This is a genomic window from Bacillus sp. V3B (genome assembly GCF_024494465.1).
GTDB lineage: Bacteria > Bacillota > Bacilli > Bacillales > Cytobacillaceae > Bacillus_BD.
In genome coordinates this window covers 230686-277412 of record NZ_JAETXM010000002.1, presented here as the reverse complement: position 1 = coordinate 277412, position 46727 = coordinate 230686, and the positions used below count along the sequence as shown (strand labels likewise).

At 37.1% G+C, this 46727-nt stretch carries 45 protein-coding genes, 12 tRNA genes, 1 pseudogene, 1 riboswitch and 1 other annotated feature; of the genes and pseudogenes, 42 read left to right on the top strand and 16 right to left on the bottom strand.

The window, feature by feature from the left end; genetic code table 11:
- Positions 1 to 36: 36 nt before the first annotated feature.
- From JMM81_RS05820 to JMM81_RS05740, 17 genes are all read left to right on the top strand, one after another.
- Positions 37 to 113: transfer RNA gene (locus JMM81_RS05820), tRNA-Met, on the top strand.
- A gap of 8 nt (positions 114 to 121) precedes the next feature.
- Positions 122 to 198, top strand: a tRNA-Ile gene (locus tag JMM81_RS05815).
- Positions 199 to 209: 11 nt separating this feature from the next.
- A tRNA-Ser gene (locus JMM81_RS05810) sits at positions 210 to 302 on the top strand.
- 30 nt (positions 303 to 332) lie between these two features.
- Positions 333 to 406 (top strand) — tRNA-Met (locus JMM81_RS05805).
- 3 nt (positions 407 to 409) lie between these two features.
- Positions 410 to 486: transfer RNA gene (locus tag JMM81_RS05800), tRNA-Asp, on the top strand.
- 134 nt (positions 487 to 620) lie between these two features.
- A tRNA-Phe gene (locus JMM81_RS05795) sits at positions 621 to 693 on the top strand.
- Between the two features lie 35 nt (positions 694 to 728).
- Positions 729 to 804: transfer RNA gene (locus tag JMM81_RS05790), tRNA-His, on the top strand.
- Between the two features lie 10 nt (positions 805 to 814).
- Positions 815 to 888, top strand: a tRNA-Gly gene (locus JMM81_RS05785).
- An 8-nt stretch (positions 889 to 896) separates the two neighbouring features.
- Positions 897 to 973, top strand: a tRNA-Ile gene (locus JMM81_RS05780).
- Between the two features lie 23 nt (positions 974 to 996).
- Positions 997 to 1071, top strand: a tRNA-Asn gene (locus tag JMM81_RS05775).
- Between the two features lie 11 nt (positions 1072 to 1082).
- Positions 1083 to 1173, top strand: a tRNA-Ser gene (locus JMM81_RS05770).
- 4 nt (positions 1174 to 1177) lie between these two features.
- A tRNA-Glu gene (locus JMM81_RS05765) sits at positions 1178 to 1249 on the top strand.
- Positions 1250 to 1547: 298 nt separating this feature from the next.
- Entirely contained in the window at positions 1548 to 3488 is a 1941-nt protein-coding gene (glgB, locus tag JMM81_RS05760; RefSeq protein ID WP_256240574.1) for a 1,4-alpha-glucan branching protein GlgB, read from the top strand.
- Positions 3436 to 4569 carry a glucose-1-phosphate adenylyltransferase gene (locus JMM81_RS05755; RefSeq protein ID WP_305367713.1) on the top strand — a complete coding sequence of 378 codons (1134 nt, stop codon included), beginning with the start codon at positions 3436 to 3438 and terminating at the stop codon, positions 4567 to 4569. Before glgB ends, JMM81_RS05755 begins: the two co-directional genes overlap by 53 nt.
- A 54-nt stretch (positions 4570 to 4623) precedes the next feature.
- Complete coding sequence (locus JMM81_RS05750) at positions 4624 to 5649, top strand: GlgC family sugar phosphate nucleotidyltransferase (RefSeq protein WP_256240572.1); 1026 nt, start codon at positions 4624 to 4626, stop codon at positions 5647 to 5649.
- Positions 5646 to 7097, top strand: a complete 1452-nt coding sequence (glgA, locus tag JMM81_RS05745; protein ID WP_256240571.1) for a glycogen synthase GlgA — start codon at positions 5646 to 5648, stop codon at positions 7095 to 7097. The genes JMM81_RS05750 and glgA overlap by 4 nt, the downstream gene beginning before the upstream one ends.
- The gene (locus JMM81_RS05740; protein ID WP_256240570.1) at positions 7084 to 9474 is read left to right on the top strand and encodes a glycogen/starch/alpha-glucan phosphorylase; all 2391 of its coding nucleotides are present in this window, start codon (positions 7084 to 7086) and stop codon (positions 9472 to 9474) included. Before glgA ends, JMM81_RS05740 begins: the two co-directional genes overlap by 14 nt.
- 122 nt (positions 9475 to 9596) lie before the next feature.
- On the opposite strand, the gene JMM81_RS05735 is transcribed toward JMM81_RS05740, so the two are convergent.
- Positions 9597 to 10532, bottom strand: coding sequence for a 1,4-dihydroxy-2-naphthoate polyprenyltransferase (locus JMM81_RS05735; protein WP_256240569.1), 936 nt, complete (start codon positions 10530 to 10532; stop codon positions 9597 to 9599).
- A gap of 457 nt (positions 10533 to 10989) precedes the next feature.
- Between JMM81_RS05735 and JMM81_RS05730 the strand changes: the two genes are divergently transcribed.
- The 9 genes and pseudogenes from JMM81_RS05730 to JMM81_RS05690 all read left to right on the top strand — a co-directional run bounded on the left by JMM81_RS05730 (position 10990) and on the right by JMM81_RS05690 (position 19234).
- Positions 10990 to 12396 (top strand): isochorismate synthase, encoded by a 1407-nt coding sequence (locus JMM81_RS05730; protein WP_256240568.1) that lies wholly within the window; start codon positions 10990 to 10992, stop codon positions 12394 to 12396.
- Positions 12393 to 14144, top strand: coding sequence for a 2-succinyl-5-enolpyruvyl-6-hydroxy-3-cyclohexene-1-carboxylic-acid synthase (gene menD, locus JMM81_RS05725; RefSeq protein WP_256240567.1), 1752 nt, complete (start codon positions 12393 to 12395; stop codon positions 14142 to 14144). The genes JMM81_RS05730 and menD overlap by 4 nt, the downstream gene beginning before the upstream one ends.
- The gene (gene menH, locus JMM81_RS05720) at positions 14144 to 14962 is read left to right on the top strand and encodes a 2-succinyl-6-hydroxy-2,4-cyclohexadiene-1-carboxylate synthase (protein ID WP_256240566.1); all 819 of its coding nucleotides are present in this window, start codon (positions 14144 to 14146) and stop codon (positions 14960 to 14962) included. Before menD ends, menH begins: the two co-directional genes overlap by 1 nt.
- Positions 14963 to 15079: 117 nt before the next feature.
- Complete coding sequence (menB, locus tag JMM81_RS05715; RefSeq protein ID WP_256240565.1) at positions 15080 to 15898, top strand: 1,4-dihydroxy-2-naphthoyl-CoA synthase; 819 nt, start codon at positions 15080 to 15082, stop codon at positions 15896 to 15898.
- Between the two features lie 97 nt (positions 15899 to 15995).
- Positions 15996 to 17456 (top strand): o-succinylbenzoate--CoA ligase, encoded by a 1461-nt coding sequence (locus tag JMM81_RS05710; RefSeq protein ID WP_256240564.1) that lies wholly within the window; start codon positions 15996 to 15998, stop codon positions 17454 to 17456.
- Between the two features lie 83 nt (positions 17457 to 17539).
- Positions 17540 to 17725 (top strand): annotated as a pseudogene (locus JMM81_RS05705) (response regulator); the annotation flags it as partial.
- A 20-nt stretch (positions 17726 to 17745) separates the two neighbouring features.
- A complete protein-coding gene (locus tag JMM81_RS05700) occupies positions 17746 to 18090 on the top strand; it encodes a hypothetical protein (protein ID WP_256240563.1) in 345 nt (114 codons plus the stop codon).
- Positions 18087 to 18407: a PepSY domain-containing protein gene (locus JMM81_RS05695; RefSeq protein WP_256240562.1), complete on the top strand. Its 321-nt coding sequence runs from the start codon at positions 18087 to 18089 to the stop codon at positions 18405 to 18407. Before JMM81_RS05700 ends, JMM81_RS05695 begins: the two co-directional genes overlap by 4 nt.
- A 248-nt stretch (positions 18408 to 18655) precedes the next feature.
- Entirely contained in the window at positions 18656 to 19234 is a 579-nt protein-coding gene (locus tag JMM81_RS05690) for a PepSY domain-containing protein (RefSeq protein ID WP_256240561.1), read from the top strand.
- Positions 19235 to 19350: 116 nt separating this feature from the next.
- Here the strand turns inward: JMM81_RS05690 and JMM81_RS05685 are convergent, their stop codons facing one another.
- Positions 19351 to 19482 (bottom strand): DUF1540 domain-containing protein, encoded by a 132-nt coding sequence (locus JMM81_RS05685; protein WP_256240560.1) that lies wholly within the window; start codon positions 19480 to 19482, stop codon positions 19351 to 19353.
- Positions 19483 to 19618: 136 nt separating this feature from the next.
- On the bottom strand, positions 19619 to 20584 hold the full coding sequence (locus tag JMM81_RS05680; protein WP_256240559.1) for a metal ABC transporter solute-binding protein, Zn/Mn family: 966 nt from the start codon (positions 20582 to 20584) through the stop codon (positions 19619 to 19621).
- A 213-nt stretch (positions 20585 to 20797) separates the two neighbouring features.
- Between JMM81_RS05680 and JMM81_RS05675 the strand changes: the two genes are divergently transcribed.
- A complete protein-coding gene (locus JMM81_RS05675; RefSeq protein WP_256240558.1) occupies positions 20798 to 21361 on the top strand; it encodes a beta-class carbonic anhydrase in 564 nt (187 codons plus the stop codon).
- 162 nt (positions 21362 to 21523) lie between these two features.
- Here the strand turns inward: JMM81_RS05675 and yidD are convergent, their stop codons facing one another.
- Entirely contained in the window at positions 21524 to 21766 is a 243-nt protein-coding gene (gene yidD, locus JMM81_RS05670; protein WP_256240557.1) for a membrane protein insertion efficiency factor YidD, read from the bottom strand.
- 241 nt (positions 21767 to 22007) lie between these two features.
- Here yidD and JMM81_RS05665 point away from each other — a divergent pair, with 241 nt between their 5' ends.
- Complete coding sequence (locus tag JMM81_RS05665) at positions 22008 to 22481, top strand: S-ribosylhomocysteine lyase (RefSeq protein WP_256240556.1); 474 nt, start codon at positions 22008 to 22010, stop codon at positions 22479 to 22481.
- Positions 22482 to 22553: 72 nt separating this feature from the next.
- On the opposite strand, the gene cls is transcribed toward JMM81_RS05665, so the two are convergent.
- On the bottom strand, positions 22554 to 24002 hold the full coding sequence (cls, locus tag JMM81_RS05660; RefSeq protein WP_256240555.1) for a cardiolipin synthase: 1449 nt from the start codon (positions 24000 to 24002) through the stop codon (positions 22554 to 22556).
- Positions 24003 to 24029: 27 nt separating this feature from the next.
- Positions 24030 to 24188, bottom strand: a complete 159-nt coding sequence (gene ytzI, locus JMM81_RS05655) for a YtzI protein (protein ID WP_256240554.1) — start codon at positions 24186 to 24188, stop codon at positions 24030 to 24032.
- Between the two features lie 137 nt (positions 24189 to 24325).
- Here ytzI and JMM81_RS05650 point away from each other — a divergent pair, with 137 nt between their 5' ends.
- A complete protein-coding gene (locus JMM81_RS05650) occupies positions 24326 to 24763 on the top strand; it encodes a Dps family protein (RefSeq protein WP_256240553.1) in 438 nt (145 codons plus the stop codon).
- A 170-nt stretch (positions 24764 to 24933) separates the two neighbouring features.
- Here JMM81_RS05650 and JMM81_RS05645 read toward each other — a convergent pair whose 3' ends face one another.
- Positions 24934 to 25191 (bottom strand): DUF6154 family protein, encoded by a 258-nt coding sequence (locus JMM81_RS05645; RefSeq protein ID WP_256240552.1) that lies wholly within the window; start codon positions 25189 to 25191, stop codon positions 24934 to 24936.
- A gap of 171 nt (positions 25192 to 25362) precedes the next feature.
- On the opposite strand from JMM81_RS05645, the gene JMM81_RS05640 reads away from it, so the two are divergent.
- Both JMM81_RS05640 and ytkD read left to right on the top strand, forming a co-directional pair.
- Positions 25363 to 25686, top strand: coding sequence for a hydrolase (locus JMM81_RS05640; RefSeq protein ID WP_256240551.1), 324 nt, complete (start codon positions 25363 to 25365; stop codon positions 25684 to 25686).
- 62 nt (positions 25687 to 25748) lie between these two features.
- On the top strand, positions 25749 to 26231 hold the full coding sequence (gene ytkD, locus JMM81_RS05635; protein ID WP_256240550.1) for an RNA deprotection pyrophosphohydrolase: 483 nt from the start codon (positions 25749 to 25751) through the stop codon (positions 26229 to 26231).
- Between the two features lie 9 nt (positions 26232 to 26240).
- On the opposite strand, the gene JMM81_RS05630 is transcribed toward ytkD, so the two are convergent.
- The 4 genes from JMM81_RS05630 to JMM81_RS05615 all read right to left on the bottom strand — a co-directional run bounded on the left by JMM81_RS05630 (position 26241) and on the right by JMM81_RS05615 (position 29958).
- Positions 26241 to 27050, bottom strand: a complete 810-nt coding sequence (locus JMM81_RS05630; protein ID WP_256240549.1) for an ABC transporter permease — start codon at positions 27048 to 27050, stop codon at positions 26241 to 26243.
- Positions 27034 to 27807 (bottom strand): ABC transporter ATP-binding protein, encoded by a 774-nt coding sequence (locus tag JMM81_RS05625; protein ID WP_256240548.1) that lies wholly within the window; start codon positions 27805 to 27807, stop codon positions 27034 to 27036. The genes JMM81_RS05630 and JMM81_RS05625 overlap by 17 nt, the downstream gene beginning before the upstream one ends.
- Before the next feature lie 33 nt (positions 27808 to 27840).
- Positions 27841 to 28854, bottom strand: a complete 1014-nt coding sequence (locus JMM81_RS05620) for an ABC transporter substrate-binding protein (RefSeq protein ID WP_256240547.1) — start codon at positions 28852 to 28854, stop codon at positions 27841 to 27843.
- Between the two features lie 183 nt (positions 28855 to 29037).
- The gene (locus JMM81_RS05615; protein WP_256240546.1) at positions 29038 to 29958 is read right to left on the bottom strand and encodes a CAP domain-containing protein; all 921 of its coding nucleotides are present in this window, start codon (positions 29956 to 29958) and stop codon (positions 29038 to 29040) included.
- A 505-nt stretch (positions 29959 to 30463) separates the two neighbouring features.
- Here JMM81_RS05615 and map point away from each other — a divergent pair.
- The 3 genes from map to JMM81_RS05600 all read left to right on the top strand — a co-directional run bounded on the left by map (position 30464) and on the right by JMM81_RS05600 (position 32695).
- Positions 30464 to 31207 carry a type I methionyl aminopeptidase gene (gene map, locus JMM81_RS05610; RefSeq protein ID WP_256240545.1) on the top strand — a complete coding sequence of 248 codons (744 nt, stop codon included), beginning with the start codon at positions 30464 to 30466 and terminating at the stop codon, positions 31205 to 31207.
- 368 nt (positions 31208 to 31575) lie between these two features.
- Complete coding sequence (locus JMM81_RS05605) at positions 31576 to 32349, top strand: alpha/beta hydrolase family protein (RefSeq protein ID WP_256240544.1); 774 nt, start codon at positions 31576 to 31578, stop codon at positions 32347 to 32349.
- A 103-nt stretch (positions 32350 to 32452) separates the two neighbouring features.
- A complete protein-coding gene (locus tag JMM81_RS05600) occupies positions 32453 to 32695 on the top strand; it encodes a DUF2584 domain-containing protein (protein WP_256240592.1) in 243 nt (80 codons plus the stop codon).
- Positions 32696 to 32838: 143 nt separating this feature from the next.
- On the opposite strand, the gene pckA is transcribed toward JMM81_RS05600, so the two are convergent.
- Complete coding sequence (pckA, locus tag JMM81_RS05595) at positions 32839 to 34425, bottom strand: phosphoenolpyruvate carboxykinase (ATP) (protein WP_256240543.1); 1587 nt, start codon at positions 34423 to 34425, stop codon at positions 32839 to 32841.
- A 264-nt stretch (positions 34426 to 34689) separates the two neighbouring features.
- Positions 34690 to 34807: riboswitch (SAM riboswitch) on the top strand.
- A 258-nt stretch (positions 34808 to 35065) separates the two neighbouring features.
- On the opposite strand from pckA, the gene metK reads away from it, so the two are divergent.
- Positions 35066 to 36265 (top strand): methionine adenosyltransferase, encoded by a 1200-nt coding sequence (gene metK / locus JMM81_RS05590; RefSeq protein WP_256240542.1) that lies wholly within the window; start codon positions 35066 to 35068, stop codon positions 36263 to 36265.
- A 135-nt stretch (positions 36266 to 36400) separates the two neighbouring features.
- On the opposite strand, the gene JMM81_RS05585 is transcribed toward metK, so the two are convergent.
- Positions 36401 to 36934, bottom strand: a complete 534-nt coding sequence (locus JMM81_RS05585) for a gamma carbonic anhydrase (protein WP_256240541.1) — start codon at positions 36932 to 36934, stop codon at positions 36401 to 36403.
- A 326-nt stretch (positions 36935 to 37260) separates the two neighbouring features.
- On the opposite strand from JMM81_RS05585, the gene JMM81_RS05580 reads away from it, so the two are divergent.
- Both JMM81_RS05580 and JMM81_RS05575 read left to right on the top strand, forming a co-directional pair.
- Positions 37261 to 38064 carry an alpha/beta hydrolase gene (locus JMM81_RS05580; protein WP_256240540.1) on the top strand — a complete coding sequence of 268 codons (804 nt, stop codon included), beginning with the start codon at positions 37261 to 37263 and terminating at the stop codon, positions 38062 to 38064.
- Positions 38065 to 38078: 14 nt separating this feature from the next.
- A complete protein-coding gene (locus tag JMM81_RS05575; protein ID WP_256240539.1) occupies positions 38079 to 39194 on the top strand; it encodes a tetraprenyl-beta-curcumene synthase family protein in 1116 nt (371 codons plus the stop codon).
- On the opposite strand, the gene mnmM is transcribed toward JMM81_RS05575, so the two are convergent.
- Both mnmM and mnmL read right to left on the bottom strand, forming a co-directional pair.
- The gene (gene mnmM / locus JMM81_RS05570) at positions 39191 to 39766 is read right to left on the bottom strand and encodes a tRNA 5-(aminomethyl)-2-thiouridylate-methyltransferase MnmM (RefSeq protein WP_256240538.1); all 576 of its coding nucleotides are present in this window, start codon (positions 39764 to 39766) and stop codon (positions 39191 to 39193) included. The two genes, JMM81_RS05575 and mnmM, sit on opposite strands and share 4 nt — an antisense overlap.
- A complete protein-coding gene (mnmL, locus tag JMM81_RS05565; protein WP_256240537.1) occupies positions 39763 to 40719 on the bottom strand; it encodes a tRNA modification radical SAM protein MnmL/YtqA in 957 nt (318 codons plus the stop codon). The genes mnmM and mnmL overlap by 4 nt, the downstream gene beginning before the upstream one ends.
- A gap of 198 nt (positions 40720 to 40917) precedes the next feature.
- On the opposite strand from mnmL, the gene JMM81_RS05560 reads away from it, so the two are divergent.
- The 5 genes from JMM81_RS05560 (at position 40918) to JMM81_RS05540 (ending at position 45189) form a co-directional block, all read left to right on the top strand.
- Positions 40918 to 41181, top strand: coding sequence for a YtzC family protein (locus JMM81_RS05560; RefSeq protein ID WP_256240536.1), 264 nt, complete (start codon positions 40918 to 40920; stop codon positions 41179 to 41181).
- 11 nt (positions 41182 to 41192) lie between these two features.
- A complete protein-coding gene (locus JMM81_RS05555) occupies positions 41193 to 41360 on the top strand; it encodes a glycogen biosynthesis protein GlgD (RefSeq protein ID WP_256240591.1) in 168 nt (55 codons plus the stop codon).
- A gap of 324 nt (positions 41361 to 41684) precedes the next feature.
- Positions 41685 to 41908 (top strand) — a binding site (T-box leader).
- A gap of 142 nt (positions 41909 to 42050) precedes the next feature.
- Positions 42051 to 44468, top strand: coding sequence for a leucine--tRNA ligase (gene leuS, locus JMM81_RS05550; RefSeq protein WP_256240535.1), 2418 nt, complete (start codon positions 42051 to 42053; stop codon positions 44466 to 44468).
- A gap of 31 nt (positions 44469 to 44499) precedes the next feature.
- Positions 44500 to 44805, top strand: coding sequence for a rhodanese-like domain-containing protein (locus JMM81_RS05545; protein WP_256240534.1), 306 nt, complete (start codon positions 44500 to 44502; stop codon positions 44803 to 44805).
- A 198-nt stretch (positions 44806 to 45003) separates the two neighbouring features.
- Positions 45004 to 45189, top strand: coding sequence for a sporulation protein Cse60 (locus JMM81_RS05540; RefSeq protein ID WP_256240533.1), 186 nt, complete (start codon positions 45004 to 45006; stop codon positions 45187 to 45189).
- A 40-nt stretch (positions 45190 to 45229) separates the two neighbouring features.
- Here JMM81_RS05540 and JMM81_RS05535 read toward each other — a convergent pair whose 3' ends face one another.
- Positions 45230 to 46483: a BaiN/RdsA family NAD(P)/FAD-dependent oxidoreductase gene (locus JMM81_RS05535; RefSeq protein ID WP_256240532.1), complete on the bottom strand. Its 1254-nt coding sequence runs from the start codon at positions 46481 to 46483 to the stop codon at positions 45230 to 45232.
- Positions 46484 to 46727: the final 244 nt, after the last annotated feature.

Genomic DNA, 46727 nt, shown 5'->3' with positions numbered 1-46727 from the left:
TACTATATTATTAAATAGTTTTATCTGAATCATTTTGGCGGCGTAGCTCAGCTGGCTAGAGCGTACGGTTCATACCCGTAAGGTCGGGGGTTCGATCCCCTCTGCCGCCACCATTATATTCGGACCTTTAGCTCAGCTGGTTAGAGCAGACGGCTCATAACCGTCCGGTCGTAGGTTCGAGTCCTACAAGGTCCACCATTTATATATTCGGAGGAATACCCAAGTCCGGCTGAAGGGATCGGTCTTGAAAACCGACAGGCGGGTCAAACCGCGCAGGGGTTCGAATCCCCTTTCCTCCTCCAGTTTTATTTTTAAAGTATCATTTCTATTGTCGCGGGGTGGAGCAGTTCGGTAGCTCGTCGGGCTCATAACCCGAAGGTCGCAGGTTCAAATCCTGCCCCCGCAATACGGTCCGGTAGTTCAGTTGGTTAGAATGCCTGCCTGTCACGCAGGAGGTCGCGGGTTCGAGTCCCGTCCGGACCGCCATTTTTTAAAAGATATAATATATAGCTCAGTCAGTAGAGAAACGCAGCGTCCTGAAGAGGATGTGTTGTGCAACAAAAGCAATGTCTTTTGAAGCACAAGACCACTAGCTAAATTTAGGATAAAATATTATATATGGCTCAGTAGCTCAGTCGGTAGAGCAAAGGACTGAAAATCCTTGTGTCGGCGGTTCGATTCCGTCCTGAGCCACCTTTAATTGAATAGAATTAGAAAAAATTATTATGGCGGTTGTGGCGAAGTGGTTAACGCACCGGATTGTGATTCCGGCATTCGTGGGTTCAATTCCCATCAGCCGCCCCATTACTTATATGCGGGTGTAGTTTAGTGGTAAAACCTCAGCCTTCCAAGCTGATGATGAGGGTTCGATTCCCTTCACCCGCTCCAAATTTAATGGGCCTATAGCTCAGCTGGTTAGAGCGCACGCCTGATAAGCGTGAGGTCGATGGTTCGAGTCCATTTAGGCCCACCATTATAAATATCGTTAATTCTTATTCCGCAGTAGCTCAGTGGTAGAGCTATCGGCTGTTAACCGATCGGTCGTAGGTTCGAGTCCTACCTGCGGAGCCATTTTTATTTATGGGGAAGTACTCAAGTGGCTGAAGAGGTGCCCCTGCTAAGGGTATAGGTCGCGTAAGCGGCGCGAGGGTTCAAATCCCTCCTTCTCCGCCATATTGGCCCCTTGGTCAAGCGGTTAAGACACCGCCCTTTCACGGCGGTAACACGGGTTCGAATCCCGTAGGGGTCATAAAAAACTGTTAGCGAAACGCTAACAGTTTTTTTGTGATCTCTTTTATTCTATTTTTTTATTTTTCTTTTTTAACGCAACTCTCTTTTTCATATTAATCAAAAAACCATATATATAATGATGTTTAATCGTAAGATAGATTTGTCTAATGCTGTTGGATTTACTAAGTTAATGAATAATTATATCTATTATTATCTTAAAATTTAGAAAATTAATAGAAGGGTTTTCCTCATCTTACTCGAATAGATAACTAGTAAGGCTATGGCGGTAAATTATTTTAGCATAGGTGGGGAGTAAATTGGCTGTAAAGACATTATTGCCATCTGATTATCAGTTGCATCTCTTTCATGAAGGAAATTTGTATGAAAGTTATAAATTGCTGGGATCACATGTCATTGAGGAAAACAACAAAAAATTCACTAAATTTGTAGTGTGGGCACCTAATGCTCAAGATGTTAGGATAGTCGGAGATTTTAATCATTGGAATGGTGATGGCTACTCCTTGAACAAAATGAATAAAGAAGGAATATGGACAATTATTCTGAATGAAAATCTTGAAGGTTCTTTATATAAATATGAAATTATTACTCTAGCAGGGGAAAATGTTCTAAAAGCTGACCCTTATGCTTACTTTTCAGAAGTAAGACCTAACACGGCTTCTATTGTTTATTCAATCGAAGGATTTCAATGGGAAGATAGCGAATGGTTGAATCAAAAGTTGAATCGAAATATACTCGCTGATCCGATAGTGATTTATGAAGTGCATCTAGGTTCCTGGAAGATAAAAGAAGATGGGAGCTTATTGTCTTATAAGGAGCTTGCTACAGAACTTATTCCTCATGTCCTAGAGTTGGGATTCACACATATCGAGTTGTTGCCAATCATCGAACATCCTCTTGATATTTCATGGGGCTATCAAGGAACAGGTTACTTTTCGGTAACAAGCAGGTATGGAATACCACATGATTTCATGTTTTTTATTAATGAATGTCACAAAAATGGTCTTGGTGTCATACTAGATTGGGTTCCAGGACACTTTTGTAAAGATACGCATGGCTTATATAAGTTTGACGGTACGTTTCTCTATGATTATCCAAATGAGAATGATAGAGAAAATCCAGTATGGGGTACGGCTAACTTTAATTTAGGAAAAAATGAAGTGCAAAGCTTTTTAATTTCGAATGTCTTATTTTGGATTCGTTATTTTCATATTGATGGATTTAGACTGGATGCTGTTTCCAATTTGATTTATTGGCCTAATCAACATGGAAAGGTGGAAAATAAAGATGGAGCTTTGTTTTTGAAAAAGCTGAACACTGTTGTTTTCGAATATGATCCTTCCACTCTTATGATTGCCGAAGATTCGACAGATTGGCCACAAGTGACTCAGCCTGTTCATTATGGTGGTTTGGGTTTCAATTACAAGTGGAATATGGGATGGATGAATGATGTCTTATCCTATATGGAGACTCCAGTAGAATCTAGACGGAGCGTTCATGAGAAAATGACCTTCTCCTTACTTTATGCCTTCAATGAAAATTTCGTTCTTCCCTTTTCACATGATGAAGTGGTACATGGAAAAAAATCTCTCCTTGATAAAATGCCAGGCGACTATTGGAAAAAATTCGCTCAACTTAGGCTGTTACTTGGATATATGATGGGCCATCCAGGAAAAAAATTATTGTTTATGGGTTTTGAACTCGGACAATTTTCTGAATGGAAAGACAAGGAACAATTAGATTGGGATTTGCTTGAATATGACATGCACAAGAAAGTTTTTGCATATGTTAAAGAATTACTAAAATTTTATAAAGGGGCAAAACCCTTGTATAACCTGGACCATCGACATGATGGATTTGAATGGATAGATGTTAACAATACAGAGCAGTCGATCTTTTCCTTTATTCGAAAAGGGGAAAATGAGGATGACTTGCTTGTATTTGTATGTAATTTCACTCCTTCTGTTTATCATGACTACCGAGTGGGTGTGCCTCTTGAAGGCTTCTATCATGAAATGTTGAATACAGATGAAGAGCATTTTGGCGGATCAGGTGTGGTCAATAAGCAAGATATACGAACAACGGAAAAGGATTTCCATGGAAAACCCTATTCAATTAAGTTATCCATTCCCCCATATGGGATTTCTGTATTAAAACCAGTAAAAAAGCGGGAGGAGAAAAAGGGTGATGATAAAGAAAAAGTGTATAGCTATGCTTTTAGCAGGAGGAAAAGGAAGTAGGTTAAACTCATTAACGAAGGATTTGGCTAAACCAGCTGTCCCGTTCGGGGGTAAATATAGAATTATTGATTTTACATTAAGTAATTGTACAAATTCTGGTATTGATACAGTTGGGGTACTAACTCAATATCAACCTCTTGTCTTAAATTCTTATATAGGAATTGGAAGTACCTGGGATTTAGATCGAAAAGACGGAGGAGTTACGGTATTACCTCCTTATACTGCTTCTTCAGAGGTAAAGTGGTATACAGGTACAGCAAGTGCTGTTTATCAAAATCTAAATTACTTAGAGCAACATAATCCAGAATATGTCTTGATTTTATCTGGTGACCATATATACAAAATGAATTATGAAGAAATGCTTGAGTACCATGTTGCAAAGGGAGCAGACGCTACCATATCAGTGATTGAGGTTCCTTGGAATGAAGCAAGTAGATTTGGGATTATGAATACAAATGAAGAAATGAGCATTATAGAATTTGCTGAAAAGCCAGATGAACCACAAAGTAATCTTGCTTCAATGGGAATCTATATTTTTAAATGGGAGCTTTTAAGAGACTACTTATTATTAGATGCAAAAAATCTAACATCTTCACATGATTTTGGAAAAGATATTATACCGCAATTACTGAATGATAATAAAAGGCTATTTGCTTATCCATTTAAGGGTTATTGGAAGGATGTTGGAACCTTACAAAGTTTATGGGAAGCAAATATGGATTTATTAGATGAGAACTGTGAGCTCGATTTATTTGATTATAATTGGCGTATTTATTCTGTAAACCCAAATCAAAAACCACAATACATTTCACCTGAAGCAGAGGTAAATGAATCTTTAGTAAACGAAGGATGTATTATCGAAGGATATGTTAATAAATCTGTGCTTTTTCAAGGTGTTACGGTCAAAAAAGGAGCGATGATAAAGGAATCCGTTATTATGCCGGATGCGATTATCGGTGAAAATGTATACATTGAAAAAGCAATTGTGCCCTCTCATTTAAGTGTTCCAGATAATACAGTCATTAAATGTGATCCACACAAAAAAGAAATTGTATTAGTGACAGAAGACATGTTTAGATAGCGATGATGAATGGAGGAGATAAACATTTTTCAAGCACAAAGGGGAGGGGAAATCATGAGTAAAAAGTTATTAGGTGTTATTGATGCTACAACCCATTATGATGATTTAGAGGAACTAACTGCTCATCGGTCGTTAGCAGCATTGCCTTTTGCTGGACGTTATCGATTAATTGATTTTGTCTTATCCACCATGGTTAATTCAGGAATACAGAGTATCGCCATCTTTCCAAAATATCAATACCGTTCGTTAATGGATCATTTAGGTTCAGGTAAAAATTGGGATTTAAATCGAAAAAGAGATGGTTTATTCTTTTTTCCATCCCCTAATTTAGATGTACTGAGTGCAGGGGTTGGATTCTTCACCCATTTTGCAGTTAACTTAGATTACTTATATAAAAGCACACAGGAATATGCTGTTATTGCAAACTGCTATACGATTTTTAATATGAATTTTCAGCCAGTCCTCGAAAGACATATTGATATGAAGTGTGATATTACTGAAATTGTTCAAAACGGACAGTCTCTTGATATGTACCTAATAAAAACAAGTCTGTTGATTGAGTTAATTGAAACAAGAGCAGAAACAGGCTACACCTGTATGAAAGATGTCGTGAATGCACTATCTCCTTTTACGCTTTGCACATATGAATATCCTGAATTTTGCTTAAGAATTGATTCAATTGCGTCTTATTATGCAGCGAGTATGCAAATTCTCCAACCATTCGTTTGGGAAAAATTATTTTTAACGATGCAACCTATTTATACAAAAGTAAAAGACGCGCCACCCACTCGTTATTTGAAAGGGGCGTCTATTAAACATTCGATGATTGCCAATGGTTGTATCATTGATGGTACGGTTGAAAATAGTATTATATCTCGGAACGTTAGAATCGCAAAAGGTGCGGTTATTAAAAATAGTATTATTATGCAAAAATGTCAAATTGGCGAAAAGGGCATAATTGATTCAGCGATTCTTGATAAGGATGTTAAGGTGGCGGCAGGAATAGGTATGATCGGGACTAGTCAAAAGCCAGTCACTATTCGAAAAGGTACTGTACAGGGGGAGTTGATGAACCTGTGAAAATATTATTTGCTGTAAGTGAATGTGTTCCATTTATCAAATCAGGGGGACTTGCTGATGTAGCAGGTTCCTTACCTAAAGAACTTATAAGACTCGGAGCTGATGTCCGCATTATCATGCCGAAATATGGAATAATTTCCGAACAATATAAACAAGAAATGAAGAAAATAGCAGAGTTTACCGTACAGGTTGGATGGCGAAATCAGTATTGTGGAATTGAGATGTACACCTATGATAACGTTATTTTTTATTTTGTAGACAATGAACGATATTTTAAACGGGACCGTCTTTATGGATATGATGATGATGGAGAGAGGTTTGCTTTTTTTAATCAAGCTGTACTTGAAAGCTTAGAACATCTTTCCTTTTATCCGGATGTTATTCATTGTCATGATTGGCATACAGGGATGATTCCATTTCTTTTAAAAAAGAAATATCAAAAGAAGAAAGCATATGCAAAAATTCGGACTGTATTCACGATTCATAATTTACAATTTCAAGGGATCATGCCAAAAGAAGCTTTAAAAGACTTATTTGATTTAGATAACCAATATTTTCATGTCGATGAGCTAGAATTTTATGGGAATATCAACTTTATGAAAGGTGCTATTGTCGCTGCAGATAAAATCACAACGGTTAGTCCTACATATATGCATGAAATTCAAACCGATTATTACGGTGAAAAATTAAATGGTTTATTGATAAAGAGGAAAGATGATTTAAGTGGAATCTTAAATGGAATTGATGAAGAAATTTATAATCCAGCATGGGATGAAAAGATCGTGCAAAAGTATAGTCCGGTTAACATTCAATATAAAGAAGCAAATAAGCTATATCTTCAAGAAAGGTTTGCATTGCCTGAGTTAGAAGTACCTTTAATCACAATGGTTACCCGCTTAACAAAACAAAAAGGACTAGAACTTATCAGGAGAGTATTTCATGAAATCATGGCAGAAAACATTCAAATGATCATTTTAGGCACAGGAGATCCTGAGTTTGAACATTTTTTCCGGGAGATGGAGTATCAGTATAAGGATAAATTTAAGGCATATATCGGTTTTGATGATACAATTGCTCATCAGCTTTATGGGGGGACTGATTTATTTCTGATGCCTTCAAAGTTCGAGCCATGTGGACTTGGACAGTTAATTGCCTTGAAATATGGAGCGCTCCCTATTGTAAGGGAAACAGGCGGACTAAATGATACGATTCAGTCCTATAATGAAATCACTTGTGAGGGGAATGGATTTAGCTTTACAAATTTTAATGCGCATGACATGCTGCACACGTTTAGAAGAGCGATTGACGTTTATGATGATAAGGGTGTTTGGAGTCAGTTAAGAAAAACAGCGATGGAGATGGAGTTTAGCTGGGCACAGTCTGCTGCTAAGTATAATCAGCTATATGTGGATCTTGTTCCAAGGAGTGAACTGTATGTTCTCAAATAAAGAGGATTTTAAAAAACAATTCTTAAAAAGGCTGGAAATGATGTGTGGAAAAAGCTTTGCTGAGAGTTCAAAAGATGATCAATTTGACACTTTGGGACATATGATTCGTGAATATGCAAGCAAGGATTGGATTGAAACAAATGAACTTTACAGGTCTAAAGATGAGAGACAAGTCTATTACCTTTCCATTGAATTTCTACTAGGCAGATTGCTTCGTCATAATTTAATGAATCTTGGCATTGAAAGGATTGTCGAGGAAGGGTTAAATGATTTAGGGATTGACTTGAATGAGATTGAAGAGGTTGAATCAGACGCTGGATTAGGAAATGGAGGGCTGGGGCGCCTAGCTGCTTGTTTTCTAGACTCAATCGCATCATTAGGTCTTCCAGGGCACGGCTGCGGAATTCGATATAAACATGGGTTGTTTGAACAAAAGATTATTGAGGGATATCAAGTCGAGCTTCCAGAGCTATGGCTTCGTCATGGACAAGTGTGGGAAGTCAGAAAAGCAGATTTAGCCATTGAAGTTCCATTTTGGGGGAATATAGAGTCAATAGAAGAAAATGGTCGTCTCATTTTCCGCCATAGTGATACTGAATCCATCACGGCTGTCCCCTATGATGTCCCAGTCGTTGGCTATAATAATAAAACGGTTAATACATTAAGACTTTGGAGTTCTGAACCCTCTCCGTTTCTGGTTCATAAAGATATTTTAAAATATAAGCGAGAAACAGAAAGTGTCTCGGAATTCTTATATCCAGACGATACTCATGATGAAGGGAAAATTCTGCGTTTGAAACAGCAATATTTTTTGGTTTGTGCTAGTATCGGTTCCATTGTCAGATCGTATTTAAAAAGTCACGACAGTTTGCGAGATTTCCATCGTCATGTATCCCTTCATATTAATGATACCCATCCCGTACTAGCAATTCCTGAACTTATGCGAATTTTGATGGATGTGGGTGGTTTAGGATGGGAGGAAGCATGGGAGATTACAACGAATACGATCTCTTACACCAATCATACGACCTTATCGGAAGCGTTGGAAAAATGGCCGATTCAAATTTTCCAGCCATTATTACCGAGAATTTATATGATTGTCAACGAAATTAATGAACGTTTCTGCCAGCAATTGTGGCAAGGTTACCCTGGTGACTGGAACCGAATTGAACGCATGGCTATTATTGCACATGATCAAGTCAAAATGGCTCATCTAGCGTTAGTTGGTAGTCATAGTGTGAATGGTGTAGCCTCTCTCCATACAGAAATTTTGAAAAATCGAGAAATGAACGATTTTTATCAAATATTCCCACAGAAATTTAATAATAAGACAAATGGGATTACACATCGTAGATGGCTACTGAAATCGAATCCAGAGCTTGCTAATCTTATTTCAGATGCAATAGGACCTTCTTGGATTAAACAACCTGCAAAGCTTAGTCAACTTCGTGATTTTCAAGATGATTCGACTTTTCTTAAAAGATTAAATGATATTAAACAACATAATAAGCAAAAGTTGGTAAATCGAATTTATGAGCAAATAGGGATTAGGATTGATCCTTCAAGTATTTTTGATGTACAGGTTAAACGACTACATGCATATAAACGTCAGCTTTTAAATGTGCTCCATATTATGCATATTTATAATCGCATAAAGGAAGATCCACAGTTTTTATTTTATCCACGAACCTTTATTTTTGGTGCTAAAGCATCTCCAGGCTATTATTATGCAAAGAAAATTATTAAGTTGATCAATACGGTTGCTGACAAAGTAAATAATGACCCAACTGTAAATGAAAAGTTGAAAGTGGTTTTTCTAGAAAATTATCGTGTTTCCCTTGCAGAAGAAATTTTTCCAGCTGCTGATGTTAGTGAACAGATCTCGACTGCTAGTAAAGAAGCATCAGGAACAGGCAATATGAAGTTTATGATGAATGGGGCTCTTACGGTTGGTACTTTAGATGGAGCTAATGTTGAAATCAAAGATTTGGTGGGAGAAGAAAATATTTTTCTCTTTGGTCTTACTGCAAAAGAAGTCCTTCATTATAGTGGCTATCGTTCGATTGAATACTTTCATTATGATAAAAGGATTCGGAGAGTAGTAGAACAGCTGGTAAATGGCTTTTTTGCGAATGAAGAGGATGAATTTGAAGCGATTTATGATTCGCTACTTATGCAAAATGATCAATATTTTGTGCTGAGAGATTTTGATTCGTATGTCAATATTCAAAAAGAGGTAGGCAATACTTACAAAAATCGGGATCGATGGCTAAAGATGAGTTTAATGAATATTGCCGGGGCAGGCTATTTTTCGAGTGACCGTACGGTTAAAGAGTATGCAAATGAGATTTGGAAAATAGATAGCGTAGGCAGGTGATTAACTTAGAAAATTTGATTGAATAGGGAAGAGATCGATGATTAAAAGGTCTCTTTCCCCTTTTGGGCGTAAAGAGGCAATAAAAAATCCTCTGCGTAAGAGCAGAGGATTTAATTATATTTTTATATGAAATGGCCAATAAAAATTCCGAACGATAATAAAAGACCAAAGAACGTATTAGTTTGTGATGTTGCCTTCATGGCTGGCATCATTTGAAGTGGAGCTGTATGTTTCATAAATCCCTTAATCGCTGTAACTGCTTTTGGAATACTAAGGACGACAAGCATAATCCAAGGAGAGATAATTCCGAAAGCAACCAAGGCAAATACCCAAATATAAGAAAGAGTAAACATGGATGCTAAAAAGATAACAGCATTTTTTTTACCAAGAAGGATAGCAAGCGTTCTACGGCCGTTTTCCTTGTCTCCATCTAGATCACGAATATTATTCGATAGGTTAATGGACCCTACTAAAATCATAATCGGGGTAGCAATTAGAATACTTGCTACTGTAACCGTACCGGTTTGAATGAAAAAAGAAATTAACACAATGATCATGCCCATCATAAGACCTGAAGCAAGTTCACCAAAAGGAGTATAGGCAATTGGTTTTGGACCACCTGTATATAAATAACCGACCGCCATACAGCCTAAACCAACAGCAGCTAACCACCAGCTACTATTCATACAAATATAAATCCCAATCAAAAGAGAGACACCATATAAACTAAAGGCAAGTTTCATAATTGTTTTTGGTTGAAGACCATCACGAACAATTCCACCACCAATTCCAACAGATTCAGCATGATCAAGCCCTCGCTTATAATCATAATACTCATTAAATAAGTTAGTTGCTATTTGAATCAAAATGCTCGCAATCATCATCATAAGAAACAGTGTTATATGAATAGTAGTGCCATTGCTCATAGCAAGCACTGTCCCAAGTGTAACCGGAACAAATGCGGCTGTTAATGTATGTGGTCTTGTTAATCTCCACCATACTCTCCAGTCTTTTCGCTTGTAAACTGGAGAAGAAATTGTTTGAACTGACGATTCCATTTAAAACTCCTCCTTAGCCTTTGTGAACAGTCCTTTTTATATTGATATCTGTATTATTCATTCTATATGTGCGAAAATAAAGTTTAGTCTGAATAATTATAAGTTTGAACATTTCGTTACAGTTTTAGTTTATTTAAAGATACAAGTTGTGTCAATAACTTTACATTGTGCAAATAGTATTTCTATTCGTACATTTAGTTCTACTTTTCTCCCTATGTGTATGAATAGACTTTACTTTGTTTAGAAAATGAACGGCTTTATTGAAAAAATAAAATTATATTAGTATTGTAAATTATTGGTTATCGACCCTATAAGACCATTCTCTAGTTAGATTCGTACACTTTTTCTCTCGAAAATGGAGGTCATGGTCATACTCACTGTAATATGGTATGATAATGGAGTATAATTATAATTAATTTTAATTGACAATAGATCAACTGTTATTGGAGGGGGTTCTTTGGTTACGATTCAACAGACAGAACTAAAAGAAGGGATCCTGAAAGCGATAGAAAAGGCAAAACGGTTTTCAGCCTCCATTTTAGTTAGTGAAGTTCATAAAATTGATTCCATTGACCCACTTTTGTTTTTTTCAGCAGGGGAAGAAAAATATAGTGGGGAAAGATTTTTCTGGAAACATTCATCAGAAGCAAAATACATGATAGGAATAGGAATATGTAAGCAAATTTCATCGGATCAGGAGACTGACCGCTTTTTTCATGTCGAAAAAGAGTGGAAACGCTTTATAGATCAAGCGATTATTTTGGATGATGACCATATAGAAGGTACAGGCCCCACTGCATTTGGTGGTTTTTCTTTTGATCCCTTGAAAGAAAAAACGGTACTATGGTCAAAATTTTCACATTCTCTATTCCATATTCCAATGTTTATGTTGAGCATAAATAATGGACAGACCTTTTTAACAACAAATATTCTATGTACAGATCAAGATGATCTTTCCATCTATATGAAAGTAGAGAAAGAGCGGGAAAAGCTTCTTAAACAAGCTAGTAAGCAAGTGGAGTTCAACAGGGTTTCTTTAACAGAAAGCATAGACGTGCATCCAAAAGAATGGAAACGATCTGTTACTAGGGTTGTTAATGAGATCAAAAGAGGAACTCTTAAAAAAGTAGTACTGGCAAGAGAATTAAGATTGCTTTTTGACAAAAAAATTCAAACTGAATCAGTTCTAAATCGTTTACTAAGAGAACAACTTGATAGTTATGTGTTTGCCTTTGAATCGAATGGAGATTGCTTTATTGGTGCTACTCCTGAGCGTTTATTGAAAAAGACGGCGGATCAAGTTTATTCAACTTGTTTAGCTGGTTCGATTGCACGAGGGGAAAATGAAATGGAAGATGAACAGCTTGGAAATTCATTGCTGAATGATAATAAAAATTTAATCGAACATCAATATGTTGTAGATATGATTAAAGCTGCAATGGAAGATACATGCTCAGAAGTAGTTATCCCAAAATATCCACGCTTGTTAAAATTAAAACATATTCAACATTTATACACACCTGTAAAAGGAGTAGTCAATCATGAATCATCACTTCTTTCTCTAGTTGAACGACTTCATCCAACCCCAGCACTTGGTGGTCTTCCAGAGGAAGCTTCTGTAGCAAAAATTAGAGAAGTAGAAAATTTAGATCGCGGTTTTTATGCGGGTCCACTTGGATGGTTCGATCATCAGGGAAATGGTGAGTTTGCTGTTGCCATTCGTTCAGGTTTAATTCAAGGGAATGAAGCATCTCTTTTCGCAGGCTGTGGAGTAGTGAAAGATTCGATTTCTGATTTAGAATTTGAAGAAACAAAAATTAAATTTAAACCGATGTTGTCAGCACTTGGAGGACTAGAATCATGAATCATCAGCAAGCATTAACCACTTATATAGCTTCTTTTGTATCTGAACTCGTACAAACAGGCGTAACGGATGTTGTTGTAAGTCCAGGCTCACGCTCAACACCTATTGCTATGGTCTTGGCAGAACATCCCACTATTCAACTTCATATTCATGTAGATGAGAGATCAGCTGCTTTTTTTGCTTTAGGAATCGCGAAAGCTTCTAAAAAACCGACTGTTCTTTTGTGTACGTCAGGAACAGCAGCGGCTAATTACTTTCCAGCTATTACTGAAGCAAAGATTTCACGAGTACCCTTGGTCATCTTGACAGCTGATCGTCCACATGAACTACGGGATGTCGGTGCCCCACAAACCATTGATCAAATTCACTTATATGGAAATCATGTGAAATGGTTTGTGGAAATGGCACATCCAGAAGAATCTGATGAAATGGTTCGTTATGCTCGAACTGTATGTGCAAGAGCAGTTGCCACTGCCCTTCAAGCACCTGCTGGACCGGTTCATTTGAACTTTCCTTTACGTGAACCACTCGTCCCGCTTCTTGATAATGAGCAACTATTCCAACAAAAAGAGCGAACGGAAGGGTATGTGAAAATTCAACAAGCAACCGTGTCACTAAACGAAGCTGAATATGATCAGTATGCTAAACTTTTAGGTTCTGCTCAAAAGGGCATTATTGTTTGTGGTCAAATAGAGGAAGAGGGTTTTTCAGAAGCAGTCGTGCTACTCTCGAAAAAATTACAGTTTCCGATTTTAGCTGATCCACTTTCGCAATTACGTAGTGGGGATCATAGTGGGGATTTGATCTTAGACACATATAGTACGTTTTTACGAAATGAAGAGATGAAGCAGGAATTGAAACCAGATGTGATTATTCGATTTGGCTCCATGCCTGTTTCAAAGGTATTAACGATCTTTTTACAAGAAAATCATCAGGCTAGACAGATCGTTGTAGACGGTGGTGGTGGCTTTCGTGATCCGGCTATGTTATCAACGGAAATGGTATATTGCCAGGAAACGATCTTTTGCGAGGCAATAGAGAAGAGAATTGATTCTATGCTTTCTTCTGAATACAGTCAAAAGTGGAAGAGGTTGAATGAAAAGACGAAAGAATTACTTGCGATTGTAAATCAAACGAAAGAGTCTAGTGAAGCGAAACTTTTTTATCAACTAGCAGAGTTGCTGCCGGAAGATGCAACCATTTTTGTAGGTAACAGCATGCCTATTCGAGATTTAGATTCTTTCTTTTATTATAATCAGAAACGAATAAAAGTAATGGCAAATCGAGGGGCAAATGGGATTGATGGGACCATTTCAACGGCACTTGGTGCTGCAACGATCGATCAGCCACTATACTTAATTGTAGGGGATTTAACTTTTTTCCATGATCTTAATGGTTTGATCGCCGCAAAACTTCAGCAATTAAATATAACGATTCTTTTAATCAATAATAATGGTGGAGGGATTTTTTCATTTCTATCACAGGCCTCTCATCCAAAGCATTTTGAGAAGCTTTTTGGTACCCCTTTAGGTTTAGACTTCAGCCTAGCAGTTGAGATGTATGGTGGGCAGTTTATTTCTATTTCTGATTGGGAGCACTTTACTTCTATTCTTCTGCAAGATCGACAAAGTAGTGGGTTAAGGGTATTAGAGATCGTGACAAATCGCGAGAACAATGTAAAAGAACACCATGATTTGTGGAATTATGTTTCCCAGGAAATAAGCCGATTACCAAAAGGGGGATCCTGATGAATTATGCTATTGATGGGATAAACTATCATATGGACATAGTTGGTGACGGGTTTCCACTTGTTTTGTTACATGGATTTACAGGCGATTCAACAACATGGAAGCCTTTCTTTTCCCAATGGAGTAAAGAGTATAAGTTGATTGCCATCGATATTATTGGTCATGGGAAGTCAGATTCACCTAATGATCTAAATCGTTATGATATGATTTCTGTCACGAATGATATAAAGCAGATTCTAGAACATTTAGAAATCGATAAAGCTCACTTTCTAGGATATTCTATGGGTGGACGTCTTGCTTTAAGCTTTGCCATCGAGTATCCTGAATTTATTCACAAGCTTGTTTTAGAAAGTTCATCACCTGGTTTGGTAACGGACAAGGAGCGGGAGAATCGTCGAATTCAAGATAACAAACTGAACGGTTTTATTCGAGAAAATGGGATCCATTCGTTTGTTGAATATTGGGAGGATATTCCGCTTTTTTCTACGCAAAAGAATCTTCCAATACATAGGCAAAGGGAAATAAAAGAACAACGTCTGCAAAATTCGGTAACAGGGCTTTGTAATAGTCTAATCGGAATGGGGACAGGTGCACAGCCATCTTGGTGGCAGCATTTATCTAGGATTGAGACAAATACGCTTTTACTTACAGGCACTCTCGATCAAAAGTTTTGTTTAATAGCTGAAAAAATGAAAAAAGAGATGAATCATGTCGGGTGGGTAAAGATTGAAGAATGTGGACATGCAATTCATGTGGAACAACCAGAAAAATTTGGTATAATAGTAAATAGGTTTTTGTCCCGTCTTAACGGGCAGTAAGGTTCGATAAGTACGACTAACCATCAGTGGGGATAAGGAGCCTCACTGATGGAAGTCTTCTTTATCCAATGCTTTAGAAGTTACGAATGATCTTAAATAAAGGAAGGGGTTTTAAAAATGACAGTTGAGTGGGTTGCTGCACGTCAGTATGAAGATATTCTGTATGAAACGTATAACGGAATTGCAAAAATTACGATTAATCGACCTGAAGTTCGCAATGCTTTTCGTCCGAAAACAGTAATGGAATTAATTGATGCATTTGCTTATGCACGTGATGATGCAAAAGTAGGTGTTATTGTTTTAACAGGTGCAGGGGATTTAGCTTTTTGTTCAGGTGGAGACCAAGGTGTACGTGGCCACGGAGGCTATGTGGGTGAAGATCAAATTCCTCGTTTGAATGTACTTGATCTGCAACGGTTAATTCGTGTCATTCCAAAGCCAGTTATTGCTATGGTAAAAGGTTATGCAATTGGTGGCGGCCATGTCTTACATATTGTTTGTGACTTAACAATTGCGGCTGATAATGCAATCTTTGGACAAACAGGTCCTAAAGTAGGTAGCTTTGATGCCGGCTATGGTTCGGGATACTTAGCAAGAATTGTTGGACATAAAAAAGCTCGTGAAATATGGTTCCTATGTCGTCAATATAATGCTCAGGAAGCGCTAGACATGGGTCTTGTAAATACGGTTGTTCCTCTTGATCAAGTAGAAGAGGAAACTATTCAATGGTGTGAAGAGATTCTTGAGAAAAGTCCAACGGCAATTCGTTTCTTAAAAGCAGCATTCAATGCAGACACAGACGGATTAGCAGGAATTCAACAATTTGCTGGTGATGCTACGTTGCTTTACTACACAACAGATGAAGCAAAAGAAGGTCGCGACGCATTCAAAGAAAAACGCGATCCAGACTTCGATAAATTCCCTAGATTCCCTTAATAAAAAGTGGAGACGTCAATTGATTTTTGATTAAATAAAACAGACAGCTTGATGGTTGATCCATCAAGCTGTTTTTCTATGGAGTAGGTGAAGATCAATGAAACAAACCATGCCTAACTGGCTTAAAAAAAGAGCTTTATTAACCCCTAATCGACCAGCAATAGTTTTCAATGGGCAAATAACTACCTTTGCACAATTGTATGAAGCTACCTTTGAAATGGCAGGTAGGTTAACCGAAAATGGAGTGAAAAAAGGACAGTTTACGGCACTCTTGTTACGTAACCATCTAGACTCCACTGTCTTGTTATTATCTCTCCAACTACTGGGAGTTAGGGCTGTGATCTTAAATAATCGTTTAACAGCAGAGGAGATGATCTACCAGCTCAACGATTCAAAAGCATCTTATCTCATAAGTGAGGATGTTTTTCAAGAAAAGATCATCAAAATAATAAATAGTCTTCCCAAGTTATCAGTTTTCACGAAAGAAAAGATAGTAGATTCCGGCTTTTACGAACCACCTATTATAGAAGAAATAGATTTGGATGAGATTTGCACAGTTATGTATACCTCTGGAACAACTGGCTATCCAAAAGGTGTCATCCAAACATATGGAAATCACTGGTGGAGTGCCACTGGATCTGCACTTAACCTTGGTTTACATGAAGATGATTGTTGGTTGTGTACGGTTCCGCTTTTTCACATTAGCGGTTACTCTATTCTCATGAAAAGTATCATATATGGAATGAAAATCGTTCTTCATGAGAGGTTTGAGGTGAAAGAAGTTCTTGCTGATATTCGTAAAGAGCGGGTGACGATCATGTCTGTTGTTAGTGCAACACTTACACGAATGATTGAAGACTTAAAAGAAGAAAGGCTTCCTGATCATTTTCGCTGTATGTTGCTCGGAGGAGGACCAGCGGCACTTCCCTTACTAGAAGAATGCGTTCAAAGAGAAATACCTGTTTTTCAAACATATGGAATGACGGAAACCTCTTCACAAATTGTTACTCTAGCCCCAGAAGATAGTTTAAGAAAACTCGGTTCAGCTGGAAAACCACTTTTTCCTTCTCAGTTAAAAATTATAGATGATGGAAAGCACGAGGTAGCAGTAAGTGAAATAGGTGAAATTGTAGTAAAAGGGCCGAACGTAACGTCCGGGTATTTAAACAGGGACAAGGACTCCCATGATGGATGGTTACACACAGGTGATATCGGCTATCTTGATGAAGAGGGATTTTTATTTGTCCTTGATAGACGATCAGATTTAATCATTTCAGGAGGAGAAAACATCTATCCTGCTGAAATTGAAGGAGTACTGGTATCTCATCCAGCTATTCAAGACGCTGGCGTAATTGGAAGTCAGGATCATAAATGGGGTGAGATTCCCATCGCTTTTATTGAAAAAAAATTAGAGGTATCTGAAGCGGAAATCAGGGCCTTTTGTTTAGAGCGATTAGCTAAATATAAAACGCCTAAAAAAATCTATTTTATTGATAGAATCCCACGTAATGCATCAAAGAAAATACTGCGAAGAGAACTGCGAACACTTTTACAATAAAGATCAGAAAGATTAGTGTCAGGCACCACAAAAAGACATTTGTCTTTTTGTGGTGCCTGACACCGTAAGGGGGAGGAACATTCTTGAAAAAGAATTCGATACTGGTGGTTGAAGATGAGGAGAAAATTTTAAGATTACTAGAGCTTGAACTTGAATATGAAGGATATGAAGTAGCGAAAGCTTTTGACGGTCTACAAGCCTTTGAGTTATATCAAAATAGAAAATGGGACTTGGTGCTCCTTGATGTGATGCTTCCTGGTATCAGTGGAAAATCGTATTAATCACTCAAATGACTAAACCCATTTTTTCAACAACAAATGTTTTGACTGAGCAAGAAGCACAGGCGGTCGCGGAACAACACTATTCAGGAGATGTAAAAAGTATTCAACAAACAGCCGATGAATTTGTGATGGAAATAGAATGGGACGCAGGCCTTTATGAACTAAAGATTAGTCGTAAAACGGGAGAAGTTTCTTCATTAAAGAGGATTAAGGAAATAGTTGAATCAAAGTTACCAGAGGAGGAGACAGAGGATCCAATCGTCTTATCAGAGGAAGAAATAAAGACTCTTTTCCTACAACATGTAAATGGAGAAATTGACTTAATTAATAGGATAGTAGAAGGGAAAAAATGATTTATCAGGTAGATGTCAGGGAAGCTGGTGTAAAGACAACCTTATTCATTGACGCTACTACGGGTGAAATTCTTAAAAAGGAAATAGTGGATATAGAGGAATCACCGAAAAGGTTAACAGAACAGGATGCAATAGCTCTGGCACTGCAACAAGTGCCAGGGGTTGTTGAAGATGTTGATGTCGAGACCATAAATGGGGTAGGCTATTATTTTGTTGAAGTAGAAACGATTGATGATCGTGAAGCGACGATCGAAATCAATGCCATCACAGGTGAAGTAAAGTCATTGACATGGGATGATGACGACGATGATGATTGACCAAGGCGTCTCCACTTTTCGTATGATCCAGTTCCGACGCCTAGCCGCTCGAGGTCTTAAGCCAAGCTGGTGATGAGGTTAAAGAGCAAACCTCACCCCCAGCTTGGCTTAAGCTTGTCGCAGCTGACCAAGGCGTCTCCACTTTTCAATTTCTAATCATTTTCTAATGTTTCTTTCTCTTTGTTCTCATTTTATAAGGGTATAGTGATGATGTAAGGAAAAGAGATACGAGGATAAAGGAGGAAGTAATGATGAAAAGAAAAGTATTTATGGGTACGTTGGCGACTGCTCTTGTTTTAGGCGGCGCTTTTGCAGTAGGGGCTACCAATAATGAATCGAATCTAGTAGAAGCCACAAATAAGAATGAAATGATTACGGTCGAAGAAGCGGGAAAAGTTGCTTTACAAGAAGTGGATGGTAAAGTAGAAAGTATTGAACTAGAAAGCAAAAGAGATAAAGTGGTGTATGAGGTAGAGGTTGAAAAGGGTCATATAGATTATGATGTTTACGTTGATGCACATACTGGTGAGCTCTATTCTGTTAAACAAGATGATGATTTTAATGATGATAATTCGATTACTTATGAGAAAGTGGATCTTTCTGCAGCCAATGGAAATCTAACACAAACAAATGAGGGAACGATTTCTCAAGCTGAAGCTGTCAAATTTGCTGAAAAAGCAGTTAATGGAAAAATGCACGAGATTGAAAAAGACGAAGATGATGGTTTTTTCAAATATGAGATTGAATTAAAAACAGACCGCGGAGAAGCTGAAGTAGAAATTGATGCAGTAACAGGAAAGATTCTTGAAGTGGAGTTTGATGATTAAGTCAACATCTAACAGTCGGCAAGTGTTTAAAAATTTAAAATAAGGAAAGAGCTCTAGCAAGGGCCAGAGCTCTTTCTTATGCGTTTACGCCTTTTTTATTGAGGTTTAAATGTTTTTCAATCTGTCTGTTTTTGATCGTCAGCCGTATGACCAACATGACTAACAACGTAGATTTGATCTGCTCCAAAAAGGTTACTGCTCTCCCAAAACGTACAGTTATGAACTTCATATAATACATCTTTTGCCATTTATATCACTCCTTTGAACGAAAAGTGCGCGACAAGCTTAAGACCTCGAGCGGCTGGTCAAGGCGTCGGAACTAGACAGTTAGTAGATACAACTATAGCATGGAAAATAGTTGTATCTACTAACAATTTTAGGAAATCAATGTAGTGCCTTTTCCAATGCTTCTAAATTATCATTCATAATGGAGAAATAATCACGGTTATTTTTGATATCGTCTTCTGTTCGTACAGATAAATTATGGATGATAAGCGAGTTTGCACCAATTTCATTTTGAACAATTTCTGTTAGTTTTGAACTAACATTTTGTTCGAAAAAGATGTAACGAATATCCTGTTCTTTAGCCGTAGTGATAATGGATTCAAGTTCTTTTTGTGAAAGCTCACTTGATGATGATAAACCAGAAATACTGATTTGCTTGAGCCCGTAACGGGATTCCCAATAGCCATAAGCAGCATGAGAAACAATCATCTCTTTGTGTATAGCAAGGTTTTTTGCTAATGCATCATAATTCTTTACAAATTCTTCTTCTTTTTCAGGCATTTGCTCTATTAATGCAATTTCAATAGATTCAGCCATATCTTTTGCATAGAGGGGATCAATCCAAATATGTGGATCAGTGTCACCATGATTATGACTATCATCTTCATCATGTGCAAGCTCTTCGTCATGCGCAAGCTCTTCGTCATGTGCAAGTTCTGCATCTTCAGTGTGAGGGTCTTTCGTTTGTTCGATATGAATATGTTCCCCTGCAGCAAGTAATGTGACTTTTTCATTTTTTAAGATGTCTTTTGCCTTTTCGACAAAGCCTTCAAGGCCAAGTCCCACATAAATAAATAGATCTGAATCGGCTAGCTTTATCATATCCTTTTGTGAGGGATCAAACGTGTGCTCATCTGATCCTGGTGGATAAATCGTTTCAACGTGGACCGCGTCACCACCAATCTCCTCGGTGAAATATTGTAGTGGATAGACGGTTGTATAAATGGTTAATTGTTTTTCTGAGTTTGAAGATGTATTTTCTTTTTCTCTTTCAGTTTCTCCACAGCCAGCTAAAAATAAGCCAACAGAAAGTAAAAATATCAAGTATAATAATATTTTTTTCATTTGTTTCTCCCCCTTATTTGGATATAAAACGTATTTATTACGATTTATAACAGAAAAATATTCTCTATTTTTTATTAATACGGAATCATTACGATTATAGCTTTGTAATCTTACAAAAAATAATCTAAAGAGGCAAGAGCAAAAATATGTTTTATTTTGTCGAAATTATGTATGATATAAATAATATAATCTTATTAGAAAGGTGTTTTATATATGAGAATTTTAGATGAAGTACTAGCCTATAATGAACAATTTGTTACAGATAAAAAGTATGAAGAGTTCGCAACAAGTAAACTTCCTACTAAAAAAATGGTCATCTTAACTTGTATGGATACTCGATTACTGGAATTACTTCCACATGCATTGAATGTGAAAAATGGTGATGTTAAAATGATTAAAAATGCTGGAGCGGTCCTTAAACATCCATTTGGAAGTGTGATGAGAAGTATATTAGTAGCTGTTTATCAGCTACAAGCTGATGAGGTTCTTGTGATTGGACATCATGATTGTGGAATGGGCGGACTAAAAGCAGATGATATCATTCCAAATATGAAGAAACGTGGTGTTACACAAAAAACATTCGATACTCTTGAATATTCTGGAATCGATGTGCAAAAGTGGCTAAAGGGTTTCAGTAAAGTAGAGGAAAGTGTTGCCCATAGTGTTGACGTTATTAAGAAACATCCTCTCTTACCTGAAAATACACCTGTGCATGGGTTAGTTATTGATCCTGAAACAGGGAAATTAGATTTAGTAACCAATGGGTACGAAGAGTAGTATAGAGTTTCAAGGCTCATGAACAAGAGGTTGCTCTTGCTCTGATCAGACTTAATTAGGCTCTTAAAAAAGAGTCTAATTAAGTTGGATGTTAATGATTAATGTCGATGTAATTTGGTTATTATTTTGGAGAAGCATCCATACATTAAACATATACATCTATTAGCTTTTCCTAATAAAACCAGGCCACTTTTCCGGTACAGAATCAATTCCACCTGAATGGAAAGGATGGCACTTCAAAATTCGTTTAATAGCAAGAAAGCCTCCTTTTAATCCACCAAATCGTTTAACAGATTCAAGTCCATAATGAGAACATGTCGGATAAAATCGACATGTAGGTGGTTTAAGTGGAGAAATAACTTTTTGATACAAACGGATGAGGGCAATCAAAACAGCTTTTAGCATTTTATTTGTTCCTTCTTTTCTTTATGTCATTTAATCTTCTATTCGTGGAGGATAACCCCGATACGAATAGAGGATTACTTAATCAAAGGCTTTTAAGGTACGAGCAGTATTTTTTAACAAAGCCTAGTTACAAATTAACATATTTGAATACATGAGTCTAAAAAATGGTATTATGATTTTTTAGATGAAAGAACGTGGTCTATACGTTATAATAAAACGAGAAAGTTAAGGAGTGATGATAATGCCTTCAGTAGAAAGTTTTGATTTAGATCATAATGCCGTGAAAGCCCCTTATGTGAGACATTGTGGCGTTCATAAAGTAGGAATAGACGGTGTTGTAAATAAATTTGATGTTCGTTTTTGTCAGCCAAATAAGCAGGCAATGAAACCAGATACGATTCATACATTAGAGCATTTGCTTGCTTTTAATATTCGTGAGCATGCTGAGAAATACGACCATTTCGATATTATTGATATTTCCCCAATGGGTTGTCAAACAGGCTATTATTTAGTTGTCAGCGGTGAACCAACTGTCGAAGAAATCATTGACCTACTTGAAGATACCTTGAAAGCAGCTGTAGAGGTTGTGGATATTCCGGCAGCAAATGAAAGACAGTGCGGACAAGCGAAGCTCCATGATTTAGAAGGAGCAAAGCGTTTAATGCGCTTCTGGCTTGAACAAAGCAAAGAAGAATTAAAACAAGTATTTGCATAAATGGAAAAAGCGGGTTCAACATGAGCCCGCTTTTTGTTGCTTAAAGAACACAGTCTAGACTAGAATATACTATTATAAAATAGGCGATAACAGTCTTGAGATTGATTCTTTCATTCGAATTTTCCATGATCTATTATTATATTCCTCATTCGTTAACTCTCTTGATACTTTTAAATCATTGTAAAAGCTTTCCGTTAGGCTGGCAGCAATGCCTTCATCATATAGAAAAGCATTTACTTCAAAGTTCAGTCTAAAGCTTCTAACATCAATGTTTGCCGTTCCCACAGATGATAAATTCCCATCAACGATAATGGTTTTTGCATGAATAAAGCCATTATCATAAATATAAATCTTCCCACCTGCCTTTAACATTTCACCAACATGCAAATAAGTAGCCCAATAAACAAAAGGATGGTCTGGTTTATTAGGGATCATAATTCTCACATCTTTTCCTGTGAGAGCAGCAATTCTTAAGGAATCAAGAAGACTGGCATCTGGAATAAAATAAGGTGTTTGAATCCAAATTGATTTTTTTGCCGATGAAATCATTTTAATATACCCATATTTTATTTGTTCCCACTCTGAATCAGGACCACTCGAAACGATTTGCATGCCAACTTGACCAGCTGACTCAACCTTTGGAAATAAATGTGGGGAATAATCAATATCGTGACGGTGTGAGGCTTGATTCCAATCTAAAATAAACCGTGTTTGAATTTCATAAACGGCACTTCCTGTTAGACGAAGATGGGTATCTCTCCAATAACCGAATTTTTTATTTAATCCTAAATATTCATCTCCAACATTGAATCCACCAATATAGCCTATTTTCCCATCAATAATAACGAGTTTTCGGTGATTACGGTAATTGAGACGGAAATTAATTAGATGGAATCGAGAAGGGAAAAACACCTCTATTTCTCCACCGGCTGCTTGTAACTCCTTGAAAGTTTTTTTTCGTAATGAACGGGAGCCAAGATCATCGTAAAGGATGCGAACTTTAACACCTTGTTTAGCTTTTTCCGTTAATAGGTGGATGAGCTTTTTTCCAATTTGATCATTTTTGAAAATATAGTATTGTAAATGGATAAATTCTTTACTATTTTGGATGTCTTTAAACAAGGAATCAAACTTTTCATTCCCATCTGTAAAAATCTCAATCGCATTATCAACTGTTAGGATTGCATCATTATTTGCGAGTAACATATAAATGAGACCTTTATTATTTCCTGTTATTTCATTATAAGGCGTGAATTGACCAGTACGAAAGTGGAGGGTTTGTTCGTTAACAATTTTATCTATCCCAATTTTTTTTCGATCTTCCCATTCAAATAAATGGATTTTATTCAAATTTTTTCCAAAAAGTAAATATAAAATAAATCCTAGAATAGGAATAAATATGAGAACCATTAGCCATGCCCATGTAGATCCTGCATCCTTATTCTCCAAAAAGATAACGATGGCTGCAAGAATCATATTTAAAAATAGTACTAAACTAACCATTAACGAGTAAACATCCATAAGTAATAACCTTTCTTCACTTTATTCTCAATGTCCTTTTTCTTCTGCTTGATCATCTGATAGATGAACTTCAGGTGGTGGATCAATCGTGTGCTTATATTGGTATGCTTTTGATGTGACCGTCAGACAAAGAAGTAAAACAACAGCTATGATGATGATAGATATAATCAGTATAGTGATAACCAATTTTATCCCTCCTTTATTTAATAGTATTTTATCATGAAAAAGGAAATTTTCCTCTTAAATCCTTAAAGTAAACACTTTTCATATATAGGAATGAATAATGGGATATTGGATATTTTAAAGAAGGGAGGTTGATCCAAATGACTCAAGAATTAATACAAGCTGTTAATAAACAAGTGGCGAACTGGACGGTTCTCTATATGAAGTTGCATCATTATCATTGGTTTGTAAAGGGACACCACTTTTTTACATTACATGAAAAATTTGAAGAACTTTATGATGAGGCCAATAGACATATTGACGAACTAGCCGAAAGAATTCTAACGATTGGCGAAAATCCAGTATCAACGTTGAAAGAATGTCTTGAAATTGCTTCAGTAGAAGAAGCAAAAGGGAATGAAAAAGAAGAAGAGATGGTTCGTGATGTTTGTACAGATTTCGAAAAAATAATTCAAGAGCTGAGAGTTGCTAAACAATCAGCAGATAAGGCAAATGATGAAGGTACCGCTGACCTTCTTCTTTCAATTAATGGTAGTTTAGAAAAACATATTTGGATGTTAAAAGCATATTTAGGATAGTAAAAGAATGAATGCTTGAGCCATGTGGCAAAAGCATTCATTCTGTTTTTTTAATATATTAGGAACTCACTTTTGAAATAGAGGGGGGTCCTTTGATTGTTAATGTAAAAGAAAAGACTCCCTCATCAAGAAGCAGCCTATCGAAAGAAATAAAATATGTATGTATAGTTTTAATGGATGTTTCTCTGATTTAATAGTGGGATTCGCTCTTGACCATAATCCTCTTTAGCAAATTTCCCTTTTAGACTTTCAATTAAATATAAGCCCATTAGAGTGTACAGTTCTTGTTCATCCATTTCTTGAATTAGATGCAGTAGATCTTCTCGTGACATCTCTTCAAGAAAAGCAAACGCTAACATATCAATATCCTCTTCGTCACCAGTTAACTTGTTACGATATAGTTCGTACAACTCATCTACTAATTTCATTTTCAAACACCTCCACCTTTAGTATATAATGCCGAAACAATTTTTACATTATATTTAATTCTACCCTATTTTATGTAAAAAAATGCTTTTCGTGAGAATGGTAATTTTTCCGTATAGATTCAATGGAACTATGGGGACGATAAGAAGAAAGAATAGAGAGGGTTGACTAGTATGGACGAGAAAAAAACGTATTATATTGAAATTGCTGCGGGGGAGATTTCACAAAGTGCAACGAGCTCACCCTGGAATTTCAAAATTGAGGCAACAGATAGAGAAATTCACGCTTTAAGGGATTACTTTGATAGAAGTGAATCAAATGAACTAAACAATTTTTTACGAGCACATATCCCATTTCGTGAATATCATCATGATCCTGAAAACGATGCATATGACGAAACCCTTAAACAAGTATATCATCTCATTTATCAACTAGGAGATAGTGAGGCAAAAGAGCAAATTAAAAATATGGGCATTTTAGCTGACGACTTAAAATAAATCGATTGAATCGGTTCTTTTCCTTTATAATAATCTTATTGGAATAAAAACCGAGGTGTAGTATGGATACTTTTTATGATGAAAATGGCGGAAGTGTTAAACTTACGTTTTTGAGTGATTCTTTTTCGAAACAGGCAAATCATGTGTTTGTTATTTGTCGTTACAAGGATCAGTGGTTATTAACAAAGCATAAAATAAGAGGTTGGGAATTTCCCGGGGGTAAGAGGGAACAAGGTGAAACTCTTGAAGAAACAGCGATAAGAGAGGTTGAGGAAGAAACAGGAGCACAGATTAAATCACTGCAGTTTATTGGTGAATATGAGGTTACGAATAAAGAGAATTCATTTGTCAAAGCGATTTACTATGCAGAGGTTGAAACATTAACTGGGAAAGAAGATTATTTAGAAACAAATGGGCCGGTTCTCATTGGTGGAGATTTATTAATGCAACGCTTTCAAGGGACCTATAGTTTTATTATGAAAGACAAAGTAGTGGAGAAAGCCCTGAAAAAAATTATGAGGGTTAAAAGAAACAGCAATGATTAACCGTTTCTTTTAATTTCCATTTTTAATGATTTTTTTCTCGAGAAGTTCAACAAGCTGGTACATAAGTGTTGCCAGGATGGCAATCACGAGCAGAGATAAGAAGACAAGCGTAAAGTTGAATACTTGGAAACCGTAAATAATCATATAGCCAAGTCCTTTTGAAGAGACTAAAAATTCTCCAACAATTACACCTACCCATGAGAGACCTACATTTACCTTTAACGTTGAAATGATGGTAGGAAAGGAGGCTGGTAAAATGGCTTCCTTGAACGATTGCATGCGAGTCGCACCGAATGTGTGCAGTACTTTCAAATAGTTTGGGTCGACTTCACGAAATGCTGTGTAGACAACAATGGTCGTGATAATGATGGAAATCATTGCTCCCATTGCCATAATGGATGTAAAGTTAGGTCCGAGTGCAACGATTAAGATGGGGCCTAATGCGACTTTTGGCATCGCATTTAAAACGACTAAATAGGGATCGACTATTTTTGAAAGCATCGGTGACCACCATAATAAAGCAGCTAGTAATGTTCCAAGTAACGTACCTATGACAAAGCCAAAGATGGTTTCTGTTAAGGTGACGCTTGAATTTAGAAGTAGTGAACCGTCCCTAATCTTGTCAATAAGCAATCCCCAAATTTTAGAGGGTGAGCTGAAGATGAGAGGATCGATCCAGTGTTTTTGACTGGCTAGCTCCCAACCGCTGAAAAAAACGATAAAAATGATTAGTTGATAAAAACGGACCAAGCGTTTTTCTCTTTTAAGGGAGGCGATATATTGGTGATGAAGCTGTTCAATATTAGTGGATGCTTTCAAGCGATTCCAGCTCCTTCCATATGGTTTGAAATAAGCTTGGAAAAATTTCATGATTTCGGGCTTGAAAGGGTGGAAGATGACGTAATTCATCTGGAATGATAAATGTTTTATATAGCTTACCGGGACGAGCAGAAAGGAGGAAGACACGATCACTCATTGCAATGGCTTCACCAATATCATGGGTGACAAGAATGGCCGTTTTATGGAATGACTTTAATGTTTCGAAGACAAGATCTTCTAAATGTAGCTTTGTCTGAAAATCGAGTGCTGAGAATGGTTCATCAAGCATTAATAACTTAGGCTCGGTTGCTAATGTTCTGATAAGAGCAACCCGTTGTCTCATGCCACCTGAAAGTTGTTTTGGGTATTGGTTCTCTACCCCTGTTAACCCCATTTTTCCAAGTAAGTTTATGGTGTATATCTTTTTTTCCTTAGTAAGATGTTTACTTAGTTTCAATCCGAGTAAGATATTTTCTTCAATGGTTTTCCACGGAAACAAATAATCCTGCTGAAGCATATATCCGATATCCTTTGCGTCTCTACTGGTTGATTTTCCCTCTAATATGACGAGCCCTTCTGTTGGTTGCAACAACCCTGCAATAATCGAGAGCAAGGTTGTTTTCCCGCATCCACTTGGACCAAGAAAGGATACGAATTCTCCTTCCTCGACCTTAAGGGAAATGTCAGAGAGGGCTGTTGTTGCTGATGTTTTTGTGAAATAGGTGTGGTGTACATCTTCAATCTTTAAAAAGTCCATGATTGCCCTCCTTACATTTACTTTCGCTTTTCTTTATTCCATTGCTTTTTCGGCGAATTCGGTGTTTACGAGGGTGTTATAGTCGATTCTTTTTGGTAGTTCTCCTGCTTCATCCATGATGTCTTGTAAGTTATTCCACTCTTCTTCATCTAAAATCGGATTGGATGCAAAAGAGTCTTGACTTTTATAACGATCCACTGCCATTTCGATGATTTCAGGATCTGTATCTTCAAAATATTTTCCAATTAGTTTGGCTGTTTCTTCTGAGCTATTTTCATTTACCCATTGTTGAGCTTTATAAATGGCACGAGTGAATTTTTCTGCGATTTCTTCATTCGCATTTAAATAACTTTCTTTCGTCATAAAAGTAGTATAAGGGACATGGCCAGATTCTGTTCCGAACGAGGCAACAATATAACCTCTTCCTTCTTTTTCAAACATGCTTGCCTGCGGCTCAAATAATTGTACGTAATCGCCAGTTCCAGAAATAAAGGCATTAGCTATATTGGCGAAGTCAATATTCTGGATTAAGTTTAAATCGTTATGAGGATCAATCGCGTGTAATTTGAGCACGTATTCGCCTACCATTTGCGGCATACCGCCTTTTCGTTGTCCAAGGAATTCACTATCTTTTAACATCTCCCAGTCAAAATCCTCTACTTGATGACGTGAAACAAGAAAAGTACCATCTGTTTGCGTCAACTGTGCAAAATTAATGATAGGGTCTGTTGAACCTTGAGCAGCTACATAAATAGATGTTTCTGATCCAACAAGGGCTATATCAGCACCATCTGAAATAAGAGCTGTCATGGTTTTATCACCGCCCCATGTTGTGGTAAGTTCAATCTGCAAGCCCTCTTCTTCAAAAAAACCTTTTTCAATCGCTACATACTGTGGGGCATAGAAAATCGATCGTGTGACTTCTGCTACTCTTACTTTTTCTAGTTTTTTTTGATCGTCAGAATTGCCTGTGTTACAGGCAACAAGACCAATCATTAAAACAGTAATGACCACCAATAAAAAACTAGCCTTCCACCATTTTTTCATGACAGAGGACCTCCCTTAGCCTGAATATGAATTTTTAAGCCTAGAATAGCGTATGAAAAAAATAAAAATGTGTGAATGCTTAGAAACATGTGAATTATTTGGAGTGGATGTGCAATTTCTTATAAATAAAAAACTCTAAAGTCAAAAAGACTTTAGAGTTAAAAGATTCCTGTTTTGTATCTTTTACTTTTTTATAAACATTTGGGTCCAGTGGTGACCGTTTGAATCATAACCTACACCAATATGGGTAAAATCACGACTTAAAATGTTTTTGCGGTGACCTTCACTATTCATCCAAGCTTGAACGACCTCTTGTGCTGTTCTTTGTCCTTGGGCAATATTTTCCCCTGCTGATTGATAGGACACACCATTATCTCTCATCATGTCAAATGGAGAGCCGTATGTCGGACTTGTATGAGAAAAGTAATTATTTTGTTGCATATCAGCGGATTTCATTTGTGCAACACTATTTAGCTTTGCATCAGCTTTTAACGCAGGAAGTCCATTTTGTTTACGCTCCGCATTCGTTAAATCGATTACTTGTTGAACAGCTTGACTACTATTAGCTGGAGCAGTTTGCTGTTGTTGTTTTGCTGGAGCTTCAGTCGATTGTTGCTGTTGTTGTTTTGCTGGAGCTTCAGTCGATTGTTGTTGCTGTTGTTGTTGTTGTTGCTGTGTTGGAGCTTTGGGCGTTATATCACTTTCTTTTCGAAGTTGTGCTTGCTCCTTCGTATCTTGCTTAGGGTCAGTTGGCAAGAATTGATATCTTGCTTCTTGAATTAATACAGCTCTTGTATGTGGATATTTTTCACTGGACATTGGCGTACTGTAACTAGAAATAATTAAATTATTATCATCGTTTTTATTTCTTGCGCTATTTCTGTTCTTATTCCAATCATTGGTATAATCTTCTGTAAAGGCACCTTGACGATCCCTATTATTATTGTTGTTTACATTAAAAAGATTGTTGTTATCGTTATTAACGTACCGATTATTAGTATAGTCTTCTGTAAGCGGACCGCGGTTATCGAAACCACGATTAGTATGGTTATTCACATTGAAAAGACCGGTATCGTACCTATCAGTTGTTATATTGCTGTTCATACCTTCAGTTCTAGTGTAATTGTTTCTGTTATTTACTCTGTAAAGATTATTATTGTCGTTGTATCTGTTGACTACATTGGTACCAGTGTTATTATTTCTCGTATTCAATGCAGCATCATCATTCGTATTGCAAGCTGCAAGTCCTAATAGTAGAACTGGAACCATTACTACGCTTAATTTCTTTTTTGACAATTGAAATTCCTCCTCTGAAAGTGATCGACTACTCCCTTATTTTTGCTTATCTTTTAAAAAGTATAGGTGGGAATAACCGTCTATTTTGGGAGAAGAAGAACGTATTCTAGTTAGGATGGTTGTATAAATCTAACCATTTCCTCTCATGAAAACAGGTTTGTGAAGGTTATAGCTCTTATGATAAAATAAATTGATGCCAATAACAGGATTAAAATATGTAACAAAACGGAAAGTATATACAATAAGCCCATAAAGAATAAATAATGATCTGTTTTGAAGGTGCTTGTGCTTTTCTTAGAAAGAAGGAATAGTTGTGATTGTAAAAACAGAAGAGGAATTAAAACAACTTAAAGAAATTGGAAAAATAGTTGGAACGATTAGGAATGAATTGATAGCAAAAACGAAGCCCGGGGTTACAACAAAAGAACTTGATGACTTTGCTGGTGAGCTTTTTGAAAAATATGGAGCCATTTCAGGTCCTAAGGGTGAATATGATTTCCCAGGCTTTACGTGTATTAGTGTAAACGATGAAGTGGCCCATGGAATTCCCGGTAAGCGTGTCATTCAAGACGGAGACTTAGTGAATATTGATGTTTCTGGCTCAAAAAGTGGCTATTTTGCTGATACGGGTCTTTCGTTTGTCGTTGGTGAGGGTGACCCTATTTTATTTAAAATTTGTGAAGTGGCAAAAAAAGCATTTGATGCGGGTTTAACGAAATTTAAAGTAGGTTCCAAAAAAAATGCAATTGGAAAAGTTGTTTATCAAACAGCTAGAGAAAATGGTTTAACTGTCATCAAAAATTTAACTGGGCACGGGGTTGGGCGAGCGTTACACGAAGCTCCCGATCATATTTTGAATTATTATGACTCATGGGACAAAGAGCTTTTGCGTGAAGGAATGGTAATCGCATTTGAACCGTTTATCTCAACAGGTGCAGAAGAAGTGTACCAAAAGAATGATGGTTGGACATATGCGACAGAAGATAAAAGTTTTGTTGCTCAAATCGAGCATACGATCGTTGTTACAAAAGAGGGACCTATCATTCTAACGCTTTAACTTCATTCAGCAAATGCTTTTTGTACCGAAAGCTTGCGACAGGTACAGAAGTCCTCCACTTCTGTAAGTGGGGGATGAATGCAAAAAGCTCTCTGATTCAGTGGGGGTTCAAACCCCGGCTGAATGAAGTTAAGCCTCCGGCGGATGCCTCGGATTTTTAAAAGGTAATTGATCGAGCGAGCTCGACGACGGACAGGACGTCCTAGTCAGGCGAAAGCCACAGGATGTGGCTTTCTGAAGCGTGATAAAAATCCGGGCGCAAATTCGGCGGGGCGAATTTGATTAGTGCATAATGACGTTAATAATAGGTATATTAAAAAATTCCTGAGGGCATAGGCCTATCAGGAATTTTTTTAAAGGAGACGAAAATGAAAAATAAGATGATTCACAAACAAAAGTTTCCTTCTCCACATCCGGAGATTGAATTGTCAATTATTACATATCTCTCTAATGGTCTAAAGGTAAAAGGTTTACTTGCTGAGCCAAAAAATAATGAAATCTATGATGGGTTTCTCTATTTACGAGGTGGAATTAAAAATGTGGGGAAAGTAAGACCCGCACGTATTGTCCAATTTGCGTCAGAAGGATTCATCGTCTTTGCTCCTTTTTACCGTGGAAATCAAGGGGGAGAGGGGAATGAAGATTTTGCCGGTACTGACCGAGAAGATGCTTTTTCTGCTTTTCAACTATTATCATTCATCGATAGAGTAAAAAAGGTCCATATTTTCGGTTTTTCTCGCGGTGGTGTCATGGCGTTATTAACAGCCATCAGATTTCCAGAGGCAGCCTCTATCGTTACATGGAGTGGTGTGAGTGATATGTTTCTTACCTATGAGGAACGAAATGATTTGCGAAGGATGATGAAAAGAGTTATAGGTGGGACACCGACAAAAGTTCCGGAGCAATATCAATTTCGCACACCACTCTATGATCTTGAAAATTTAGATTCACCTACCTTAATCATTCATGGTAGAAAAGATCAAAATGTATCACCTGAGCATGCTTATCGGCTTGAAGTTCGTTTGAAAGCACTGGGTAAACAAGTGGATAGCTGGTACTTTAATGAATATACCCACTACTTTCCACCTGCTGTAAACCGGCAAATTGTAACGGATTTAACATCTTGGATGAAAAGACAGTAGGATTAGTGATACTATTGCTATAAGAATAAAAAAAATACTCCTCATATTCATAATGGTGGAAGAATAAATGATCTATATAAATTTAATAAAGGAGTCGATTACAATGGGTATGCCGTTAGAACTCAATACAATGATTGTTACAAAGGGAAGTGAGAAAAGAATCAGTGAAAATGATTTTACTTTAATCAAGAAGGAATATCGCTTGTATCCACTTGAAATTCCGATTGAAGTAAGAAAAACAAGGGATAGTGAAGCTACTGCATTAGCCATTATTAAAAAGTTAGAATGGGAAAAAGAACGAACGACCATTACATACCAGCTTATTTCACTTAATACGACTAACTAAAAATGACATACGAAGAAGTTTCGCTCAGGCATGGCAAAGAACACCTATCTATTGGTGATTCACTATGCACTGTAGCTAGAAAAACATAAAAAAACAGCAACTACTCGCATGCAAGTAGTTGCTGTTTTTATGTTTTTCTTTATTTAAGCGATAGGTCCACCTTTTTGAACAATATCAGCTGACACATGATTAAACTTTTTGAAGTTTTCACGGAATTTAGCTGAAAGTTCTTTTGCTTTTGCTTCATAGGCTGCTTGATCTGACCAAGTTTGATCTGGTTGCAGAACGTTATCTGGTACTCCAGGGACGTGTAAAGGAATTTCTAATCCAAAAATATCGTCTTTTTTCGTTTCTGCATTCGTAAGCTCACCCTCTAATGCGGCGTGCACCATGGCACGGGTGTAGCTAAGTTTCATACGATTTCCCACTCCGTATTCTCCACCAGTCCAGCCTGTGTTAACAAGAAATACGTTTGCGTTGTGTTGACTAATTTTTTCACCGAGCATTTCTGCATAACGTGTTGCTGGCAGAGGTAAGAATGGAGAGCCAAAGCATGTAGAGAATGTTGCTTCAGGAGACGTAACTCCTCGTTCAGTTCCTGCGAGCTTGGATGTATATCCACTTAAGAAATGGTACATCGCTTGTTCTTTTGTCAACTTTGCAATGGGAGGTAGTACACCAAATGCATCAGCCGTTAAGAAAATAATTGTATTAGGATGTCCGGCTACACTTGGATCAATAATATTATCAATTGCTTGTATTGGGTAAGCTGCACGAGTATTTTCAGTTAATGTTCCATCATCATAGTCTGCCTCACGAGTTTCTTTGTTCACAACCACATTTTCAAGTACAGAACCGAAACGGATGGCATCAAAGATTTGTGGCTCTTTCTCATGAGAAAGATTAATACATTTTGCATAACAGCCACCTTCGATATTGAAGACACCATTACTAGACCAGCCATGTTCATCATCTCCGATTAAGCGGCGATTTGGATCAGCTGAAAGGGTTGTCTTTCCTGTTCCAGATAAACCGAAGAAAAGGGATACGTCTCCTTCATGACCTACATTTGAAGAACAGTGCATTGATAAAATTCCATTTTCAGGTAAAAGGTAATTCATAATGGAGAAGATTGATTTTTTTATTTCACCTGCATATTCAGTTCCGCCTATTAGAACGGTCCGTTGTTCAAATGAAATGATAATAAAGGTTTCTGATTTCGTTCCATCAATCGCCGGATCTGCTTTAAAGTTAGGTGCACAAATGACGCTGAATCCTGCATTATGTTCTAATAATTCTTCCTCAGATGGAACAATGAATAACTGATGAGAAAACAAATTATGCCAAGCGTATTCATTAATGACTTGGATGGGCAAGCGGTGTTTTGTATCAGCACCGGCATATCCTTTAAAGACAAACACTTCATTTTTTTCTTTGAGAAAGTCTAATACTTTATTATAGAGATTCGAGAAGATCTCTTTAGAAATCGGTTGGTTCACAGGACCCCAATCAATTTTATCTTTAACGGTATCTTCTTCAACAATATATTTATCCTTCGGCGATCGTCCTGTATATTTTCCAGTTGTTGCTCGCACTGCGCCGGTTGAAGTCAATAAACCTTCCTTACGTTGTAATACTTTTTCTACAAGTTGAGGAACGGATAATTGCATAAGAATATTACTACCTTTTAGAAATTCATCAATTTCTTGTTTCATACTTACAGAATTCATCCGACGGATACCTTCCTTCATTTAATTATGGTTTAATTGTGATTATTCTTTCAAATAGTATAACACATTCATTTTAATAGTCTATACTAATACTAAAAGTTTTTAGTCTTTTCTTGAGAATTGAAAAAATAGCCTAGTTTCTATATAAAAAACAATAAATAATGGAGGGAGGTTAAAGACATTCATTTAGTAGACAAATAAAATGATAAAAGTAATTGACATGCTTTGCACACGTACGTTATGATTTTACTTTGAACGGATACTCTCTTATCCTGAGCTGGTGGAGGGACAGACCCTATGAAACCCAGCAACCTGCTTTAAGAAACTTATTGAAGCAAAGGTGCTAACCTGAGGCAAGGATATAGTCCTTGAACGATAAGAGTGAAAGGCGCGAATCTTTTTGCTTTCAACCTTTTCACTTATTGGGAAGGTTTTTTATTTTGCAATTGGATCATCGACTTTTAATGTATTGACAGACGAATAAGGGTTTTTATAGCTAGTTCTTTAAAAGTTGTAGTCCGATATAGTTGGATAGAAACTCCTTATTTTTTCCATACTACTTAGGGAATGAGTTCCGTATCAATAGGGGATTCGAACGGTTTTCGAGTACCTCATCTTTATATAAAAGGAGGAAATCAGATTGTCAAAACGTCGCTTGTTTACCTCAGAGTCAGTTACTGAGGGGCATCCAGATAAAATCTGCGATCAAATCTCTGATGCTATTTTAGACGCCATTATCGTACAGGATCCCAATGCTCGTGTAGCTGCTGAAACATCTGTTAATACTGGTTTTGTGTTAGTTGCGGGTGAAATTACTACATCTACTTATGTTGATATTCCTAAAATTGTTCGTAAAACGATTAAGGAAATTGGCTATACAAGAGCCAAATACGGATTTGATTCTGAAACATGTGCTGTATTAACTTCAATTGATGAACAATCTGCAGATATTGCTATGGGGGTTGACAAAGCGTTAGAAGCCCGTGAAGGTAATATGACAGAAGAAGAAATTGAAGCAATTGGAGCAGGGGACCAAGGTCTCATGTTTGGATTTGCTTGTAACGAAACAAAAGAGCTTATGCCTTTACCAATTTCATTATCCCATAAGATCTCTCGTCGTTTAGCGCAAGTTCGTCAAGAGGAAATTCTTACTTATCTTCGCCCCGATGGAAAAACACAAGTAACGGTTGAATATGGTGAAAACGATAAACCAGTTCGAATTGATACGATTGTTATCTCTACTCAGCATGACCCTGAAGTTAGTCTTGAGCAAATTCAGCGTGATTTGAAGGAATTTGTCATTTCACCTGTTGTACCAAAAGAACTAATTGATAACGATACTAAATACTTTATTAATCCAACAGGACGCTTTGTTATTGGTGGGCCACAAGGAGATGCCGGTTTAACAGGACGGAAAATTATCGTTGATACTTACGGTGGTTATGCGCGTCATGGTGGGGGTGCTTTCTCTGGGAAGGATCCAACAAAAGTGGACCGTTCTGCTGCATATGCGGCTCGTTATGTAGCCAAAAATATCGTTGCATCGGGATTAGCGGATAAAGTAGAAGTTCAACTTGCTTACGCAATTGGAGTGGCACGTCCTGTTTCCATTGCGATTGATACGTTTGGTACAGGAAAGGTAGAAGAAGAGGTATTGGTAGATATCGTTAGCCAAAACTTTGATCTTCGTCCTGCTGGCATCATTAAGATGCTTGATCTTCGTCGCCCTATTTACAGACAAACGGCAGCGTATGGTCATTTTGGTCGTACGGATATTGATCTTCCATGGGAGCGTACAGATAAAGCAGAGCTATTACGTGAACAAGCATTAAACCAATAGTAGTTATATAAAATAAATAGGATTATGAACGGGAGTTACAGATGATATGTATCTCCCGTTTTGTTATATTCAAACAATACTTATGCGGATATAAATGGAAATCTTATGCGGATATAAATGGAAATATGAAGGATACTATTTATTGTGATTCTCTTGTTTGTCCTGTAAGGATTTATAATACATGCCTTTTTCAACGTATTGTCTTGCAATGCGTTCCATATCAGCTATATCTTCTGACTTTAATTCTCGGACAACTTTTGCAGGTCTGCCAAAAGCAAGGGTACCTGGTGGAATTTTAGTTCCTTGTGAGACGAGACTTCCAGCTCCAATAAAAGCTCCTTCGCCAATTTCAGCATTATCGAGGATAATAGAGCCCATTCCAATTAGAGCTTTTTTTCGAATAATACAGCTGTGGAGAATTACTTGATGACCAATCGTTGCCTCATCTTCAATGATAAGAGGATTATTGGGACTTTGGTGCAGGACGGAATTGTCTTGAACGTTTACTTTTTTTCCAATAATGGTAGGAGCGACATCTCCTCGGATTACGGTGTTAAACCAGATGTTTGATAGGTCACCTATTTCGACATCACCTGTGATGGTAACGAAATCAGCAATGAAAGCAGAATCAGAAATTTTTGGATTTTTACCCATGTAAGGATAGATCATTTTAAACTCTCCTTTAATTAAGATCATAATAGTTTATTCTATTTAGTCATATTTTATCTATTTTACTAATTGTATCTAATAAGTCTATAGATTTGTCAAAGGTTTTGTTTTTACGTCATAATAGAAAAGTAAGATGTATTTATTATGTTAAAAGGTAAAATAACATAACTTATTGAGTATAGATAATTGTCTAGTTTCAGCGCCTAGGGGCTCTTATTTCTAGCCAAGCGGTCAAGAAGGTTAAAGAACAATGGGACGGGGACGGCTCGTCTTATGCTTGTCGCCCTGACCAAGGCGCTTATGCATATCTTATAGGAGGATGTACAATGTGGAAATGGGAAGCGGAAGGGGAAGCAAAAGCAGTTGTGGTGATTGTACATGGTGCTATGGAGCATCATCGCCGCTATGGGTGGTTAATTGAAATGTGGCGTTTGTCCGGCTTTCACGTTATCATGGGTGATCTTCCTGGTCAGGGGATGACAACTAGAGCGAGAAGAGGCCATATCGATTCTTTTGATGAATATATTTTTGAAGTAAAAGATTGGATACAGGCTGCGTATCAATTTGATTTACCTGTGTTCCTTATGGGACATAGTTTGGGAGGATTAATTTCTGTTCGTTTGTTGCAACAAGAAAAAATGAATTTAGCAGGTGTCATTTTATCCTCTCCGTGTCTAGGTTTGATCTACAAACCGTCCAAATTAGTCCATTTACTTTCTTATGGTTTAAATATGATCATGCCAAGCTTGAGATTAAGTAGTGGTCTTACTGTTGAAATGGCAACTCGAAACGAAGAAGTAAGGGATGCCGATAAAAATGACACTTTATATATAACAAAAGTATCCGTTAGATGGTATCGCGAGTTACATCTTGCTATGAAGATGGCTTTTGAAGAAATTGATACAATGCAGGATATCCCTTTTCTTGTTATGCAAGGGGGGGATGATCAAGTTGTGAACAAACAAATCGTCAACAAATGGTTCAATATTGTTCCATTATCAGAAAAAAGGTTTAAAGAATGGCCTAAATGTTATCATGAAATTTTTAACGAGCCGGAACGTGAGGAAGTTTTCGAGTATGCGAAGGATTTCTTTAACAGTCAGCTAAAATCAATTGGCTATATCGTATAAGTGAGGTTTTTATTATGTCCGTTCCTACTATACCAATTATCTTAATGTCTCAATCATATCGTAAAATATTTCCTTGTGCTCATCAAGAGCTTTCTTATTGGAAGGAGCGAGCAGAGAATATTCCTGATCCAGAACTGCGTAAACAAGCACTAGCAAGTATTGAACATAAAACATTTCATTGTGAAGGTGGTTCTATCATGGCACTTATGGCAAAAAGCTATTACCATAAGGCCATTCGTTTTATTGTTGCCTACCAAACCATTAGTGATTATTTAGATAATCTTTGTGATCGAAGTACATCTCTAGACCCAGCTGATTTTGCTGCCCTTCATGAAGCGATGAAAGATGCTATTACAGCTGGAAGGGTAAATGGCGATTACTACCGTTTTCGCGATGAATGTGATGATGGAAATTACTTGTTCGATCTAGTCGCTACATGTCGTGAAGTACTAGCAGGTTGCAGTCATTATGATTCTATTAAAGAATACTTACTTGAACTGTGTCAGTATTATTGCGACTTGCAAGTACATAAGCATGTAATTCCAGCTGATCGTGTACCGCGCTTACAAAGCTGGTTTCATGATCATCAAAAAAACATCCCTAAGATGGAGTGGTATGAGTTTTCGGCATGTTCGGGTTCTACTCTAGGTATTTTTTGTCTTGTTTCTTACGCATTTAATTCCGATTTTGAAAAGCACCATGTCCGGCAAATACGAAATGGATATTTCCCTTATATTCAAGGTTTGCATATTTTATTAGACTATTTAATTGATCAGGAAGAGGATCTAGCAGGTGGAGATTTGAATTTTTGTTTTTATTATAAAAACGAAGAACAGCTATTTTCACGTTTAAATCATTTTATAAAAGAAGCGGATCGTCATACTGAAAAGCTTCCATACAAACGATTTCATCAATTGATTAATCGAGGGTTGCTTGCGCTATATTTATCAGATGAAAAAGTAAGAAAACAAAAAAATGTGCGTAGGTTGGCAACAGATATGATAAAAGTAGGTGGGCCTAGCTGTTTCTTTTTCTTTATCAATGCCATTGTGTATAGGAGATTCCAAAAGGGTGCTAGTGGTAGAAGTATAAAGAGTGTAAAAAAAGGATTAGCTCGTTATATTGGCTAATCCTTTTTTTCAATAGCGATAATAAAAGGGGGAGAATTGACTTGGTTGATAAAATCATATCGCAACACATCTGCTTTCTTTTGATCAATCGTTTTTACATATTGCAAAAGACTGTCCCGCTCACCTACTCCTCCTACATGACCATGGTAGATGACAATGACAATGATTCCTTCAGGAGCCATAATAGAAAGAAGTTGTTTAACGGCTGAAATCGTCGTTGCAGGCTTGGTAACGATTGATTTATCTCCACCTGGCAAATAACCAAGATTAAAGATAGCGGCTGTTATTTTTCCGTGATGTGAAGAAGGAATGCATTCACTTAGATGTTCATGTCCCTTTTTGAGTAGTGTTACGCGGTTTATTAATTGTGACTCTTCTAGGTGACGGTGACTGTTGATAAGAGACTTTTCTTGTATATCAAAGCTGAATACATGTCCATGTTCACCGACTAGATTTGCAAGAAATACTGAATCATGTCCATTTCCCAATGTAGCGTCTACCACGACATCTCCGGAGGTAATAGCTGTTTCTAAAAGTTTTTTTGCAAAAGGTAGAACTTTTTTTAACTTCATGCTTTTACTGCACTCCAGTATTTTCCCTGCCAGCTGTTACGACGTAAGAGCTCGTCATCAATGGCATTGAGAACCTCCCATTTATGAACACTCCACATCGGTCCAATCATTAAATCAATTGGTCCATCACCTGTAATACGGTGAACAATCATTTCAGGTGGTAATATTTCTAATTGGTCACAAACTAAGTTTACATAATCATCAAAGGATAAAAATTTAAGCATTCCTTTTTCATATTGCTTGACCATGGGTGTTCCTTTTAATAAATGAAGGAGATGAATTTTGATGCCTTGTACATCAAGCTTGGACACTTCACGAGCTGTTTCCATCATCATTTCAGGCGATTCAAGGGGCAGGCCGTTAATAATATGAGAACAAACTCGAATCCCATGCTTTCTCAATTTTTCCACACCTTCTACATAAGATGGGAAATCATGAGCTCTGTTAATTAAATTGGCTGTGCTTTCATGAACGGTCTGTAGTCCAAGCTCCACCCAAAGATAAGTTCGTTCATGAAGTTCTGCTAAATATTCCACTACATCATCTGGAAGGCAGTCAGGTCTTGTTGCAATCGATAGACCGATCACACCTTCTTCGTTTAAAACAGCTTCGTATTTTTCTCTTAAAACATCAACCGGTGCGTGAGTATTTGTGAATGCTTGAAAGTAGGCCATATACTTCCCATCTTTCCACTTTGAATGCATTTTCTCTTTGATCTCATCAAACTGTTTGATAAGATCATCCGCACGGTTTCCAGCAAAGTCTCCCGAACCAGCAGCACTACAAAAGGTACAGCCACCATGTGCGACCGTACCGTCACGATTCGGACAATCAAATCCGCCGTCTAAGGCAACTTTAAATACTTTATGGCCAAATTTATTTCGCAAATGGTAATTCCATGTATGATAACGTTTTTGATCGCTTGCATATGGAAAAGGGTTATTCTGATTCAAATCAGAGACCTCCTTTAAATTCGAATTTAATTATTTTATCACGAAGTACGCTTGTTTCCAATTACTAAAATGAGGCTGCATAGAACTGGAAGCCTTTTTGTGCGCGTAGAAAAAGAAGAATGGAGCAAAATAGGTACGTAAAGCTCTTATGAATAGATAGAGTTTTGCCTTGAAATGATTTTGTTTAGGAGGGGTTCTATGGCAACTCGACAATCGATTGATGAGCTGTTCCAGCAATGTGAAGATGCACTCAGGTTTGCGGACGATCAGTATAAAGAAAGTAGCCTCCAAGAACATTATAATGATGATAACTATACGCAAGCATTGCAACAATTAGAAGAGGCTTATAACGATTTAGCAAAGCTTGCACATAGCGCTAATAGTCAGCAACGAGAACAATTACATCGGATGCGTTTGCAACTGCAGCAAGCACAAAATCAAATGATACTTCTTAATCATTAGGGGGAGAAATGGTGAAAAAACGATCAAAGCAGCAAAACCCAGAACAGAAAACACGTAATGGTATAAACAACAATGATTTGGAACTCGGCACAGATCATGATCTTATCAAAGAAGCAAAAAAGAAATATGAACAAAGCGGTGGACAGCCTGTAAAATCTAAATTTCATCCAGAACAATAATGAAAAATCCTTGGGTTCTAGTATGGAATCCAAGGATTTTTAATGAAAAGTAGTAAAAAATGTTAAAACGCGGATATATTGGGTAAAATGACGGATATATTCACTCAAATAACGGATAAAGAGTTGAAAAATACGGATATGTTTACTAAATTTATGAATAAAGCAGATGTACTCTATAAATAAAGTCCAGATTTGAATGAAATCAGTACTGTGAATCAAAATTTATTCTCGTTTTATGGATAAATGTGTTTTTTTGATGCATGACATTGGATAGTTGCATATTATAGGGAAATTATATACAATATCACTATATATTTAATATTTAGAATAACATTGACAAGGATTAGTAGTGATGTTTAACTCGTTATAGAGAGCTGACGGTCGGTGAAAGTCAGTCGGGATCATCATGAACTCACCTTAGAGTTGCAGACGTGAACTTAAGTAAGGTCTGTCGTTTACCGCGTTAAGGTGTTAAATGAAGCGAGTGACTTGTGCACTAATGTGGGTGGTACCGCGGGAGATTGATACATAATCCTCTCGTCCCAATTATGGGATGAGGGGTTTTTTATATTTTTTTATAAGACATATGAGAACTTTATCATTACCTATATAGATTCATTATGAGTAATGTCTTTAAAGGATGTTTGACTGATATCTAACGCTAATTTAAATATGTAGGAGGAAAATGAGATGAGCTTCAATCATCATGAGATTGAAAAAAAATGGCAAAAATATTGGGAAGAAAATAAATCATTTAAAACAAGTGAGGACAAAGGCAAGCGTAAATTCTATGCCCTTGATATGTTTCCATATCCTTCAGGTGCAGGGCTCCATGTAGGACATCCAGAAGGTTATACAGCAACCGATATTCTTTCAAGATTGAAAAGAATGCAAGGATATAATGTTCTTCATCCAATGGGTTGGGACGCATTTGGACTTCCAGCTGAGCAATATGCCTTAGATACTGGAAATGACCCTGCTGAATTTACGGAACACAATATTAATAACTTTCGTCGTCAAATCAAAGCATTAGGATTTTCGTATGATTGGGACCGTGAAATTAATACAACCGACCCTAACTATTATAAATGGACACAATGGATTTTTCTTAAACTGTACGAAAAAGGGCTGGCTTATATTGATGAAGTAGCTGTTAACTGGTGTCCTGCACTAGGAACAGTACTGGCAAATGAAGAAGTCATTGATGGAAAAAGTGAGCGAGGAGATCATCCCGTTGTCCGTCGTCCGATGAAACAGTGGAATTTACGTATCACGGCTTATGCCGATCGTTTGCTTGAAGACCTTGAAGATTTAGATTGGCCAGAAAGTATTAAAGATATGCAGAGAAACTGGATTGGTCGTTCAGAAGGAGCGGAAGTCGATTTTCGCATCAATGGACATGAGGGAACCTTTACTGTTTTCACTACACGTCCTGACACGCTTTTTGGTGCAACTTATGCTGTACTTGCTCCTGAGCATGCTTTAGTGGAAAAAATAACAGCGCCTGAACAAAGGGAAGCAGTAGAAAATTATATTGATCAAATTAAAAGTAAAAGTGATTTAGAAAGAACAGATCTAGCAAAAGACAAAACAGGCGTCTTTACTGGGGCGTATGCAATTAACCCTGTAAATGATGAAAAGATGCCGATCTGGATTGCCGACTATGTATTAGCAAGCTACGGTACTGGAGCAATTATGGCAGTTCCAGCACATGATGAGCGTGACTATGAGTTCGCCAAGAAATTTAACCTTGACATTAAAGAAGTAGTTGCTGGTGGAGACGTAGAAAAAGAAGCTTATACGGGTGATGGATTACATGTGAACTCCGGCTTTTTAGATGGCTTAAATAAAGAAGATGCCATCAGTCAAATGATTGCATGGCTTGAGGAAAAAGAAATTGGTACGAAAAAAGTAACATACCGCCTTCGTGACTGGTTATTTAGCCGTCAACGTTATTGGGGTGAACCAATTCCGATTATTCACTGGGAAGATGGTACGACGACAGCTGTTCCTGAAGAAGAATTACCATTAATTCTTCCGGTTACAACAGAAATTAAACCTTCTGGTACAGGTGAATCACCTTTAGCCAACATTGCTGATTGGGTTAATGTAACTGACCCTGTAACAGGTAAAAAGGGACGTCGTGAAACGAATACAATGCCACAGTGGGGTGGAAGTTGCTGGTATTTCCTTCGTTTCATTGACCCACACAACAGTGAAGCCTTGGCCGCCCCTGAAAAACTAAAAGAATGGCTTCCAGTTGATATTTATATCGGTGGAGCAGAGCATGCGGTTCTTCACTTATTATATGCTCGTTTCTGGCATAAATTCTTGTATGATATCGGGGTTGTTCCAACGAAGGAACCATTCCAAAAGTTATTTAACCAAGGCATGATTCTTGGTGAAAATAATGAAAAAATGAGCAAATCAAAAGGTAATGTCGTGAATCCGGATGATATTGTGAAAAGTCATGGTGCGGATACATTGCGTTTATATGAAATGTTCATGGGACCACTTGATGGTTCTATTGCATGGTCTGAAAATGGGGTTGATGGTTCACGTCGTTTCTTAGATCGAATCTGGCGTCTATTTATCGAAGATAACGGTACTTTGAATGCAAAAATTCAAGAAAATGAACAAGGAAGTAGCCTTGAAAAGGTTTATCACCAAACCGTTAAAAAAGTAACAGAAGACTATGAAGGATTACGATTTAATACCGCTATCTCACAACTTATGGTATTTATTAACGAAGCTTATAAAGCATCTGTTCTACCTATTAGTTATGTGGAAGGGTTTGTGAAATTACTTGCACCAATTTGTCCGCATATTGCTGAAGAACTTTGGGAAAAACTTGGTCATAGCGGAAGTATTTCCTATGAAGCTTGGCCTGCCTATGATGAAGGTAAATTAATGGACGACAGTGTAGAGATCGTCATTCAAATTAACGGGAAAGTAAAAGCGAAGCTAATTGTGCCAGTTAATACGAATAAAGATGCACTTGAACAAATTGTGATGGATGACGATACAGTAAAAGAACAAATTGATGGAAAAACGATTCGTAAAGTGATTGCCGTTCCAGGAAAGCTTGTTAATATTGTGGCGAACTAAAAAAGTTGAAACGAAATAAGGGGTGTAAGAGATGAGTCAAATTGGTGTTATTACAACAGATGAATTAAACGAAAAGCTCGAAGCTGGAGAGAAGCTAGAGCTAGTCGATGTAAGAGAAGATGAAGAAGTTGCAGAAGGAATGATTCCGGGAGTCAAACATATTCGTATGATGGATATACCAGCTAAGCTAGACTATTTTGATAAAGATAAAGAATATATTTTTATTTGCCGGTCAGGTAGTCGAAGTGAAAACGTATGCTATTACTTACAGGAACAAGGCTACAAAGTATGTAATATGGTCGGTGGAATGCTTGATTGGAGAGGGAAAGTAGAATAACCATTTTAAGCGGTTGATTCATCATTAACTTTTCTTAGACTAGGAAAATAATCGATTTTTTTAAGTCAAATAGAAGGCTGTGATTTTAAAATCACAGCCTTCTATTTTTGTTTATATAAAATATTTAAAATATTCAAAGAATAACATACGTATATTTGGTCATAATAGAAATAAAACATGGATAAGTGAGGGGGAGACATGATCCAGGTTAAATTGTTTGATCAGGAACATGAGGAAGATTTAGAGTTTGAAATGAACCGTTTTCTAAAGAGCTTGGATGAAAAAAAGCTGCTTGATATTAAATATAATGTAGCTGCACTACCAGAAGATGATGAAGAAGAACAAATTTATTGCTTTTCTGCGATGATTATTTACCGAGCCTGACGATGGTTAGGCTCGGTTTTTAAATGATAGATTCTAGTGACTATACTTGAGCGGCGTTTTGACCAGCGAGTCGACCTGTGACAAAAGCGGCAGTAATATTAAAACCACCAGTATAGCCGTGGATATCAAGGATTTCTCCGCAAAAATATAATCCGTTCATTTTCTTTGAGGCCATTGTCTTCGGTTCGATTTCTTTGATAGATACACCGCCACCTGTGATAAAGGCTTTTTCAAGGGAAAGCGTACCGTTTACAGTAAAGCAGAATTTTTTACAGCTTTCAACAAAACTTCTGAGTTTTTCATTTGAAAGTGTAGCTGCTTGCATCATCGGATCAATCTCGTTATCCTCAAGGAGAAAAAGGAGATAGCGTTCAGGGAGTAAACCTTTCAATATGTTTTTTACACTTTTTTTAGGTTCTTCTTTTAGTAGTTTCAGTATTTCTTGATAGAGTACTTCTTCCTTTTTATTTGGAAAAACATCAAGATTAACTGTCACCTTTTTGGAAGGATCTTTTTTAAATTCCTTTACAATATACTGACTACATCTTAATACAGCCGGTCCACTAATCCCGAAATGAGTAAAAATCATGTCCATTTTGTGGGTAATGATCGGTTTACCTTTTTGATTTAATACACTTAACCCAACATCGCGTAGTGATAACCCTTGTAATGTTTTTTCTTTTATAAAGGGTTCATTTGACGTTACCGGTACTTCAGTTGGAAATAGATCAGTAATGGTGTGACCTGCTTTTTTTGCCCAGGCATAGCCATCCCCAGTTGATCCGGTTTGAGGGACCGATTTACCTCCAACAGCAAGAACAACAGCACGGGTTTCAACCGTTTTCCCATTTTGTAGGACAACGGACTTTACCTGATTTTGATGATACTCAATCGTTTTGACAGGGCTATTTGTTCTTATTTTGACATGAAGATCGGATAGTCTATTTAATAGAGCATCGACAACAGATTGGGCTTTGTTACTGACTGGAAACATTCGTCCATGATCTTCCTCCTTTAACTCGATCCCTAGTTTCTTGAAAAATTTAATAATATCTTCATTATTAAACAGGGAGAAGGCACTATGTAAAAATCGTCCATTTCCAGGAATATGTTTAATCAGTTCATCTATTGGGAGTCTGTTTGTTACATTGCAGCGGCCTCCACCTGAGATGGCTAGTTTTCTCCCCAGTTTATCCCCTTTATCAAGGAGCAGTACATGAGCTCCTTTTTCACCTGCTGCGATAGCCGCCATTAATCCAGCGGGACCGCCACCAATTACAATGACATCATACATATAGTTGAACACCTTTCTAAAAATTAATGAGTTTTTTGAAGTTTGACGCTTTTCTAGCTTCTCTATACAAGTATCTATGAGTTATAAGACTAAGGAATGACGAGTATAATAGATGTTCCTTAACGAAGATGCTTGTGCTTTCGCACTAGAAATCTTTATGAAAGAAGAGTAAACTACAAATAGTGTATTTTCAAGTGAAATTGTAAGATAAAAGTCAATTTTACTATCGCATCTCGACTGGGGA

Coding starts and splice junctions, on each gene's coding strand:
- JMM81_RS05755 (WP_305367713.1), top strand. CDS start 3,436: ATGATAAAGAAAAAGTGTATAGCTATGCTTTTAGCAGGAGGAAAAGGA.
- JMM81_RS05750 (WP_256240572.1), top strand. CDS start 4,624: ATGAGTAAAAAGTTATTAGGTGTTATTGATGCTACAACCCATTATGAT.
- JMM81_RS05740 (WP_256240570.1), top strand. CDS start 7,084: ATGTTCTCAAATAAAGAGGATTTTAAAAAACAATTCTTAAAAAGGCTG.
- JMM81_RS05735 (WP_256240569.1), bottom strand. CDS start 10,532: ATGGAATCGTCAGTTCAAACAATTTCTTCTCCAGTTTACAAGCGAAAA.
- menD (WP_256240567.1), top strand. CDS start 12,393: ATGAATCATCAGCAAGCATTAACCACTTATATAGCTTCTTTTGTATCT.
- menH (WP_256240566.1), top strand. CDS start 14,144: ATGAATTATGCTATTGATGGGATAAACTATCATATGGACATAGTTGGT.
- menB (WP_256240565.1), top strand. CDS start 15,080: ATGACAGTTGAGTGGGTTGCTGCACGTCAGTATGAAGATATTCTGTAT.
- JMM81_RS05710 (WP_256240564.1), top strand. CDS start 15,996: ATGAAACAAACCATGCCTAACTGGCTTAAAAAAAGAGCTTTATTAACC.
- JMM81_RS05700 (WP_256240563.1), top strand. CDS start 17,746: ATGACTAAACCCATTTTTTCAACAACAAATGTTTTGACTGAGCAAGAA.
- JMM81_RS05695 (WP_256240562.1), top strand. CDS start 18,087: ATGATTTATCAGGTAGATGTCAGGGAAGCTGGTGTAAAGACAACCTTA.
- JMM81_RS05690 (WP_256240561.1), top strand. CDS start 18,656: ATGATGAAAAGAAAAGTATTTATGGGTACGTTGGCGACTGCTCTTGTT.
- JMM81_RS05685 (WP_256240560.1), bottom strand. CDS start 19,482: ATGGCAAAAGATGTATTATATGAAGTTCATAACTGTACGTTTTGGGAG.
- JMM81_RS05680 (WP_256240559.1), bottom strand. CDS start 20,584: ATGAAAAAAATATTATTATACTTGATATTTTTACTTTCTGTTGGCTTA.
- JMM81_RS05675 (WP_256240558.1), top strand. CDS start 20,798: ATGAGAATTTTAGATGAAGTACTAGCCTATAATGAACAATTTGTTACA.
- yidD (WP_256240557.1), bottom strand. CDS start 21,766: ATGCTAAAAGCTGTTTTGATTGCCCTCATCCGTTTGTATCAAAAAGTT.
- JMM81_RS05665 (WP_256240556.1), top strand. CDS start 22,008: ATGCCTTCAGTAGAAAGTTTTGATTTAGATCATAATGCCGTGAAAGCC.
- cls (WP_256240555.1), bottom strand. CDS start 24,002: ATGGATGTTTACTCGTTAATGGTTAGTTTAGTACTATTTTTAAATATG.
- JMM81_RS05650 (WP_256240553.1), top strand. CDS start 24,326: ATGACTCAAGAATTAATACAAGCTGTTAATAAACAAGTGGCGAACTGG.
- JMM81_RS05645 (WP_256240552.1), bottom strand. CDS start 25,191: ATGAAATTAGTAGATGAGTTGTACGAACTATATCGTAACAAGTTAACT.
- JMM81_RS05640 (WP_256240551.1), top strand. CDS start 25,363: ATGGACGAGAAAAAAACGTATTATATTGAAATTGCTGCGGGGGAGATT.
- ytkD (WP_256240550.1), top strand. CDS start 25,749: ATGGATACTTTTTATGATGAAAATGGCGGAAGTGTTAAACTTACGTTT.
- JMM81_RS05625 (WP_256240548.1), bottom strand. CDS start 27,807: ATGGACTTTTTAAAGATTGAAGATGTACACCACACCTATTTCACAAAA.
- JMM81_RS05620 (WP_256240547.1), bottom strand. CDS start 28,854: ATGAAAAAATGGTGGAAGGCTAGTTTTTTATTGGTGGTCATTACTGTT.
- JMM81_RS05615 (WP_256240546.1), bottom strand. CDS start 29,958: ATGAACAGCAATATAACAACTGATAGGTACGATACCGGTCTTTTCAAT.
- JMM81_RS05605 (WP_256240544.1), top strand. CDS start 31,576: ATGAAAAATAAGATGATTCACAAACAAAAGTTTCCTTCTCCACATCCG.
- JMM81_RS05600 (WP_256240592.1), top strand. CDS start 32,453: ATGGGTATGCCGTTAGAACTCAATACAATGATTGTTACAAAGGGAAGT.
- pckA (WP_256240543.1), bottom strand. CDS start 34,425: ATGAATTCTGTAAGTATGAAACAAGAAATTGATGAATTTCTAAAAGGT.
- JMM81_RS05585 (WP_256240541.1), bottom strand. CDS start 36,934: ATGATCTATCCTTACATGGGTAAAAATCCAAAAATTTCTGATTCTGCT.
- JMM81_RS05580 (WP_256240540.1), top strand. CDS start 37,261: ATGTGGAAATGGGAAGCGGAAGGGGAAGCAAAAGCAGTTGTGGTGATT.
- JMM81_RS05575 (WP_256240539.1), top strand. CDS start 38,079: ATGTCCGTTCCTACTATACCAATTATCTTAATGTCTCAATCATATCGT.
- mnmM (WP_256240538.1), bottom strand. CDS start 39,766: ATGAAGTTAAAAAAAGTTCTACCTTTTGCAAAAAAACTTTTAGAAACA.
- JMM81_RS05560 (WP_256240536.1), top strand. CDS start 40,918: ATGGCAACTCGACAATCGATTGATGAGCTGTTCCAGCAATGTGAAGAT.
- leuS (WP_256240535.1), top strand. CDS start 42,051: ATGAGCTTCAATCATCATGAGATTGAAAAAAAATGGCAAAAATATTGG.
- JMM81_RS05545 (WP_256240534.1), top strand. CDS start 44,500: ATGAGTCAAATTGGTGTTATTACAACAGATGAATTAAACGAAAAGCTC.
- JMM81_RS05540 (WP_256240533.1), top strand. CDS start 45,004: ATGATCCAGGTTAAATTGTTTGATCAGGAACATGAGGAAGATTTAGAG.
- JMM81_RS05535 (WP_256240532.1), bottom strand. CDS start 46,483: ATGTATGATGTCATTGTAATTGGTGGCGGTCCCGCTGGATTAATGGCG.